The 57671-nt window shown below is 39.2% G+C and carries 52 protein-coding genes and 1 other annotated feature (2 of these 53 only partly in view); of the genes, 12 read left to right on the plus strand and 40 right to left on the minus strand.

All coding sequences use genetic code 11. The features are described 5' to 3' along the window. The 7 genes from IHV09_RS16770 to IHV09_RS16800 form a co-directional block, all read right to left on the minus strand. On the minus strand, positions 1–793 hold the 5' portion of the coding sequence (locus IHV09_RS16770) for a DRTGG domain-containing protein (RefSeq protein ID WP_197265024.1). The gene continues 524 nt to the left of window position 1, outside the view; only the first 793 of its 1317 coding nucleotides appear in the window; the start codon lies at positions 791–793; the stop codon falls past the left edge of the window. Positions 794–875: 82 nt separating this feature from the next. Further along, a complete protein-coding gene (locus tag IHV09_RS16775) occupies positions 876–1118 on the minus strand; it encodes a hypothetical protein (protein WP_197131591.1) in 243 nt (80 codons plus the stop codon). Between the two features lie 57 nt (positions 1119–1175). Beyond that, entirely contained in the window at positions 1176–1856 is a 681-nt protein-coding gene (locus IHV09_RS16780) for a metal-dependent hydrolase (RefSeq protein WP_197264995.1), read from the minus strand. A 125-nt stretch (positions 1857–1981) separates the two neighbouring features. After that, positions 1982–3103: an alanine dehydrogenase gene (gene ald, locus IHV09_RS16785; RefSeq protein ID WP_197189570.1), complete on the minus strand. Its 1122-nt coding sequence runs from the start codon at positions 3101–3103 to the stop codon at positions 1982–1984. Positions 3104–3358: 255 nt separating this feature from the next. Beyond that, on the minus strand, positions 3359–3520 hold the full coding sequence (locus IHV09_RS16790; protein ID WP_197264996.1) for a hypothetical protein: 162 nt from the start codon (positions 3518–3520) through the stop codon (positions 3359–3361). 68 nt (positions 3521–3588) lie between these two features. Then, the gene (gene argH / locus IHV09_RS16795) at positions 3589–4974 is read right to left on the minus strand and encodes an argininosuccinate lyase (protein ID WP_197131603.1); all 1386 of its coding nucleotides are present in this window, start codon (positions 4972–4974) and stop codon (positions 3589–3591) included. Next, the gene (locus IHV09_RS16800) at positions 4971–6173 is read right to left on the minus strand and encodes an argininosuccinate synthase (RefSeq protein ID WP_197131605.1); all 1203 of its coding nucleotides are present in this window, start codon (positions 6171–6173) and stop codon (positions 4971–4973) included. Before IHV09_RS16800 ends, argH begins: the two co-directional genes overlap by 4 nt. 213 nt (positions 6174–6386) lie before the next feature. Between IHV09_RS16800 and IHV09_RS16805 the strand changes: the two genes are divergently transcribed. Continuing rightward, positions 6387–6701, plus strand: coding sequence for a hypothetical protein (locus IHV09_RS16805; protein WP_197264997.1), 315 nt, complete (start codon positions 6387–6389; stop codon positions 6699–6701). Between the two features lie 150 nt (positions 6702–6851). Here the strand turns inward: IHV09_RS16805 and IHV09_RS16810 are convergent, their stop codons facing one another. From IHV09_RS16810 to IHV09_RS16845, 8 genes are all read right to left on the minus strand, one after another. Then, complete coding sequence (locus IHV09_RS16810; protein ID WP_197131611.1) at positions 6852–7358, minus strand: MogA/MoaB family molybdenum cofactor biosynthesis protein; 507 nt, start codon at positions 7356–7358, stop codon at positions 6852–6854. An 18-nt stretch (positions 7359–7376) separates the two neighbouring features. Further along, complete coding sequence (locus IHV09_RS16815) at positions 7377–8207, minus strand: EcsC family protein (RefSeq protein ID WP_197189572.1); 831 nt, start codon at positions 8205–8207, stop codon at positions 7377–7379. A gap of 76 nt (positions 8208–8283) precedes the next feature. After that, a complete protein-coding gene (locus IHV09_RS16820; protein WP_197131615.1) occupies positions 8284–8946 on the minus strand; it encodes a GNAT family N-acetyltransferase in 663 nt (220 codons plus the stop codon). A gap of 144 nt (positions 8947–9090) precedes the next feature. Beyond that, positions 9091–10278 (minus strand): acetate kinase, encoded by a 1188-nt coding sequence (locus IHV09_RS16825; RefSeq protein WP_137788653.1) that lies wholly within the window; start codon positions 10276–10278, stop codon positions 9091–9093. A 205-nt stretch (positions 10279–10483) separates the two neighbouring features. Beyond that, positions 10484–11482 carry a class I SAM-dependent methyltransferase gene (locus IHV09_RS16830; protein WP_197264998.1) on the minus strand — a complete coding sequence of 333 codons (999 nt, stop codon included), beginning with the start codon at positions 11480–11482 and terminating at the stop codon, positions 10484–10486. A gap of 170 nt (positions 11483–11652) precedes the next feature. Then, positions 11653–12153 (minus strand): thiol peroxidase, encoded by a 501-nt coding sequence (gene tpx, locus IHV09_RS16835; RefSeq protein ID WP_197265025.1) that lies wholly within the window; start codon positions 12151–12153, stop codon positions 11653–11655. An 88-nt stretch (positions 12154–12241) separates the two neighbouring features. After that, a complete protein-coding gene (gene ytfJ / locus IHV09_RS16840; RefSeq protein WP_197131625.1) occupies positions 12242–12694 on the minus strand; it encodes a GerW family sporulation protein in 453 nt (150 codons plus the stop codon). 2 nt (positions 12695–12696) lie between these two features. Further along, the gene (locus tag IHV09_RS16845) at positions 12697–13365 is read right to left on the minus strand and encodes a DUF2953 domain-containing protein (RefSeq protein ID WP_197131627.1); all 669 of its coding nucleotides are present in this window, start codon (positions 13363–13365) and stop codon (positions 12697–12699) included. Positions 13366–13517: 152 nt separating this feature from the next. On the opposite strand from IHV09_RS16845, the gene IHV09_RS16850 reads away from it, so the two are divergent. After that, positions 13518–14315, plus strand: coding sequence for an NAD kinase (locus IHV09_RS16850; protein WP_197131629.1), 798 nt, complete (start codon positions 13518–13520; stop codon positions 14313–14315). Positions 14316–14383: 68 nt separating this feature from the next. Here IHV09_RS16850 and IHV09_RS16855 read toward each other — a convergent pair whose 3' ends face one another. From IHV09_RS16855 to ezrA, 6 genes are all read right to left on the minus strand, one after another. Beyond that, the gene (locus IHV09_RS16855; RefSeq protein ID WP_197264999.1) at positions 14384–15976 is read right to left on the minus strand and encodes an amidohydrolase; all 1593 of its coding nucleotides are present in this window, start codon (positions 15974–15976) and stop codon (positions 14384–14386) included. Between the two features lie 95 nt (positions 15977–16071). Beyond that, the gene (gene mbcS, locus IHV09_RS16860) at positions 16072–17646 is read right to left on the minus strand and encodes an acyl-CoA synthetase MbcS (RefSeq protein ID WP_197265000.1); all 1575 of its coding nucleotides are present in this window, start codon (positions 17644–17646) and stop codon (positions 16072–16074) included. Positions 17647–17775: 129 nt separating this feature from the next. Beyond that, positions 17776–17961, minus strand: a complete 186-nt coding sequence (locus IHV09_RS16865) for an alpha/beta-type small acid-soluble spore protein (protein ID WP_066243771.1) — start codon at positions 17959–17961, stop codon at positions 17776–17778. A 637-nt stretch (positions 17962–18598) separates the two neighbouring features. Next, a complete protein-coding gene (gene thiI, locus IHV09_RS16870) occupies positions 18599–19810 on the minus strand; it encodes a tRNA uracil 4-sulfurtransferase ThiI (RefSeq protein WP_197190330.1) in 1212 nt (403 codons plus the stop codon). 5 nt (positions 19811–19815) lie between these two features. Further along, positions 19816–20958: a cysteine desulfurase family protein gene (locus tag IHV09_RS16875; RefSeq protein WP_197265001.1), complete on the minus strand. Its 1143-nt coding sequence runs from the start codon at positions 20956–20958 to the stop codon at positions 19816–19818. Positions 20959–21130: 172 nt separating this feature from the next. Further along, on the minus strand, positions 21131–22822 hold the full coding sequence (gene ezrA / locus IHV09_RS16880) for a septation ring formation regulator EzrA (RefSeq protein ID WP_197131642.1): 1692 nt from the start codon (positions 22820–22822) through the stop codon (positions 21131–21133). A 222-nt stretch (positions 22823–23044) separates the two neighbouring features. Between ezrA and hisJ the strand changes: the two genes are divergently transcribed. After that, entirely contained in the window at positions 23045–23878 is an 834-nt protein-coding gene (hisJ, locus tag IHV09_RS16885; RefSeq protein WP_197265002.1) for a histidinol-phosphatase HisJ, read from the plus strand. Here the strand turns inward: hisJ and refZ are convergent. Beyond that, a complete protein-coding gene (refZ, locus tag IHV09_RS16890; protein WP_231618368.1) occupies positions 23843–24529 on the minus strand; it encodes a forespore capture DNA-binding protein RefZ in 687 nt (228 codons plus the stop codon). The genes hisJ and refZ overlap by 36 nt on opposite strands. 152 nt (positions 24530–24681) lie before the next feature. Here refZ and IHV09_RS16895 point away from each other — a divergent pair, with 152 nt between their 5' ends. After that, positions 24682–25167 (plus strand): GAF domain-containing protein, encoded by a 486-nt coding sequence (locus IHV09_RS16895; RefSeq protein ID WP_197265003.1) that lies wholly within the window; start codon positions 24682–24684, stop codon positions 25165–25167. A 198-nt stretch (positions 25168–25365) separates the two neighbouring features. On the opposite strand, the gene megL is transcribed toward IHV09_RS16895, so the two are convergent. Continuing rightward, complete coding sequence (gene megL / locus IHV09_RS16900; protein WP_197265004.1) at positions 25366–26544, minus strand: methionine gamma-lyase; 1179 nt, start codon at positions 26542–26544, stop codon at positions 25366–25368. 345 nt (positions 26545–26889) lie between these two features. On the opposite strand from megL, the gene rpsD reads away from it, so the two are divergent. Beyond that, positions 26890–27492, plus strand: coding sequence for a 30S ribosomal protein S4 (gene rpsD / locus IHV09_RS16905; protein WP_191751958.1), 603 nt, complete (start codon positions 26890–26892; stop codon positions 27490–27492). Between the two features lie 64 nt (positions 27493–27556). On the opposite strand, the gene IHV09_RS22715 is transcribed toward rpsD, so the two are convergent. The 3 genes from IHV09_RS22715 to tyrS all read right to left on the minus strand — a co-directional run bounded on the left by IHV09_RS22715 (position 27557) and on the right by tyrS (position 30861). Beyond that, on the minus strand, positions 27557–28486 hold the full coding sequence (locus IHV09_RS22715; RefSeq protein WP_197131651.1) for a methyl-accepting chemotaxis protein: 930 nt from the start codon (positions 28484–28486) through the stop codon (positions 27557–27559). A gap of 147 nt (positions 28487–28633) precedes the next feature. After that, on the minus strand, positions 28634–29536 hold the full coding sequence (locus tag IHV09_RS16915; RefSeq protein WP_197265005.1) for an aldo/keto reductase: 903 nt from the start codon (positions 29534–29536) through the stop codon (positions 28634–28636). Positions 29537–29601: 65 nt separating this feature from the next. Further along, entirely contained in the window at positions 29602–30861 is a 1260-nt protein-coding gene (gene tyrS, locus IHV09_RS16920; protein ID WP_197131655.1) for a tyrosine--tRNA ligase, read from the minus strand. Positions 30862–30915: 54 nt separating this feature from the next. Beyond that, positions 30916–31137 (minus strand) — a binding site (T-box leader). Between the two features lie 124 nt (positions 31138–31261). On the opposite strand from tyrS, the gene IHV09_RS22720 reads away from it, so the two are divergent. Further along, on the plus strand, positions 31262–34138 hold the full coding sequence (locus IHV09_RS22720) for a transglycosylase domain-containing protein (protein WP_197265006.1): 2877 nt from the start codon (positions 31262–31264) through the stop codon (positions 34136–34138). 21 nt (positions 34139–34159) lie between these two features. Here the strand turns inward: IHV09_RS22720 and acsA are convergent, their stop codons facing one another. Then, entirely contained in the window at positions 34160–35875 is a 1716-nt protein-coding gene (gene acsA, locus IHV09_RS16930) for an acetate--CoA ligase (RefSeq protein ID WP_197131658.1), read from the minus strand. Between the two features lie 160 nt (positions 35876–36035). On the opposite strand from acsA, the gene IHV09_RS16935 reads away from it, so the two are divergent. From IHV09_RS16935 to IHV09_RS16945, 3 genes are all read left to right on the plus strand, one after another. Beyond that, positions 36036–36668, plus strand: coding sequence for a GNAT family N-acetyltransferase (locus tag IHV09_RS16935; protein ID WP_197265007.1), 633 nt, complete (start codon positions 36036–36038; stop codon positions 36666–36668). Positions 36669–36917: 249 nt separating this feature from the next. Beyond that, a complete protein-coding gene (locus IHV09_RS16940) occupies positions 36918–37568 on the plus strand; it encodes an acetoin utilization AcuB family protein (protein ID WP_197189585.1) in 651 nt (216 codons plus the stop codon). Continuing rightward, a complete protein-coding gene (locus IHV09_RS16945; RefSeq protein ID WP_197265008.1) occupies positions 37558–38712 on the plus strand; it encodes an acetoin utilization protein AcuC in 1155 nt (384 codons plus the stop codon). Before IHV09_RS16940 ends, IHV09_RS16945 begins: the two co-directional genes overlap by 11 nt. Before the next feature lie 269 nt (positions 38713–38981). Here IHV09_RS16945 and IHV09_RS16950 read toward each other — a convergent pair whose 3' ends face one another. From IHV09_RS16950 to IHV09_RS16960, 3 genes are all read right to left on the minus strand, one after another. After that, positions 38982–39683 (minus strand): 5'-methylthioadenosine/adenosylhomocysteine nucleosidase, encoded by a 702-nt coding sequence (locus IHV09_RS16950; RefSeq protein WP_197131667.1) that lies wholly within the window; start codon positions 39681–39683, stop codon positions 38982–38984. A gap of 21 nt (positions 39684–39704) precedes the next feature. Next, positions 39705–40706 (minus strand): catabolite control protein A, encoded by a 1002-nt coding sequence (gene ccpA / locus IHV09_RS16955; protein WP_197131669.1) that lies wholly within the window; start codon positions 40704–40706, stop codon positions 39705–39707. Between the two features lie 259 nt (positions 40707–40965). Then, positions 40966–42054: a bifunctional 3-deoxy-7-phosphoheptulonate synthase/chorismate mutase gene (locus IHV09_RS16960; RefSeq protein ID WP_197265009.1), complete on the minus strand. Its 1089-nt coding sequence runs from the start codon at positions 42052–42054 to the stop codon at positions 40966–40968. A gap of 118 nt (positions 42055–42172) precedes the next feature. Between IHV09_RS16960 and IHV09_RS16965 the strand changes: the two genes are divergently transcribed. Next, positions 42173–44326 carry a cell division protein FtsA gene (locus IHV09_RS16965; protein ID WP_197265010.1) on the plus strand — a complete coding sequence of 718 codons (2154 nt, stop codon included), beginning with the start codon at positions 42173–42175 and terminating at the stop codon, positions 44324–44326. A 25-nt stretch (positions 44327–44351) separates the two neighbouring features. On the opposite strand, the gene ytxJ is transcribed toward IHV09_RS16965, so the two are convergent. From ytxJ to IHV09_RS16980, 3 genes are all read right to left on the minus strand, one after another. Beyond that, the gene (ytxJ, locus tag IHV09_RS16970; protein WP_197131683.1) at positions 44352–44690 is read right to left on the minus strand and encodes a bacillithiol system redox-active protein YtxJ; all 339 of its coding nucleotides are present in this window, start codon (positions 44688–44690) and stop codon (positions 44352–44354) included. 82 nt (positions 44691–44772) lie between these two features. Beyond that, entirely contained in the window at positions 44773–45189 is a 417-nt protein-coding gene (locus tag IHV09_RS16975) for a YtxH domain-containing protein (RefSeq protein WP_191751970.1), read from the minus strand. Next, positions 45190–45657 (minus strand): DUF948 domain-containing protein, encoded by a 468-nt coding sequence (locus tag IHV09_RS16980; RefSeq protein ID WP_197265011.1) that lies wholly within the window; start codon positions 45655–45657, stop codon positions 45190–45192. It lies immediately after the preceding gene. A 177-nt stretch (positions 45658–45834) separates the two neighbouring features. On the opposite strand from IHV09_RS16980, the gene IHV09_RS16985 reads away from it, so the two are divergent. After that, on the plus strand, positions 45835–46947 hold the full coding sequence (locus IHV09_RS16985; protein WP_197131689.1) for an aminopeptidase: 1113 nt from the start codon (positions 45835–45837) through the stop codon (positions 46945–46947). A 223-nt stretch (positions 46948–47170) separates the two neighbouring features. Here the strand turns inward: IHV09_RS16985 and murC are convergent, their stop codons facing one another. From murC to IHV09_RS17020, 7 genes are all read right to left on the minus strand, one after another. Then, positions 47171–48478, minus strand: a complete 1308-nt coding sequence (gene murC, locus IHV09_RS16990) for a UDP-N-acetylmuramate--L-alanine ligase (protein ID WP_197131692.1) — start codon at positions 48476–48478, stop codon at positions 47171–47173. A 218-nt stretch (positions 48479–48696) separates the two neighbouring features. Beyond that, positions 48697–49794, minus strand: a complete 1098-nt coding sequence (locus tag IHV09_RS16995; protein WP_191751972.1) for a nicotinate phosphoribosyltransferase — start codon at positions 49792–49794, stop codon at positions 48697–48699. Between the two features lie 342 nt (positions 49795–50136). Further along, positions 50137–52839: a DNA translocase FtsK gene (locus tag IHV09_RS17000; protein WP_197265012.1), complete on the minus strand. Its 2703-nt coding sequence runs from the start codon at positions 52837–52839 to the stop codon at positions 50137–50139. Between the two features lie 143 nt (positions 52840–52982). Then, complete coding sequence (locus tag IHV09_RS17005; RefSeq protein WP_197189592.1) at positions 52983–53798, minus strand: DUF1444 family protein; 816 nt, start codon at positions 53796–53798, stop codon at positions 52983–52985. A 72-nt stretch (positions 53799–53870) separates the two neighbouring features. Next, positions 53871–54296: a preQ(1) synthase gene (gene queF / locus IHV09_RS17010; protein WP_066396893.1), complete on the minus strand. Its 426-nt coding sequence runs from the start codon at positions 54294–54296 to the stop codon at positions 53871–53873. A gap of 63 nt (positions 54297–54359) precedes the next feature. Continuing rightward, entirely contained in the window at positions 54360–54686 is a 327-nt protein-coding gene (locus IHV09_RS17015; RefSeq protein ID WP_197189593.1) for a thioredoxin family protein, read from the minus strand. A 13-nt stretch (positions 54687–54699) separates the two neighbouring features. Beyond that, the gene (locus IHV09_RS17020) at positions 54700–55707 is read right to left on the minus strand and encodes a PTS transporter subunit IIC (RefSeq protein ID WP_197131703.1); all 1008 of its coding nucleotides are present in this window, start codon (positions 55705–55707) and stop codon (positions 54700–54702) included. A 171-nt stretch (positions 55708–55878) separates the two neighbouring features. Here IHV09_RS17020 and IHV09_RS17025 point away from each other — a divergent pair, with 171 nt between their 5' ends. Continuing rightward, positions 55879–57671, plus strand: the 5' portion of a protein-coding gene (locus IHV09_RS17025) for a methyl-accepting chemotaxis protein (RefSeq protein WP_197265013.1). 391 nt of this gene lie beyond the right edge of the window; 1793 of the gene's 2184 nt are visible here — the first part of the coding sequence; the start codon lies at positions 55879–55881; its stop codon lies off the right edge, out of view.

A 57671-nucleotide genomic window follows, 5' to 3' on the forward strand; every position in this document is an offset into this window, starting at 1 on the left:
CCGTAACGGTTAAAGGTGCACGAGTCATTACTTTTTCAACCTGCATGGAAACAGGAACACCTATAATGTCTTTAGAAGTGACTACACCTGTTACGCGATTGCCTTGATCGACTACCGGATAACGACTATGCATCGTTTGTTGATTCAATTCGTGCCAACGCTGCACTTTATCATGTTGATAAAGATAATGCGTCTCATCGACCGGAATTAAAATATCAGAAGCTAAAACGATATCCTTCTTGATCAAACGGTCATGAATCGCTTTATTTATCATTGTCGCAACAGTAAAGGTATCATAGCTCGTAGAGATAACAGGAAGTTCAAGCTCGTCAGCGAGTCTTTTCACTTCTTCTTCTGTATCAAAGCCGCCAGTAACTAAGATTGCACTCCCTGCTTTCAGTCCAAGTTCATGCGCGTTCACACGGTTACCGACGATCAACAAACTCCCCGCATCAACATAGCGCATCATCGCTTCAAGTTTCATAGCTCCGATTACAAATTTGTGCAGCGTTTTATGAAGACCAGCGCGCCCGCCTAGTACTTGTCCTTCAACAATATTTACTACTTCAGCAAACGTTAACTTTTCAATATTACTTTTTGCTTGTCTTTCGATACGTATCGTACCAACACGTTCGATCGTGCTTACGATCCCCTGGTTTTCAGCTTCTTTTATCGCTCGATAAGCTGTTCCTTCACTAACGGTCAGATCTTTTGCAATTTGCCGAACGGAGATTTTTGATCCGACATCAAGGTCCAAAATATGCTGTAGTATTTGTTCATGCTTGGTTAGCATTACGTTCACCGTTCCTTCTACCTGTATCTATCTGTTTTATCACTTTGACTAATACAGATTATACAGGCATTAGAACAGAAACTCAACTTTCCATGTGTATCCTTTTTTTCATTTTTGAATCTGAAGCTATACTTTGCTTTTTAACAGCCCTTTTTGGAGCCGTATCCTTTTTAAACAATAAGCTGACCAAAAGCATACCGGCAAATCCTATCCAAGCTACTGAAAAAAGTTGTTGCAGAAGCGGGCCGTCAAACGATATAACAGGTATCGCTACATAGAAAAGCACCAACAACATTAATACTTTTGCCATTTTTTCTTGTCTCATAAAAAACACAACCTCCCTTACTATCATTGGTATGCATAGAAAGGGAGGTTAGAATCATTATACGCTTATACTTTCGCCGCTTTGGAGCACTTTTCCTTTGTTTCCAAGTTTAGATGTGAATGAGGTTTCTGGATCTTGTTCAATCACAGGAAACGTATTGAAATGGATTGGAACGGTCACCTTTGCACCGATCCACTCTGCGGCAATCAATGCATCCTCTGGGCCCATTGTGAAATTGTCACCAATAGGCAAGAAAGCAATATCTGGTTTTGCAAACTCTCCGATTAATTTCATATCTGAGAATAGAGCTGTATCTCCTGCATGATATAGCGTTTTTCCATCATGTGAGAATAAAATTCCCGCTGGCATTCCCGTATATACGACCGTGCCATCTTCTTGTGAATAGCTTGATCCATGAAAGGCTTGAGTGAACTTCACTTTTCCAAAATCAAATGTTCGGCTTCCTCCGATATGCATAGGATGTGCCTCTACGCCGAGTGTTTGCATGTACTCAGCAAGTTCAAATGGCGCAACGACCAAGCTGTTATTCGCTTTTGCGATCTCAACTGTGTCTCCTACATGATCGTTATGGCCGTGTGTTAAAAGAATCACATCAGCTTTTACGTCCTTAACATCGATCTTAGCTTGTCCATTTCCATTAATAAAAGGGTCAATCCAAATGGAGTGTTGATCTGTTTGAACTTCCAGTACGGAGTGTCCGTGAAAAGTCACTTTCATATTTACATGCTCCCTTCTCAAATAAACGCTGAAATACCTTACTTCCATTACATACCCTATTATAGAACAGAAAAAAAGTCCGATTCCAGAGAAAAGGAATATTGGACTTTTTCGTTTGTTATCTTTTAGTTAGATTTTAGAATAGATACGGCATCTTTATAATCTAGTTGATGCGCTTCAGCAACCGCCTTATACGTTACAAATCCATCTAACGTATTAATACCTTTTAGTAGAGCTTCATTATCTAAACACGCTTTAACATAACCTTTGTTTGCGATTTGAAGAGCATACGGTACTGTAACGTTAGTCAGACCAATCGTCGAGGTTCTAGGGACAGCGCCTGGCATGTTAGCTACAGCATAGTGAAGAACACCATGCTTTTCATATGTTGGATTATCATGTGTAGTGATTCGATCAACCGTTTCAAAAATTCCACCTTGATCAATGGCAACATCTACGATTACAGCCCCTGGCTGCATGCCTTTAATCATCTCTTCGGTAACAAGTTTAGGTGCCCTTGCTCCAGGAATTAAGACAGCCCCAATAACTAATGCTGACTCTTGAACGGCGAGAGCTATATTTAACGGATTGGATATGAGCGTATTGATCTCAACACCAAAGATATCATCGAGCTGACGAAGACGTTCTGGGTTTAAATCGATGATTGTTACATCTGCTCCTAGACCCATAGCAATTTTAGCCGCATTCGTCCCGACTACTCCGCCTCCGATAACTGTTACTTTGCCGCGTCTTACACCAGGAATTCCACTTAGGAGGATACCTAGACCGCCTTTTGGCTTTTCTAAAAATTGTGCTCCTATTTGAGCAGCCATTCTTCCTGCTACTTCACTCATCGGTGTAAGCAAAGGTAGCGTTCCGTTTGGCAACTGAACCGTTTCGTACGCAATACCCACTACTTTATTATCTGTTAACGCTTTCGTTAGTTCCGGCTCTGGTGCAAGATGTAAATAGGTGAACAAAATTAAACCTTCACGGAAGAAGCAGTACTCCTCAGGAAGCGGCTCTTTTACTTTCATGACCATGTCCATCGACCAGGCTTGAGTTGGTGTTTCAACGATAACACCACCAGCACTTTCATATTCTTCATCTGTAAAACCTGATCCGATCCCTGCGCCTTTTTGAATAAAGACCTCATGACCTGATGCCACAAGGTTCAATACTCCTGCTGGTGTCATCGCTACACGATTTTCATTATTCTTTATCTCAGTCGGTATACCTATTTTCATGTTTCAACCTCCTTTATATCACATGGAAATTTTTTCATTATTCTATAGTTAACATACCACCAAAAATTCAAAATAAAAAGTTGAATTTTATTTGAATATGAACATAGTTAAGACAGCATTAAGATGCCCTAAATGGGAAAAGAACATTCTAGTTTTTAGTATCGAGAAAATTCTAAAGCTGCTAAAAATCAGAGCAATCTTTTTTTAGTACACAAAAAAAGGATAGCTCGACTATACGAACTATCCTTTCTTCAGTTATGAGAGACTTTCTTCTTCATCTAACTTTGTTCTTTGCTGTCCTTGATCTACTTTATCAACGATTCCGCTTTGATAAGCTTCTGTTATCTGCTGATGAACAGTCATTTCACCTTCAGCATCATATTCAAGCTGTTGATTGGGACGTTTTTCATTCTCCATCATTCTTTCCTCCTTCACTTGCAAGACTTTAACCATAGTTTTAGTCTTCTGAGGAAAGTTCATTTGAGCTAATTATTGGAAACGGCCATTCTTGATTGTGCTGCATCAATCTGCTGGCGAACGGCTTCGAAGCCTGTTCCACCTTCAGAATTTCGTCTTTCTACAGCAGTTTTTGGAGATAGCGCATCAAACAGATCATTTTCAACGAGCGGACACCATTCCTGATATTCATCCAAAGATACATCAAGAAGGTAGCAGCCTTTTTGAATACATTGAAGGACCATCTGCCCCACTAATTCATGTGCTTCTCGAAATGGAATTCCTTTTTTCGCTAGGTAATCAGCAAGTTCTGTAGCATTAGAAAAGTCTTGATGAACGGCTTTATTCATCTTATCAACATGAATCTTTACTTCATTCATCATGCCCGTCATGATACTTAAGCATCCTTTTACTGTTTTTACCGTATCAAAAACAGGTTCTTTGTCTTCTTGCATGTCTTTATTGTATGCAAGTGGCAATCCCTTCATTAAGGTAAGTAGGGAGATCAACGAACCATATACTCTCCCACTCTTCCCACGAATCAATTCAGCCATATCAGGGTTCTTTTTTTGCGGCATCATGGAGCTACCTGTAGTGAAGCTATCACTGATCTCGATGAACCCGAATTCTTCTGAAGACCAAAGGATCAGTTCTTCACAAAAACGAGACAGATGCATCATGATCATTGATGCGTTGCTGCAGCATTCAATCGCAAAATCTCGATCACTCACTGCATCCAAGCTATTGAGATATTTATCTCTGAATCCTAGTTCGTTCATTGTAATGTTGCGGTCGATATCAAATGTTGTTCCCGCTAAAGCCCCAGCTCCAAGAGGCAAAATATCACTACGCTTAAGACTATCTTGCAGTCTTCCTTTATCTCGATCAAGCATCCAGAAATATGCTAAAAGATGATGAGCAAATGAGACGGGCTGAGCACGCTGAAGATGTGTATACCCAGGGATGATCGTCTCTACATGTTCTTCTGCAAGATTCAACAGAGATTTTTGCAGTTCTTCTATATGATCCATGATCAATATCGTTTCTTCTTTAACATACAGATGGAAATCTGTTGCTACTTGATCATTTCGACTTCTTGCCGTATGAAGTTTGCCGCCATCAGACCCAATTTTGTCTGTTAATAATTTTTCAAGGTTCAAATGAATGTCTTCATATTTAACTGAATAAGTAAGCTCCCCTTCTTCCACTTCAGACTGAAGAGAAAGCAAACCATTCTTAATATTTTCATAAGCACTCTTATCAATTATCTTACATTGGAAAAGCATCTTAGCATGAGCCAGACTTCCTTTAATATCTTGACCGGCCAATTGCTGATCAAAAGAGATGGATGCTCCAAACTCATCTACCCATTCTTCAGGCTGTTTTGAGAAACGTCCTCCCCACAACTTCTTCACACTTTCACCTCATTTTTTTGAACCATGCTGCTTACTTTTGTAGGAAGTCCCCATAAAGAGATGAATCCTTTCGCAGCTGTATGATCAAAAGCATCGTCTGATGTATATGTTGCTAGTTTTTCGTCATAAAGGGAATAAGGTGATTTTCTTCCTTCGACGATCGCATGACCTTTAAAGAATTTAACTCGTACCGTACCTGTTACATGTTTTTGTGTTTCATCTAAAAAGGCTTTTAATGATGCATTTAGCGGTGAGAACCATAAACCTTCATATATCAGTTCAGTCATCTTCTTTTCAATAATCGGTTTAAAGTGAGCGACTTCTTTAACTAGTGTTAGATCTTCAAGCTCTTTATGTGCTTTGATTAGTGTTGTTGCCGCTGGGCATTCGTAAACTTCACGGGATTTTATTCCTACTAATCTATTTTCGACATGGTCGATTCGTCCAACACCATGAGCGCCTCCCCATTCGTTCAACTGATTTATCAGAACATCTAATGTAACATTCTGACCGTTCAGTGAAACAGGTACACCTTGTTCAAATCCAATTTCGACGACCTGCGGCTCATTTGGCGTATGTTCAAGAGCAACAGTCATCTCATAAGCTTCTTCTGGCGGAGCAGCCCACGGATCTTCTAAGATTCCACATTCATTGCTTCTTCCCCATAGATTCTGATCTATTGAGAACGGATTTTCCTTTTTGATCGGTACAGGAATATCATGATCTTTCGCATATTGAATCTCTTCTTCTCGCGACCAGCTCCACTCACGAACTGGTGCTAGAACCTCAAGATCAGGTGCTAGTGCAGCGACAGAAACTTCAAAGCGGACTTGGTCGTTTCCTTTCCCGGTACATCCATGAGCAACTGCTGTAGCTCCATATTTCTTAGCTGTTTCTACTAGCTTTTTCGCGATCAACGGTCTGCTTAATGCAGAGATAAGTGGATATTTCCCTTCATATAATGCATGTGATTGTAGAGCGACTAATGCATATTCATCAGCGTATTCCTTTTGAACATCAAGTACGATCGATTCTGATGCTCCGATTGATAACGCCTTTGATTGTATAAAAGGAAGGTCTTTTCCTTCCCCTACATCCAAGCATAATGCAATGACTTCGTATCCTTTATCCGCTAGCCACGGAATCGCAACAGATGTATCTAACCCTCCAGAATAAGCTAAAACTACCTTTTTCCCCATATGAAATCTCTCCTTTTGTTATAGACAAAAATGAATATTTATTTATTTTTATACATTTTTGTTTATAAAAATACCATTTATGATAGTTCATACTATAACAAAAACATCACAGGGATTGCAAGGTTATTCTTTAAAATGAATAAAAATAACATTTGATTTTTAACTACCATCAACACCCACCCTTTTGTACAATAGGATTAGAGGTGATTTCAGTTGCAGAATGACTTTGTTTGGGATGAAAGACTTGGAATCTTTGTTCCACATTTAGATAAAGCGTGGGAAAAGTACGATACATCCACTCAAGAAGCAATCATGTTGCATTGGGAAAGGATCAGAGGAAGAATTCCGGACCGAATCGGAGAGATCGAACGGAAAATTAACGAGCTGCAAGATCAATTATCGACTGAAGAACATTTTGAGGTCTCTTGCGAATTGAACAACAAAATCGCGAGCCTCGCTTCTGTCATAAACGATCTTTGGTTATGGTATCGATTGAATCAGAGTATAACATCCAAAATACACGATTAATTAAGGGGAATGCATATATGGTTCTCCTGATTTATTAGAAGTCTTCACATAAACAAAAGAGGATGCAAATGCATCCTCTTTTTTTGGGCTGTTTTCGTATACAATGTCACTCTTTGAATGTAGTTGATGTCTACTCTTTAGCAAACAGCTTTATTTTTTTAGCTGTTGAACAACATGTGACAGCTCGGGGATGATCAATTTTTCCATGCCCAGTTTTACAGCACCTGACGAACCAGGGAGTGCAAATATCGCTGTCCTATCCTTAACTCCCGCTACTGCTCTGCTTAGCATCGCACCAGATCCAATATCTTCTGTATAACTTAACATGCGAAAAAGCTCACCAAAACCATTGATCTCTTTATCAAACAAATAGGATAACGATTCGATCGTTACATCTCTAGAAGCTATCCCTGTGCCTCCATTAAAAAGCACAACATCAATGTCTTCGTTCTGTATGCCGTATTCTGCAGCATCTCGTATAGACTTCATATCATCTTTTACAATTCTATATTCAGAAATCTTATGATGATTTTTCTCTAAAAAAGAATGTATCAATTTGCCGCTCTTATCTGTTTCTTCATTACGTGTATCACTAACGGTTACGATCATGCATCTAACAACTTCTGGAGCTAGAGCTTTATGTTCTTGAACACTCATGAATGCAACACCTGTTTCTTAATATTTTTCGTAAAGATATCTTTTTTGATAAAACTTGTGTGCAATTTCTGTAATCTTTCTCGACTGTTGATAGTTCATAATAGCACCCAATGCCATACCGAAGATCGGCAGACCTTGAGTGAGCTTCTTTCTGAGAAGGAGAATTGCCATCATCTTCACAGCTTGCTGTATCGGATGAGACATCCAGGACACATCTGCAATCACATCTTTTCCTGCATAAAAAATCGGATCTTCTTCCTCTCTGATCTCAACCATCAGTTCGTCCCACTTTTCCTGCTGAAAACGCTTTGGCATCGTGGCTGCATGATAGACTTTTAAGGAGCGCATCATTTCTGCAGGTCTTTGTATATCATATCCATAGTGCATCGCGATAGATTGCACAGAGCGAATTCCTAGAGCAACCATTGCAGGCAGGTCTGTACCTAAGAAGAGAAGTCCTCCTGTACCTGCGAGTCCTCCTTGAGAGAATGACAACAGTCTGTTTCTTGCGATCTGCTGGTCTGCCATATAAGACAACTGATCGATCGAACACTTTTTCAGATCTTCAATTTCAAAGATATCGTCTCTAAAGACTCTAGCTTCAGACAACAGCCTTTGCTTCGTATCCAGTTGGAATTGTGAATTCTGAATAAGAGCATGAATATGAAACAGTGCAGAATCAACATACTCTCCTATCGTCTCTTGCATCTCGTCTGGAAGAAGGTCCATCTGCCTTGTTGCCCATTTTTCGTAAGTACGGCCAAAATCCGTTGGTTCATATGTAAAAAAATCTTCTTCCCACGCATTAATGTCCTGCCAGATCTGTTCTTCACGCTCTGTTAGTGCCATACATATCCTCCTTTAAAACCTTTTAAATAGTGTAGTACAAATTACTCTTAAAGTAAAAAATCTGGAGTGATCAAACTCACAGAAAAGGATTTTTCCATTCCATCAATAAAGCATGGTTAGACGATTCTTCATCCTCTAAATAATCTGGAATAAGCATCAACGGATTTCTTCCACAGCGCATTAGAAACGAGATGACCGGATCATATAGCTCTCCACTGATCACTTTATCAGCATACTGTTGAGGAGAAAGAACATGGGAGTGCTGAGAAAATCCCGGCATCCTTCCGCCACCTAGCAATCGCTCCAATTTAAGGTGAATGACCGTTTCGTACAAAGCCTGCATAAGAAGCTTGCCTAAATTTAATTTCCGATAGGATGGCCGTATACAAATATCTACAACATAAAGAGTATTCCCATTTTGATCATGATTCGTAATATAGCCATTACTGGTTATCTCTTCCCACGTATGCTGCGGATGTTTTAAATCATATTCAACGAGCAAACTCGTTATGGATCCAGCAATAACTCCATCGATCTCTACACATAGTGCGCCGTTTGAAAAAAGTGAGGTATGATTATGTAATTGTTCTTCATTCCATAATAATTCTTTTGGAAACGGAGGAGGAAAGCTTTCTTTTTGAATGGCAAGGAGTTCAGCAAAATCTTTTTGTTCATAATTTCGAACGACAGCCTTTACATTTCGATTGTTCAAGTAAAGATATTGTTCCTTTATGTACATTTTCGGCCACCCTCTTTTACAAACTGATCGTTATTTATTTACTCATTAGATGGTTTACGCTAAACGACTCCATATTCCTCCTTACACTTGCATATCTAAGCATAAAAAAACAGCCTTTTCCGGGGGAAAAGACTGTCTCTATCACTACATCGCATAGCGCATTGTATCACGCGCGATCATTACTTCTTCATTTGTAGGAATAACGATAACTTTTACTGGTGAGTGAGGATAGCTGATGAATGCCTCTTTACCACGAACTTGGTTAAGAGCAGGATCCCAATATACTCCCATGAACTCTAAGCCGCGAAGTACGCGCTCACGTACAGCTGTACTGTTCTCACCGATACCAGCAGTAAAGATGATCGCGTCGATTCCAGCCATTCTCGCTGCATAAGATCCGATATATTTATGGATACGGCTAGCAAAAACTTCTAAAGCAAGTTCAGCACGTTCGTTTCCTTTTTCTGCTTCACTTTCAATGTCGCGAAGGTCAGAGGAGAACCCAGAAACTCCAAGCATTCCACTCTTATTGTTCAATACATTAATTACTTCTTCAGCGCTTTGACCTGTTTTTTGCATGATATAAGGAATCAATGACGGGTCAATGTTACCAGAACGAGTTCCCATTGTAACTCCTGCTAAAGGTGTGAAGCCCATAGATGTATCAATCGATTTTCCACCTTCGATCGCTGCGATACTTGCACCGTTACCTAAGTGGCATGATAATAGACGAAGTTGTTCAACCGGACGTCCAAGGAGCTCCGCAGCTCTCTCTGAAACATACTTATGACTTGTTCCATGGAATCCGTATTTACGAATACCATATTCTTCATAATACTCGTAAGGAAGGCTGTATAAGAATGATTTTTCAGGCATGGACTGATGGAAAGCCGTATCAAAAACAGCAACTGCTGGTACGTTAGGCAACACGTTCTTGAAAGCTTTAATTCCAACAACATTCGCTGGGTTGTGTAATGGGGCAAGATAAGAGATCTCTTCAATCTCATGTAAAATCTCATCTGTGATCAGAACAGAGTCGTTAAACTTCTCTCCACCATGCACAACACGATGACCAATTCCTTCAATCTCATCTAGAGAAGAAATGATGTTATGTTTTACTAATTTATCTAAAAGCATAGATACTGCTTCTGAGTGATCTTGGATATCTTTAATTTCTTTTACTTTTTCACCGTTAACTTCGATTGTGAAAACTGAGTCATTTAATCCGATACGTTCTACAAGTCCTTTAGTCAGTACTTCTTCTTCAGGCATTTGAAGCAACTGAAATTTTAAGGACGAGCTTCCGGCGTTAATTGCAATAATTTTAGCCAAAATAGCCATCTCCTTCATATTCAATGAAATAGTAGGGTGTGAACTCACACTTCCATCTCACTTGAAACTATAATCCTTCCTTATTTAAACATTGACCCTTATTAATATCAAGGTTGTAAAACGCTTACACCTTATATTCATGCAATTCAGACTTGAATCCGTTTGCAATTCCATGAAAAAAACAGCATAGGATAGACCCACGCTGTTATTTTTCACGTTCCCACTCTGTTTTAAACCACTCATTAATCTGTTCCATAACATTTCCTAATCCACTTTTATTTGAGAAGGATGGAAGCTGAGCAAGCATCGCTTGTTTAGGCTTGATCGCACCTTCTCCATTCTTTTGAAGAATCAGGATACTTTTCGCATGTACGGAGGACTTGAATAATGATTCAGGTAGCTGAAGAAGACCAAGTACGGTTACTGTTTCCTTCATCCAACTTTTGAATAAGTCCGCTTGTTCACTTTCAAACAGATTGTTTGGCACGATAAAAATCCCAATGCCAGTTTCTTTCAAGTGATGAACCGCTTGCTCGATGATTAAGTGATGTGCATAAGTATGTCCTTCTTTTTCATGAACTTTAAAGGCTTTAGCGGCTTCGTCGTCTGGATAATATCCTACAGGCAAGTCGGCTACTACAACATCAACAGGATCAGCATAAAGCGGTTTGATCACATCTTGATGAAAGAGCTCTAACTTATGCTTTTGGATATTCGCATTGACCCAAGCTAATCGCAAAAGAGTTTCATCCACTTCTACTCCAAACGAAACACACTCTTTGTCTTTCAACTGGTTCATTACAGCTGTTAGCAAGTTCCCTGAACCAACTACAGGATCTAACAACGTAAGATTCTCGGATTGTTTCATGAATTTTTGAACAAGATATCCAGCGAATAATGCAACCGCATCTGGTGTCATCGCATGGTGTGGTTGTACAGCTTCTTTCATGCCTTTAAGTACAGCCAACTGGAAAGCCTTGCGCGTTTCTTCTTTACCGAATTCTGTAACGTTCACTTTTTTGTATTCATCTGTTAACACAGTTGTTAATTCTTTCGGGTATTCTTTTGGTATCTCCTGAAAGAACAGGTTTTCTCCTGATTCCACAAGAGCGTCTAAATAAGGCAGTTCAAGTTTATCCTTAATTGCCGTCGCTGTATTGTCGAGAACAACAAACAGCTTTTCTACATCTTTAAAAGAACTCATATTTAGCTTCCTCCTAAGTTTTCACAGGAAACATTTTAGCAAACTACGTACAGGATATACAATCATTAACTTCTATTGCTTGTAAAATGAATGGATTCTGCTGGATTCTATCCCTTTTAAACAAAAAAATCTCCGGTATATAAAACGCTATACCGGAGATGTCTGATTGCTTATTTCGCTGCTTTAGCAGCATCGATCGCTGCTTCGTAATTCGGATGGCTCGTTACTTCGTCTACGTATTCTACATACGTAACTTTATCAGAGCTATCAATAACAAATACGGAGCGTGCAAGAAGACGAAGTCCCTCGATCGCAACGCCGTATGCTTTACCGAATGAAAGATCACGGTGATCGGATAGCGTTTGAACATTTTCAATACCTGCTGCAGCACACCATCTCTTTTGTGCAAAAGGCAAGTCCACTGATACCGTTAATACTTTAACGTTATCCAGCTTAGATGCTTCTTCATTAAAACGACGCACTTCAGCATCACATACGCCTGTATCAACTGAAGGAACAGCAGCGATCAAACGTACACTTCCTTTAGAATCTGCAAGGCTCACTTCAGACATGTCGTTTGCCAACACTGTAAAATCTGGAGCTTGGTCCCCTACTTTTACTTCATTTCCTAGTAATGTAACTGGTTTTTCTTTAAATGTTACAGCCATGATTATATTCCTCCTTTAAGGTATAAATTATGTACTTTCCCTTTCATCTTAAAGCAATGCAGAAAAAAAAGCTAACGAGATGTTAGCTTTTTTAAAACTCATGTGTTTGTGTATTTGATGGACCATTATTATGTTTGTTCTTGTTCATCATATGCTGTAGCTTATCAATCACACCAGGTGCTAGATCTAAGATTCTCTCATACAGATGGGTACTATTATCTAAGTGGATCGTCTTGATCCCTGTATTGCTTACTACTAAGAATGCAATCGGAGTAATGGAAACTCCTCCTCCACTCCCTCCACCAAAAGGCATCTCTTTTGATTGACTAGATGAACCTTGCTGTGTGGAAGAATTACGGGATTCTTCCTGTCCACCGAACTCACTTCCACCTGCTGCAAATCCAAACCCTACTTTTGATACAGTAAGAATGACACTGCCATCTGGTGTCTCTACAGGATCACCAATAATCGTATTTACATCGATCATTTCTTTTAAGTTTTCCATCGCGGTTTTCATTAAACCCTGGATCGGATGTTCACTCATTTTTACATGCCTCCAGTCATATATTCAGAATTCACCTTAGCCGAACGACTTACTATTCGCCAGGACTTTAAGATTTTCAACATAACGACAATAGCATGCCCGATTTTGAATGAAATCATACAAGAAAAGCGCGTTTCACTATGCATCCCCTGAAAAACAGGAACAACAGATACATTCGGAGATTCTTCAAGTTTAAAAAACGTATTGAGCACTTGTATCGCTATTCCTTTAAAACCCCATACTGCTCCTGCAGCAATGGCAGACGAAGAAGCTTCTCCGAGTCCGATTGCACTGTGCCATTCTACTTTTTTCATCCTCATCTTCTTCAAAAATGCAGCGAGTATTTGATAAAAGTGGTTTATATGCTTTAGCATCTTTTTAAATGATTGATATTGATTTTTTAGTTGTAAGAACGTAATCTTCTTCTTTTCTTTTTTCTGTCCGAGCGTCGTTTCTTTTTCTTCTCTTATCTTTACAGAGTGATCTTGAGCATCTACCATGATTAGAGGTACATTCAATTTATATTTTAAAAAATGATACATTTTAAAATTGATCTGAATGTTACTATTATCATTTCGATGAACGAAATAAATGGAGATGTGGATCGTTGAAAGACTTATCACGATTAATAAAAATAGTAAGATACCTATTATGATTGTAAACCAAACCATACATGCTCTCCCCTTCTGTTATCTTTTCATTATAGGCAGAGCGCATTCAATCTAAACCTTAAGAAGTCTGTCTGTTACAATAGAATTAGGAATTTGATCTCATCACTCAGAACAAAATAGTGAAGCAGAGAAATTAAGGGAGGAAAGCAATTATGGCTGTTCGTAATAAAATCTTCTTTTTTTACAAAAAAGAAGAACGCACTTTAGAAAAGATCAACCAATTACTATCATTAGCCATAACAGAGGGGTTCGAAGTAGTTGAAGATGAGCAGGAAGCAAACATCATAGCTAGCATCGGTGGTGATGGCACCTTCTTACAAGCAGTCCGTAAGACTGGTTTCAGAGATGATTGTCTTTATGTAGGTGTGAGTACACTTGAGAATGAATTTTATTGCGATTTTCATATCGATGATCAAGCGGGTATGATTGAAGCGATGAAAAACGAACAAGTTGAAGTTAGAAAATACCCTGCTCTATCTGTAACCATTGATGGTCAAGGGTCGTTCTTCTGCTTAAACGAATGTTCTCTTCGTTCTTCCATTATTCGAACTCTTGAGATTGACGTCTTCATCGATGATCTATATTTTGAAACCTTCCGTGGGGATGGAATGATCATTTCGACACCTACTGGTAGTACAGCTTACAATAAGTCAGTTAACGGTGCGGTCGTTGACCCGATGCTAGCTTGCTATCAAATCAGTGAACTCGCTTCGTTAAATAACAATCACTACCGCACGTTAGGTTCATCGTTTATACTCAGTGATAACCGTAAGATGACATTAAAGATCAAGCATGATAACAGCCATTATCCGATCATCGGAATGGATAATGAAGCAATGAGTATTAAGCATTGTGAGACATTGAATTTTGAGCTCACAACTAAAAGAATCAAGACTGTAAAATTAAAAGACAATTCATTTTGGCATAAAGTAAAAAGAAGCTTTTTGTAGAAGATAAACAACCAAATAAAACAGCTTGCATCATCTGCAAGCTGTTTTTTTGGTTCATGATTCGCGTTCTACAAACCCTGGTTCTCATAGACAATATCACCATCTACAATTGTAAGTACAACCTTAGATTTTAAGATCTCATCTTCTGAAACTTCAAATAGATCTTGATCTAATACAGTAAAGTCAGCTAAATATCCTTTTTTAATGACCCCTTTAACATCTTCTTGCATAATGGCAGAAGCACTTCCGACAGTATATAATGATATCGCTTCAAACCTTGTTAATTTTTGCTCTGGAACATAACCTTCATGACTCTCCCCTGGTTTTCTTCGTGTTACTGCAGCAAATATTCCAAGAAGCGGATCCACTGGTTCAATAGGAGCATCAGAGCCACCTGCACAAATTAGTTTTTCATCGATCAATCTTCTGAAAGGAAAAGCATTTGGAATTCGATCCGTACCGAGTCGTTCGATCAACCATGGAAAGTCTGATGCTACAAATCCTGGTTGAATATCTAGTATGACTGGAAGTTGTTTCATTTCTGCAATTAAATTATCATCTACAAGTCCAACATGAATTAGGCGATCTCTGCCTTCCTTTGCAGGGTGATTTTTTATCGCTTCAATCGTTTGTTTCAATGCCATATCACCAATCGTATGTACAGCAACATTCATATGATACTCTCTCGCTTTTTGAACAAGTTTAGCTAGATCAATATCTGCATGGATCGATACACCTGAGGTTTCCGGTGCATCATTATAAGGCTGAGATAGCCAAGCGGTCCGGCCTCCAAAAGCTCCATCTGCAAATATTTTCAATGCTCCATACTCTACGAAAGGCAACTCATATTCCTTTTTAACATTCTTGAAGTCTTCAAAGGCTTCATGATGCACCAATAGATGAGCTCGAAACTTAATCTTTTCTCCATCAATGACAGTTCGATAAGCACTCAACGGCCTTTCTACATACCCATAATAGCTTAAGTCTTCCGAATGACCTCCTGTTAATCCTAATGAAAGTAAATATTTGATAGAGGTTTTTAAGGCCGTATTCAAATAGTTCTGTGAAGCTTCTGGCACAGCTTTCTTTACAAGTTCTGCAGCACTATCATGTAACAGCCCTGTTGCTTCTCCATCATTATCTCTTACGATAATTCCACCAGGAGGATCGATCGTATCCTTAGTGATACCTGCCAATTCTAAAGCTTTTGTGTTCGCTAAAAATGCATGCCGACACACTCTGGATAGAAGAACAGGTCGTCCACCTGAAATACCATCTAATTCTTGCCTATGAAAAATCTTACGGTCGATAAAATTGTTCTCATTCCATCCTTCTCCAATCAACCATTCATCGGATGTAAGTGTAGTTGCTTTTTCTCTCAGAGCACGTTCCATCTCTTCAGCAGAAGTCATTTCTGAGAGATCGAGTTTTATCAACTTTTCACCATGACCGATCAAATGTAGATGACTGTCCACAAATCCCGGATACATGAAGTTCTCATTTAGATCAACCCTTTTCGTAATATGCTCTCTAAATGTATTAGTTAGATGTTTTTCCGTTCCTGTTTTAATGATATGACCGTTCTCCACGTAAACAGCTTCAATATGTTCACCTTCGTTTGCCATCGTGTAGATTTTTCCGTTATAAAAGAGAGTCCCCAATTTATTTGACCACCTTTATTCATCTTCTTTTAAAAGTAGTATAACTTAAAAACCAAGCAAAAAAGCAGATAAGTTATCTGCTTTTTCCTTAAAAATCATCTTGATTTTGATGCTTCTAGCTGACGAAGCTCGATACGTCTGATCTTTCCTGAAGTTGTCTTTGGAAGATCATCAACATATTCTATGGATCTTGGGTATTTATATGGAGCTGTAAGTTCTTTTACGTGTTCTTGAAGTTCTTTTGTTAAGGCATCGTTACTTGCAGTATGATCTCGTAAAACAACAAACGCTTTAACAATATGACCACGTATTTCATCTGGACTTGCCACCACCGCACATTCTTTAACAGCTGGGTGCTTTACAAGTGCATCCTCTACTTCAAAAGGTCCAATCGTATACCCTGAGGAGATGATTATATCGTCACCTCTGCCTTCGAACCATAAATAGCCTTCAGCATCTTTCTTCGCTTTATCACCTGTCACATAATAGTCACCACGAAAAGCCATCATCGTTCGATCACGATCTTTATAATATTCTTTAAACAGAGCAGGACAATTTTTATGAACGGCAATATCACCAACTTCTCCAGCAGCAACAGGTTTTCCGTTTTCATCAATGACATCAACATCATTTCCAGGCGTCGGCTTACCCATTGAACCTGGTTTGATCTCCATACCTTCCATCGTACCGACTAATAACGTATTCTCTGTTTGTCCATATCCGTCACGTACTTTAATTTGGAAATATTTTTCGAACGTATCGATCACTTCTCGGTTTAACGGTTCTCCAGCCGATACAGCGCTCCTTAATTGTGGTAGCTTATATTGATCCAAATTATCTACTTTTGCCATTAAACGATATTCTGTTGGTGTACAACATAAAACAGAGATCTTCTGGTCTTGCAAAAGTGTTAAATATTTTTTGGGATCGAACTTACCTTGATAGACAAAACCGGTAGAACCTGTTCCTAATGTTGATAGGAATGGACTCCAGATCCACTTTTGCCAGCCTGGTCCAGCCGTTGCCCAAACTTTGTCATCTTCTGAAATGTTTAGCCAGCTCTTAGCAGCAGTACGAATATGAGCATATGCCCATCCGTGTGTATGCACCACACCTTTAGGCTGGCCGGTTGTACCTGATGTGTAAGATAAAAAAGCCATATCATCTCTTGCCGTTTCAGGCGCTTTATAGGAAACGCTTACATTATTCGTTATTGCTTGTAAGCTTAACCAGTTATCTGTTTCCCCGTTCGCACTAATTTTATATGTAAGTGTAAGCAAGTGGTCTTTGATCTCATTAACCTGCTCTGTAAATCGGTAATCCGCAATGATCGCTTTAGCTTCACTATGCTGAACACGGTAGCTCAGGTCCTTAGCTCTTAACATTTCTGAGCATGGAATAACAGAAATTCCAGCTTTCAAACAAGCGATATACACCGCATATGTTTCAATCAGTCGCGGCATGATGATCAGAACTCTATCACCTTTAGCCAGTCCAAGTTCTTCTAAAGAATTTGCAATTTGATTCGCTCTGTCTAGGAGCTTCTTATATGTAATCTCCTCTGTAATACCTTGTTCATCCATCCAGATTAAAGCTTTTTTTTCAGGGTTTAAAGCATACTTTTCCATTTCTTCTGTTAAATTATAAATGTTTGGAGCAATCAAGTTCATTTACTTCACCCTTTCAATTCATGTTGTTCTTTACCATTATAATATATTTTAGAAAATTTTTAAAATTTAGTCATATATGTACAAAAATAAAAGGAGCGGGGATAACCCGCTCCGTTAGCCATTTGCTATTTATTTAGAGTATCCACCTAGAGCTTGAGCTACTAGACGCTTAGTGATTTCTCCACCTACAGATCCGTTAGCACGTGAAGTTGAATCTGGTCCAAGGTTTACACCGAATTCAGAAGCGATTTCATACTTCATTTGGTCTACAGCTTGTTGTGCACCTGGTACTACTAATTGGTTTTGGTTTGCCATGTTGTTTCACCTCCTTTGTACTAATAAGATGTGTCTAAATGGCCGATTCAATTCTTGGAAATTGTTGTGTGTGTTGCCATTTCGTATATTAGTTAAGAAGCAGGCTATTGAACGCAGTTGATTTCAGCACACACTTGCTAACTTCAGTTATAAAAATGACCACTTCAAGCTTGCTGTTGCATACTTGCTACTGCATCTAACAAGTCAATGCTTCCTCAGTACGCTTTCTCGTTGCATGTCTTCAAAAGTAGCTTCTCATGTAGCAGGCAAGCATCCTTGCACTCTAAGCAAATTGCAATGGACAGACAATCTGAATGCAAAAACAACAGCTCTATAAGTAAAAAAAGCCTGCACAATATGCAGACTTTTGTTATGACTTACCTTGATTAACTTGTCATCAAGCTTTTAAAGTTAATAATCTTGATGTTTTTAAAGAGGCTGATTTATTTTGTAATTTTCTTCATTGACTAGTTGATTGGAGAGTGGAAGGTGCGAGACTCCTGCGGGACAGGTGGGCAGGTGAGACACTTAAAAGTGAAACGTTCGAATGTGGCTCACCGCCTGCCCCGCGGAAAGCGAGCAACCTGAAACGGATATCAACTACTTTCAAGAACTAAAAAAACACGCAAAAAATGCCTTAGAGCAAATCATCAAACGTTTCGTCCGTTGATTTCCCTTCTTCAAGAATCAGCGTCTCAACTTCATTAACCGCTTCTTCAATCAACTCTTCAAGGTTTTCAATATTTTTCTCAAACCGAATCGCTTTCTCACGCTTCGGCTTAGTCTTTGGTGCAGATGGCAAGAAAATGGTACAGCAATCTTCATAAGGACGAATTGAAATCTCATATGTTCCAATTTTATGCGACAAATTCATGATCTCTAGCTTATCCATTGTAATAACAGGGCGAAGAATAGGCAGGTTTGTTACTTCATTGATCGCATACATGCTATGCATCGTTTGACTTGCAACTTGGCCGAGATTCTCTCCGTTCGCGATAGCCATCGCATGGTTGTTCTCCGCTAAACGCTCAGTGATTCTTAGCATTACTCTTCTCATGATTGTCATGCTATAACTAGACGGAATCTTATCTTTGATCGTTTGTTGAATTTTTGTAAAAGGTACAACATGAAGCTTGATCTTGCCTCCGCTATAGCGAGTGAGCTCTTGTGTCAGATCCACCACTTTTTGTTTTGCCCGTTCACTTGTAAATGGCGGACTATGAAAATGAACACCTTCAATACGAACACCACGCTTCATAGTCAAATATCCCGCTACTGGACTGTCAATACCACCTGAAAGCATTAGCATCGCTTTACCGCCAACACCTATCGGCAGACCGCCAGCTCCCTCAAATGATTTTGAGCTGATGTAAGTTCCTGTATCTTTTACTTCCACTTTTACATTTACATCTGGATTATGAACATCAACGGTTAAACCTTCCGTGTTTCTTAAAAGGTATCCTCCAACTTCTTGGTTAAGCTGCATGGAGTTAACTGGGAAGGACTTTAATGAGCGTTTACCAGTAACTTTAAACGTCTTCTTTCCTTCCATCGCTTCATTAAGAGCGATTAACGCTGCTTTCTGAATCGCTTCTAAGTCATTTTCAGATCTTACAGCTAAACTGATCGAGTGGATGCCAAAAATATCTTGTAAAGATTTAACGATAGGCTCATATGATTGGCCGTTTAACTCAATAACAATTCGGTCAAAGTGTTTTGACATATGCAGATCCTGAAACGGACGCATTTTTCTTTTTACTGTTTCAAAAAGCTGTGATTCGAAATGCCTTCTGTTCTTTCCTTTTAGTGATAATTCACCATAGCGTACGACTAAATGATCATAAATCATCTTCATTACCTCATTACCTTCTTAATATTTATTAGTTCTTCTTTTAATATTTTTAAAGACAGTTCTGCTTCTTTCAAAGTGTTTCCATAGGAGGTACTCAAACGAATAGCCGTTGAAGCACGATTTTCTCCTAACCCCATCTCTAATAAGATACGGCTAGCTCCACCTTGTTTTGATGAACATGCAGATCGAGTTGATACATACAAATCTCTTTTATCAAGGGAATGGATCAGCACTTCTGGTTTGATACCCTTCACTGAAAAATTAATAATGTGAGGAGCTGAGTACTTTAAAGATGTATTGATGTCTATTCCATCTATGGAACGCAACTCTTCAATTAAGAACTGTTTAATCTCAAGTAAATTTTCTTTCTTTTCCTTCATTTCTTGAAGAATTAACCTTAACGCTTTTGCCATAGCTACAATACCTGCAACATTTTCAGTCCCGGCTCTTTTCTTTAATTCTTGTTCTCCACCAGTGAATAAAGAAGAGACACTCACACCATTCTTCACAAATAGAATCCCATTTCCTTTTAAACCGTGAATTTTATGAGCAGATATCGTGCATAGATCAATCCCCCACTCCTTTAGTGGCAGGTCAACCTTACCGACACCTTGAACATTGTCGACATGGAAAAAAATCTTCGGATGCTCTTTCAAGATCTTACCTATCTCTTGAATAGGTTGTATCGTTCCCGTTTCGTTATTGACATGAATAAGTGAAACAAGAATCGTATCTGGCCGGATCGAACACTTAAGTTCTTCTAATGAAATCAAACCGTTCTGATCCACCGGAAGATACGTTACTTCGAAACCTTGTGATTCAAGATATTGAAAGGATTCATGACTCGATGCATGCTCAACAGAAGATGTTATAAGGTGTTTACCTCGATTTTGATGTTGAAAAGCAATCCCTTTGATCGCAATATTGTTGCCTTCTGTACCACCAGAGGTGAAAACGACTTCTGATGGAGCAACCTCCAGTAACTGAGCAATTGACTTTCTGGCCTGACCAAGCAATTTCTCAGCTTCGCCTCCTTTAGAATGAAGGGAAGATGGATTGGCAAAATACCTTTCTGACACCGTAACGAACGTATCAAGTACTTCCTTATATGGCTTTGTTGTTGCACTATTATCCAAATAAATCATTGTTGAATCCTCCAATTATCCATTCCAAACCGTTCTAAAACACACATTTCATTATCATACCATAATTTAGCTATCGTGCACATCTCCACTTATATCCTAGTTTTTGTTAACTCACCAAAATAAAATTCTTTTAAACAGCAAAAAAACTGCAGGAATTGAATCCTCGCAGTTTTTATACATGTGACTTTAAATTGATTTCCATCTCTTTAAGGATTCCAGGTCTAACACTTTCTATCGCAGAAGCTGCAATCTCAAGAGCATCTTCATACTGATAATTTCGAAAAGCGATCTCTGCTTCAATCAATCGAACGGATACAGATTGATAAGAACTTCTGAATCTATTGCCGTACTGTATGAGCTTCTCAGCTAAGAAAGCATTCTCGATCATCTTAGACGTTTCATCGTAACCTTCGTTTACTGCTTCGTGCGCTTTGTTTAGTACATAAGAAACATCTGACATTTCAAGAGGCTTCTCATCCAGCTTTTTAGAAACTTCGATGATATATTCTTCTGCCTTCCCGATCGTGATCAAGTAGTGTTCCGGTAATCCAGGAAGGTTGCTCTTTTGTACCATTCTTCTTGCTTCGAGCAGTTTCTTTCTTAGTTCTCTTAAGCTTTGTTTCGTTTCAAGCTCATCTTTTCTTAAGTTATGAAGCATTTCTTCATATACTTTCTGAGAACGCTGCAGTTCTTCCATCTGCTTTTGCATCTCTTCCATCATCTCTCGAATAACTGAATAAGATTCTCTTTTTTCGTCTATTGAATCTTCAATGATTAAGAAACGACTCTGTAGCTTGTGAAACAGTTTTTCAATCTTCTTTTGCATTTCTGCTTCATTTTGTTCGATCAAGTAAGTAGAAGAAACAATTTGGGTCTCTTGCTTTAAATTCTCAATTCTATCTTGAAGATCTTGAATGGAAGAGAAAAAGATTTCTCTTTCACTAATTACAAATTGCTTAGAATGCACTTCGTTTTCGAGCATTTCATAGAGCTGATCCATTTTCTGAACCGTTTCGTCCATATCTCTTTGAGCACTCTCAAGCTCCAAATCTAACACTCTGTTCAACGCTTGTTCGTTAAGATCTTTCAAAGAACTGATCTCTTTTTCAATACCGATATGATGTAGAACGTAGCCTTGCTGTTCCATCTCAGTAAAACCTGCACTTAATTCTTTCAGTGAATTTGGTATATCCGATTGAAGGATCACTAGAAGTTCAGGAACACCCTGCATCTTCGTTTTACAGTCTGAAATACGGTTTAAACTCTCTACAAGTCTTTGTCTAGCTTCTAGATGGCTTCCTTGTACAGTAAGTGATTCAAATGTTTCAAACAGTGCTTTAATCTCATCCAGCTCTTTATCAAAAATTGGGGCTGTCTGACCAAGTGCGCGGATATGTGTTAAATAGTACTTCTTTGTTTCTTGCAGCTTTTCTTTCGCTTCAACGATCTCTTCTCGATTTAGTTCCTCACTCGTAACTAACTCATTAATCTCTGAAGTAATCTCTTTAATTCGCAATTCAATTTTTTCTAATGATTGGCTAACCCCAGCTAAAATAGATCTAGCTTTTTTAAAGCGGTACTTATCTGTATATTCCTCAGCGTCGAATAAGTCTTCTTCTAAATTAGGAAGTTGAGCCGTTACCATCTCATCCCATTCTTGACGCCACATTTCAAATTTTTCTTCCGTTTCCCCAATCATCGCCATACCCTTAACTTTTGAAATCTCTTCTGTTAATGGGCGATTCATAATTTGCATTTTCCATGCTTCGAGTCGATCAATTTCTTTATACACTCTTCGGCGTGACATGGCACCGTACAGGATCAATGCTAGGAATGTAACGATGGCAATGACTATGTATATCATCAGAGGCACCCTTTCTATCTGTTCAAATTTCTATATGGCCTACATTATGTATTCGTATGTTTAAATCGCTTTACCGATCTAATTTCGTTTTTATTCTATAAAAATTGCAGTTTAATGCTTTTATGATAACATGTAAACAAACATTTGACGCAAAAAAATTGCATAATCTGATAATTTTTTTCCAATTTAATGAAGATTTTGTCGAAAGGAGGAGTAAGAAAGATGTACTATGATGGACATGTCCATACGCCTTTTTGTCCCCATGGGTCACTAGACACATTTGAAATGTATATCGAAAGAGCTATCTCTTTAGGTATGAAAGGTATTACCTTTACAGAGCATGCTCCGCTCCCTCATACATTTACCGATCCTGCTCCCACGAAAGACAGTAGCATGACACACGAACAATTAGGAAGTTACTTTAACACTTTGAGAGAAGTTAAGAAATTTTATAAAAGTAAAATAGAGATTTTTACTGGATTAGAGATTGATTTTATAGATGGATATGAAGAGGAGACGAATACGTTTCTTAAAGAAGTTTGGCCAGAGCTCGATGATGCCATTCTCTCTGTTCATTTTCTAAACGTCAAAAATAAGCACTACTGCATGGATTATGATGAGAATGTATTTAAAGAATTGATTGAACAGTCGGGTAGCCTTTCTGCTGTCTACTCCCTATACTTTCAAACGGTTAGAAGATCAATCAGTCATTCATTTGGGAAGCATCAGCCAAAAAGGATTGGTCATATCACATTAGCTAAGAAGTTTCAGACACTTTTCCCTCCAGATTTTAGTTATGAAAAGGAAGTAGAAGACATTTTAACAACCTTGTCTGAACGTAAAATGTATTTGGATTACAACGGGGCAGGTGCTGTTAAGCCTTATTGTTTGGAGCCTTACCCTTCAGATTGGATCATAAATGAAGCACAAAAAAGAAAAATCCCTCTCGTCTATGGGTCTGATGCCCACAGTGCTAAGGGACTCGGTCAAGGATTTGATCAATTAGTAGCAACAGCAACATTAACTTCCCCACTTCTCTTGAATAGAGCCGAATAACGGCTTTTGAACAGCAGACAGTAGGGGATTTTTTCTTTCAGGAAGACAAACACATTTATCAAACCAGTTCATCATCCATTTTTTATAAGGTTGGATGAACGTCTCTGTTTCAGCACTGATCTGATACACTTCAGCTAAATATAGTGGATGCAAAAATGGTAGCATCATCATATCCTTGAACTGAATAGTTAAAAAGTCCACAGGCTGCCTTCTGAATTCTTTTTTCTTCATCCCTTTTTCAAACAAAGTTTGCAAAAAGTATTTTTCTTTTACTAAGTAGGTAGACATGAGTTCGCGTACCAATGTTGAATCAAGCGTCATCTCACGATAGACAAAGCGTGCAAGAGGAAGGTTTCGCTGTTGATAGATCAACAATGCTTCTACTATTTCAATAAAACTCCCTTTTACTGTTGGAGAGCTCGATGTATGATAGATGATTTCAATCCTTCTGATATACCCTTCAAAAAATGAAGTGATCAACTCTTCTAGAAGACCTTTCTTTCCTCCAAAATGGTACGAAATTAAAGCGATGTTCACACCAGCTTTTTTTGCTATCTGCCTAACGGTCGTTCCTTTAAATCCTTGGCTTGTGAAAAGAGCAATCGCAGCCTCAGCTATTTTCAGTTTCGTTTCCATCGGATCTGTCTTCATTTTCTTCCACCGTCCTTCCCTCTTGTATAAAATTCTTGGGCGGAAGACATAAACCTTTAATAATCGCTCGACAAATAAGGGCTTTTGGGTGTATAGTTCAACATTATTTGATAGGATAGAATAAACAATTTATCAGGTTTGGAGGAATCTTGATGTTTTCCGTTCAGCAATATAGCACAGACAGAAATGAGGGGTATTCACTTCTGTTAAAACAACTTTCTGCTTTACTTGAGGGTGAAACAAACGCTACTGCGAATTTTGCAAATGCTTCTGCCTTACTGAATCAATTCTTAGACAGAGTAAACTGGGTCGGATTTTATACACTTGAAGTAGAGACGAACCAATTAGTTCTTGGACCCTTTCAAGGGCTTCCAGCTTGCGTAAGAATACCTCTTGGAAGAGGAGTATGCGGAACGTCCGCTCAAAACCAAGAAACATTAGTAGTAAAAGATGTTCATGAGTTTCCTGGACATATCGCCTGTGATGCAGCTTCTCAATCCGAGATCGTTGTTCCGTTAGTTAAAGACGGCCAGCTCCTAGGAGTTCTAGATATTGATAGTCCAGAGAAGGAACGATTTGATGAGATTGATCAAGAGAACTTAGAAAAATTCTGTGAGGTTTTACTTCGATATATCTAATTTCTCTTACCTATTAAAGAAGCCCTGCGCCGATATAAGCGCAGGGCTTCTTTTGTATATAACGCTCATCTAAAAGGTGTTGCTTTCATTACAGTTGATTGGAGTGGAAGGTGCGTGCCTCCTACCACGCGAAAAGCGAGCAGCTTGGAACGGAAATCAACTACTTCCAGAAGCAACAAAGTTTAAGAAAACAGCCTTTTATAAAGAATCTAAACTTTGTTCTATGTCACCCCAAATATCTTCCCATGCTTCTAAACCAACCGATAAACGCAGAAGCTGATTACTGATTCCCATCTGAAGACGATTCTCCTCAGGTACGACAGCGTGCGTCATCGTAGCAGGATGCTGGATGAGTGTTTCTGCATCTCCAAGACTAACTGCGATTTTAATGAGTCTTAATGCATTCATGAATTTTTGTGCGACCACTTTATCTCCTTTTATTTCGAAACTGATCAGACCGCCCGCGTTTAACATTTGTTTGTTCGCAAGCTCGTATTGAGGAAAATCAGAATCACCCGGATACAAAACTCGATTTACAGCAGGGTGTTTCTTTAACAAGTCTGCCAGCTTTTTTGCATTATCACAATGACGGTCCATTCGAACAGGAAGTGTTTTGATTCCTCTTAAAAGCAACCAGGCATCAAAAGGAGACATTACTCCACCAATATCCTTTTGAGTGGTCATAGCAAGATGGCTCATCAATTCTTGCTTTCCAACCGCTAGACCTCCTATTACATCCCCATGTCCACATAAATATTTCGTGGCACTGTGCAAAACGATATCACAGCCTAATTCAAGTGGACGCTGTAGATAAGGAGAGGAAAACGTATTATCTACAACTACTGGAATATTAAATTCTTTTGCAATTCTTGCCACCATACTTAAATCAACAAGTTTCATCGTCGGGTTTATCGGAGATTCAATATATATGACTGTTGTATGGTCGTTAATTGCTGACCGTATTGATTCCTCATCGTTCATCGAATGAAAGTTGTGTGTAATATGATACTTTTCTTCCATAAGCTGAAGCAGGCCAAAGGTACAACCATAAACTCCTTCAGAACAGAGGATATGATCACCTGTTTTCGTTAAACCGAGAAGAATAGCTGACACGGCAGCCATACCGGAACCAAACGCTAGACCTTTCTCCCCTTTTTCCATCGCTGCTATTCGCTCTTCTAACATCGCGACGGTAGGATTGCTAAGTCTAGAATAGATATATCCTTCCTGTTCACCTGCAAACCGTGCTGCACCCGTTTCAGCACTGTCAAATACAAAAGTTGAAGTTTGAAAAATCGGAGGAGCCAAACTCCCATTATGTTGTTCTGCATTATACCCTTTGTGAATCACATCTGTTTCAAAGCGTTTTGTGTCCATTTTTACTTCTCCTTTGAAGGCAATATAAAATGTAAGCGCTTTCTTAAACATATCATATATGAATTTTCATGTTTTTACAATTTGTCCCTGAAAATGTTTTATGTATTTATAGATAGAGTTGACACGGTATAACAAAAAAGCTTATACTATTCTTTGTGTAAAATAAGCGGCACTGTGTCCATCATTTGTTTTTATTTTGTACCCTGGTTTTCATTAATCCGGGAACATCTCGTAGCTTCATGGCTGCTGAAGTGAAGATGTTTTTCATACAAAATATGCTCATGAAAAGGCCATAGTCACTGTTGTTGTTTTAACACAAACAAACATGTGAAGGAGGAGTCAATAATGGCTCGATATACAGGTTCAACATGGAAAGTTTCTCGTCGTCTTGGAATTTCTCTAAGCGGAACTGGGAAAGAACTTTCTAAGCGTCCATACGCACCAGGACAACATGGTCCAACTCAACGTAAAAAAATCTCTGAATACGGTTTACAATTACAAGAGAAGCAAAAGCTTCGTTACATGTACGGTGTAAACGAGCGTCAATTCCGCCGCATTTTTGATGATGCTGGTAAAATGACTGGTATCCACGGTGAAAACTTCATGATTCTTTTAGAATCTCGTTTAGATAACGTAGTTTACCGTCTTGGTCTTGCTCGCACGCGTCGTGCTTCTCGTCAACTAGTAAATCACGGTCACATCACAGTAAACGGAAAGCGTGTTGATATCGCTTCTTACCGTCTATCTGCTGGAGATGTAATCGGTGTTCGTGAAAAATCTCGTAACTCATCTGCTATTAAAGAAGCGATCGAAGTAAACAACTTCGTACCTGATTTCTTAACATTTGATGAAAACAAATTGGAAGGTACTTTCACTCGCTTACCAGAGCGTTCTGAACTTCCTGCTGAGATCACAGAACAACTTATCGTTGAATACTACTCTCGTTAATAAGAGTGAAGAAACCCCTAACACCTTTTCTAAAGGCATTAGGGGTTTTTCTTATTTTGTAGACCTATAGAAGTTCCTTAAACTTACTTGCCTGTGACTCCAACTGTCTCGCAGAAGTTTCGATACCTAAGAACTCTTGCATCGCTTGTTCGATCAATTGTTTGTTATTGGTTATCCCTTCTTGCGATCGGTGAGTCACATCATTGATCTTGTTTATCTCGCCAGTGATTCCTGAAATATGTGCATTCACTTCTTGGATAGAGTCTTGCACGCGATTAGCCAGTTTTCTAACCTCAACCGCCACAACGTTAAATCCTCTTCCATGATCACCAGCTCGAGCTGCTTCTATAGCTGCGTTCAACGCTAACAAATTGGTTTGTGCCGCAATTTCACGAATCGTTTTTACAATATCTTCTATAGAAGTAGCTTGCTTTTTCAGAGATTCTAATATAGATAAATTCTGTTGGGATTCAGACACTAATTTTTCGGTAGATAATGAAATCTCATTACTTTTCTTTAATCCTTCTTCCGCTCGTGTAAGCAATTCTAGGGACATCTGTTGAAGGTCGGAAGCAACCCTGATCGTATTATTTTCTCTATTCGTAATATCTGTTGCAATCTTTACCACAGCTGTCACTTTATGATTTTCATCCAGAACAGGTGTATACGTAGCTTCTAACCAAATCAAACGCTTTGACTTCGTTACACGTTGAATCTTTTCTTGAAATGTTTTACCTTCTCTTAGACTTCGCCAAAACCGATCATACTCACCGCTTCGCAAAAACTCTTCTGTGCAAAATTGCTTATGGACCAAAAACGGCATCTCATCAACATGGTATTCCACCGTTGTTGCAAAATTTTCATTTGCCCATAGTACTTTTCCATGAGGGTCAAATTCAATCATGGCTACTGATCGATCAATCGCTGCCAGTACAGCACTTTCATTCAATACTTGTGAGCTCTTCGTAGAACTGTTGTTGCTTAATGTAATCATTGATGCATCCCCATTTTTTAGTATTTATTTCTAATATTATACTACTAAGGAACTAATTACTAACGAAATGTTCTATAGATATAATAAAAAAATCCACACATCATACTGTGTGGATTTCGGCTTATTATTGAATGAGTAAAGTATGAATCAATCTACTTCTTTCCCCATACTTTCTTGTAAAATGTAGAACCATTGCTCGCGTGTTAGCGGTAAGTTTGCTGCATTTATCGCTGCCTCAATACGATTCATTTTTCCGCTACCAACAATCGGCATGATCTGTGCCGGGTGATTCAACAGCCATGCATAAGCTACTTCATCAATAGATGAGGCTTCTGTTTCACTAGCGACTATTTCTATAGCCTTTTTCACTCGTACCGCTTTTTCATCTTTACCATTAAACAATCTTCCTCCAGCAAGCGGAGACCAAGCCATCGGTCTAACTTTTTCTTTTTGAAGGTGATTGATCGTGCCATCAAAGAAAGACTGTTCATGAAGAACGGACAACTCGATCTGATTCGTTACAAGTGGTCCATCATACTCATTTTGCAGCATTTCCATTTGTTTAGGTGTGAAGTTAGAAACACCGAAATGTCTCACTTTCCCCTCTTTTCTTAAGATGTGAAACGCTTCTGCTGTTTCAGCTGGGTCCATAAACGGATCTGGGCGATGAATCAATAGTACATCTACAAAGTCTGTGTTCATTTTTTTCAATGAATTTTCTGCAGAAGCGATGATGTGTTCTTTACTCGTATCATAAGATTTAATCGTATGATGTGGACGGTTTTCAGAAATGAGTTTAATACCACACTTAGTCACGATCTGCATTTCATGTCGTAAGGATGGTTTAAGAGCTAGGGCTTGTCCAAACAGCTCTTCACACATGTAATTACCATAAATATCAGCATGATCAAACGTTGTAATTCCTGCCTCTATACATCTTTCTATAAGTGAAAGAAGCTCTTCGGGAGAGAGATTCCATTCTGCTAAACGCCAATGTCCGTGAACGATCTGTGAAAACTGAAGGTCTTCTGCTAATTGAATTCTTTTCACAACAAACACATCCTTTAATAAAATTAGATAGGAACCCTGCTACGATTGGGTTCCTATCCTTCATTTTAATATCTGATCAACGTGTATTTTTTCTTTCCGCGACGGATGATCACAAACTTATTTTCAATGCGGTCTTTTTCACCAATCATATATGCTGTATCTTGAATCTTTTCACCGTTGATTGATACAGCTCCGTTTGTTACATCTTCTCTTGCTTGCCGTTTAGATGGAGAAATCTTCGCATCAACAAGCAGATCTACAATGTTTAAGTCCTCCGTATTCGTTGCGTTAAATGACGGAACATCCTTGAAACCTTGTTCGATCTCAGCAGCCGTTAAGTCAGACAGATTTCCACTGAAGAGTGCTTCAGTGATTTTTACTGCTTGTTTGTATGCTGCTTCACCGTGAACTAAAGTTGTTACTTCTCGTCCTAACGCTTTTTGCGCCTCACGTTTTTCTGGCGCTTCAGCTAAGGATTTTTCAAGAGCTACAATTTCTTCTTTAGATAAGAATGTAAAGTATTTTAGCCAGTTGATTACATCAGCATCTGCTGCGTTTACCCAGAACTGGTAGAACTCGTATGGAGTCGTTTTTTCTGCATCTAACCAGATCGTTCCTGATGCTGTTTTACCAAACTTCGTTCCATCCGCTTTTGTGATTAACGGAATCGTTAGTCCGAAAGCCTTTTCTTCCTCGCCAGAACGACGAATCAATTCCATACCAGCTGTAATATTACCCCACTGGTCACTTCCACCTATTTGAAGTTTTACGTTTTCTTTTTGGAAGAGGTTAAGAAAATCATACGATTGTAAAATCATGTATGAGAACTCGGTAAAAGAGATACCCGCTTCTAATCGAGAGTCAACAGAATCCTTGGCAAGCATGTAATTAACTGAGAAATTCTTTCCAACGTCACGAAGAAACTCGATCATTGTAAGTTGACTTAACCACTCATAGTTATTCACTGTCTTAGCAGGATTGTTTTCTCTTTCAAAATCAAGAAGTCTAGAAAGCTGATTTTTAATTTTATTTGTCCATTGAACAACAATCTCAGCTTCGTTCAATGTTCTTTCTGTTTGTCTACCACTTGGATCACCAATCAAACCTGTTCCACCGCCAACTAGCGCAAAAGGCTGATGTCCAGCTTCTTGAAATCGTTTAAGTGTGAGAATCGGTAAAAGGTTTCCAATGTGCAGGCTGTCTGCAGTTGGATCAAATCCGCAATAAAGCTTTACGATTCCGTTTTCAAGTTCTTTTTGCAATCCCTCTTGATCTGTTACTTGATTAAGAAGACCTCTAAATTCTAGATCTTGTAGAATATTCATTCCTATCTTTCCTTTCGTTGTTTAATGACAATAAAAAAAGTCCCTCTCCAGTTGGAAAGGGACGTGATGACAATCTCGCGGTACCACCCTAATTAAAAGCCCCAAAAAAGGCTTTTCACTTCATTTCGTAACGGTTTTATCCGTTCTCTGCTACTTAACGTTCACAGAGACAGCTCCAGGAGGTAATTCACAGCATGCCTTTGCACTGGTTCGCATCAACCACCAGCTTTCTGAAACAGGGAGACACCTGCTACTCATTCCTATCTTCGCTTTCAACATATAATAATCTTCATTTATTTTTACCACATAGTTGAATTTCATGTCAATCTTCATCTTCAAAAACGGTGTTCTATCATAAATCGACCTTATGTTATAATACACGAGGGGGAGGGATTACCAAATGATGTCTCGTTTTGATGAATTGAAGCAAAAATGGGAGAAATTTGTCCACTTTTTGAAAGAAAAAGGAATTATTCGAACAGCACGAATTACATATAACGTCACATGGAACATGTTCTTGATTGTAACTGTATTACTTATCCTCGGTGGTGTTTTCGCAGCAGGTGTAGGAGCTGGTTTCTTCGCTTCTCTTGTAAAAGACGAACCCGTGCGAGCTCACACTTCTATGAAAGAAGATATCTACAACTATGAAGAAACGAGTACCGCTTATTTCGCTAACAAAACATATCTAGGAAAGCTTCAATCTGATTTGGATAGGCAAGAGATCAGTTTAAAAGAAGTATCTCCTTATGTTTTAAAAGCTGTTATATCAACAGAGGATCAATATTTTTATGAACATGAGGGTGTTGTGCCAAAAGCAATATTCCGCGCCATGTTCCAAGAGTTTTCAGGTGCTTCTGTTGTAACAGGTGGAAGTACGCTAACTCAACAACTAATTAAAAATCAAATTCTAACGAATGAAGTATCTTTTGATCGAAAAGCAAAAGAAATTTTATTAGCAATGAGACTTGAAAAAGTACTCAAGAAAGATGAAATCTTAGAAGCTTACTTAAACATCGTACCTTATGGAAGAAACTCGTCAGGTAGAAACGTTGCTGGTATACAAGCTGCTGCAGAAGGTGTCTTTGGAGTACCTGCATCCAAGCTGAATTTAGCTCAATCCGCATACCTATCTGGACTACCAAAGAACCCTTTCGTTTATACCCCTTTTAATAAAGGTGGGGAGCAAAAGAAAGACATGTCTGCCGGCATAAAACGTATGCAAACTGTTCTAAGCCGCATGTTATCTGCCGGGTCTATTACACAAGCAGAATATGATGAAGCAATGAAATATGATATTAAAAAGAACCTAACAACTAAAAAGCAATCTTCATATGAGAGATATCCATACTTGACTGTTGAAATCCAAAGACGAACAGTGGATTTACTGACAAAGTTGAACGCTGAAAAAGATGGAAAAAAACTAAGCGATCTAAATGCTGAGGAATTAAAAGAGTATGAGGATAATGCCCGAACTCAAGTTAGGCAAAAGGGAATTAAAATTTTCACAACCATCGATCAAAAAATATACGATGATATGCAGCAAGTAGTGAAAAATGATAATTTATTCGGTCCTGCTAATCAATACGTGTATAACAGCAGAGGCCAAAGAATTAAACTTGATAAGCCTGAACCTGAAGAAGTCGGTGCAACTTTGATAGAAAATAAGACAGGAAAGATCATCAGTTTTGTTGGAGGACGTGATTTTAACCGCGAACAAACCAACCATGCGATGAGAGCTCCTCGTCAAAACGGATCAACGATGAAACCATTGCTTGCTTATTCTTACGCATTGGAAACAGGTAAAGTTCAACCAGGTTCAATCGTTCCTGATACACCAATTGCATTAGGAACATGGAAGCCAAATAACTATGATATGGATTTCGATGGTCTAGTATCAGTTCGACATTCTTTAAAAAAATCAAGAAACATACCAGCTATTAAATCTTATCAACGTGTAGATCATATGAAAGCTACCGAGAAACTAATGCAGATGGGTGTAACGAGCCTTACGAAAGGCGATCGTACACAAAATGCAATGGCTCTGGGTGCCTTAGATGTCGGTATTACAGTTGAAGAAAACGTTAACGCTTTCTCTACCTTCGCAAACGGAGGAAATTTTGTTGATGCATATATGATTGAACGCATTGAATCTAATGATGGTGAAGTCATCTACCAACATAAGAGTGAAGCGAAACCAGTATATAGTCCACAAACATCCTATCTATTAATTGACATGATGAGAGATGTTCTGTCTTCTGGAACGGCATCAGGTGTTCCTCGCAAACTAGCTTTCCAATCAGATTGGGCTGGTAAAACAGGAACAACAAATGCGGATAAAGACTCATGGTTTGTTGCATCAAATCCTAACGTAACGTTCGGTGTTTGGATTGGTTATGATACTCCAGCTGACCTAGCGGGTAACACCGGGCAAAGAAACCAAACAATATGGGCACAACTTATAAATGCGGCTTATAAACATTCACCACAGCTCGTAGACGCTGAAAAGCAATTCGCAATGCCTTCAGGAATCGTACGTCGTGAGATCTGTGGAATATCGGGTAAACTGCCTTCTGATCTTTGTCGAAGTGCTGGACTCGTAACGACTGATCTGTTTAATGCGAAGTTCACACCTAATGAAGTGGACGACACACTCACAAAAGGTCGTTATGTGCTTGTAGGCGATGCGAAATATAAAGCACTTCCTTCAACACCACAAGAGTTTACAAAAGATGGTGTTCTGATTAAGGAAGAGTTCCTCCGCGAACTTGGATTAGAAGCGCTAAACAAATTAACGAATACAACGAATCTATTGAACAACATTGTTCCTGAAAAAGAGTTAAAAGAGAACGGCAAAGTTCCTTCCGCTGTTGCGGGCGCAAAAATGTCGGATGGCGTGCTTTCTTGGGCGTCACATGGAGAGAATGATGTAATTGGTTACCGCATCTATCACTCTTCAGATGGTACATCATTTAAGAAGATCGGTTCTGTAACCGCTGATAAAACTTCTGCAAAAGTTCCTGCCGGAGTCGTTTATGTTACAGCAGTGGATATTGCTGGCAAAGAATCTCCCGCACAGACAAAAGTTCAGGTCGGTGAAAAGAAACCACCAGCTGAGCCACCAACACCTCCAACAGAAGGAGATGGAGATAAGCCTGGTAAGCCTGATGAGCCACAAGATCCACCGCCGCCACCAACTGAACCTACAGATCCTGGCACTGGTGATCCGCCACCAGCCACAACACAAAATAATAATAAGAAAAAACCCTCGAATTGATTCGAGGGTTTTTCATTGTTATTAATCTTCCATCGTAGAAAGATCACCTGTCGGTAGATCAAGTTCCCACGCTTTAAGAACACGACGCATAATCTTACCGCTTCTTGTCTTCGGAAGCTTATCACGGAATTCTATTTCACGTGGTGCCGCATGTGCAGCAAGACCAGCTTTTACAAAACTACGGATTTCCTCGATCAGCTCATCACTTGCTTCATAGCCAGAACGAAGGGCGATGAACGCCTTAATAATCTCGCCTCGAACAGGATCGGGTTTTCCGATAACACCGGCTTCCGCAACAGCAGGGTGTTCTACGAGTTTACTTTCCACTTCAAACGGCCCGACTCGTTCTCCAGAAGTCATGATAACATCATCAATTCTACCTTGGAACCAGAAGTAGCCATCTTCATCCATATAAGCAGAATCTCCGGAAACATACCAACCACCTGGCGTGAAATATGAATCATATTTTTCAGGATTGTTCCAGATTGCTCGCATCATGGACGGCCATCCTTTTTTGATAGCAAGATTGCCCATACGATATGGTGGTAAGATGTTATCTTGGTCGTCAATGATCGCTGCTTCTATCCCTGGGAACGGTTTACCCATCGAACCAGGTTTAATTTCCATCGCTGGGTAGTTGCTGATTAACTGACCACCTGTTTCCGTCATCCACCAGTTATCATGTATCCGTAAGTTAAACACCTTCATTCCCCATCTAACGACCTCGGGGTTAAGAGGTTCACCTACACTTAAAATATGTCGAAGTGAAGACATATCAAATTTCTTTACCACTTCGTCTCCAGCGCCCATCAACATACGAAAAGCAGTTGGAGCACTGTACCAGATCGTTACACCATAATTTTCAATCGTTCCATACCAATCTTCAGGAGAGAAACGCCCCCCGCGAATGACACTTGATGTACCGTTCAACCATGGCCCGAATATGCCATAAGAAGTTCCTGTCACCCAGCCCGGATCTGCCGTACACCAGTAAACATCATCTTCTTTTAGATCAAGTACCCATTTTGAAGTTTGGAAATGCTGAAGCATCGCATTATGAACATGAAGCACACCTTTTGGTTTCCCTGTCGATCCAGACGTATAGTGAAGGATTAATCCATCTTCACGATCCACCCATTCAATATCTAGATCCTTCGATGCTTTTTTCATACGATCAAAATAATTTACATATGGTCCCTCTTCTTTAATATCTTCTCCTACCAAAATAACATTCTTCAATTTTGGCAGTTCATCAACCGGGACACGCTCTAATAGCGATGGCGTGGTAACAAGCACTTTTGCCTCACTATCTTCAAGTCTGTCTCTTACTGCCCCCTCCATGAATGCTTCAAACAATGGGCCAACGATTGCTCCGAGCTTGATTGCTCCAAGGAAAGTAAAGTAAAGTTCAGGTGAACGCGGCATGAAGATGAAGACGCGATCTCCTTTTTCAACACCTATTTGGCGTAACATATTCCCCGCTTTGTTAGACATCTCTTTCATGTCTTTAAACGTATACTTCTCATCTCTTTTTTGATCTGAAAAGTAGAGTGCTACTTTGTTTTTACGATGGGATGCTGCATGACGGTCTATAGCTTCATATGCCATATTAACTCGTCCTGTCTTGTGCCAGGAGAATTCTTTTTCAATGTCTTTCCAATCAAATGCTCCGTATGTAGCCTCATAATCTTGTAGATTAAAATCACCTTTTATAATCGGAAGCGCTTCCAGTTTCATTGCCAAATCTCCCTTCCCTTTTGAATATCCCTTTAATTATATCATATTATCTAAATTTTTTAACTTATTAGAACTATCTATAAAAACCGTTATGTAAACCCTTACAACATGGTTTTATGATGTATAATAGAAGTTGGAAACCAACCTAGGTGGTGTAAAAATGAAACATACGAAAACATACAACTGTGTAGCACTAAAAACGAGTCATGGAACCATTACCGTCGAAGGACCTGTATCAGCAGAAACGTTAGAAGGTCTTTCTTTCCATGAAGATCTAAAAGCATTCAGGCCAGCTCAAGAGCAAAAAAAAGCAGTTACCGAAATCGCGAGGCTAGCCGAAGGAAGAATCATTATCGCAAGAAATAAAGATACCATAGTAGGTTATGTTACATATGTCTATCCTGATCCATTAGAACGCTGGTCAGAAGGAAACATGGAAAATCTATTAGAACTAGGTGCGATAGAAGTCATTCCTGATTATCGAAACTTTAAAGTTGGAAAAACACTATTAAAAGTTTCCATGATGGATGATGCCATGGAAGACTATATTATTATCACAACAGAATACTATTGGCACTGGGACTTAAAAGGAACGAAACTATCCGTTTGGGATTACCGAAAAGTCATGGAAAAGATGATGAATGCAGGTGACCTTGAGTATATGGCAACAGATGATCCTGAAATTAGTTCGCACCCAGCCAATTGTTTGATGGTCCGTATCGGAAATAGAATCGACTTAGACACGATTCAACAGTTTGACCGGCTGCGTTTTAAGAATCGTTTTATGTACTAATAAACTTTTAGGATGTTTTTCTTTTACTTCAAATGCAATTTGATTGAAGCGCAAGGTTGCCGACTCCTATGAGACGAGCGGTCAGGTGAGACTCCTAAAGGCGTATAACGGCAGGAGGCTCACCGCACGCCCCATGGAAAGCGAGTAATCTGGAGCGGAAATCAACTACTTTCATGAGCAACAGTGTATACGAAAACAGCATAATAAAAACATCACTTTATAGAGAGAAATCAAATGGGAGTGTTACATATGATCGTTCAAAATATGATGCAAAAGAATGTTGTAACGATTCATGAAAGCGAGACGATCGGTACAGCCATTCAACTAATGCTAGAAAAAGATGTTCGAAACTTGCCTGTCATTGATAACAACGGAGATCTACTAGGACTGGTTACAGATCGTGAAGTGAAGGATGCCAGTCCATCTATTTTTCACCAAAACGAACATCCAGAAGATTTTGAGAAGCCTGTTTCAAGCATTATGAAACAAGCTACCTTTTCAGCTCATCCTTTCGATATCGCAGAAGAACTTTCCACGATTTTTTATGAACATAATGTAAGCTGTATTCCTGTACTTGAAGAGACGAAGTTAGTTGGTCTAGTAACTGAACGAGAGATGCTTCATGCTTTTATCTTATTAACAGGTACTCATCAACCGGGGTCTCATCTAGAGGTAGCCGTCCCGAACGAGTCTGGTGAACTGGCTAAGGTTGCGAGTGTGTTGAAAGATTTTCACTTGAACATCAGCTCTGTCCTTGTCTATCCGTCTCATAATGAGCGAGAAAAGATTATCGTATTTCGCGTTGGTACGATGAACCCGCTTCCGGTCATCGAACACTTGATTGAAAACGGCTATGAAGTGAAGTGGCCACCTGTTCCGGGTGAACGCGATGAAAAATGATTCCGTTTTTGTTTATTCACCAGATCTTTTAGGATATAAGTTCAGTGACACCCACCCTTTCAATCAGCTTAGAGTACAACTTGCTTATGAGTTGTTAAGAGATTCAGGGTGTTTGGATGACGATCAGATTGTCTTACCTAGACAAGCGACAGATGAAGAGATCATGATGATTCATGATTCAGGGTATGTGGAAGCCGTAAAGCAGGCTGGAAAAGGACAGCTTAACCGTGAGATCGCTCTAAACTATGGACTTGGTACAGAAGATACACCCATTTTTCCAAATATGCATGAAGCCAGCAGTTGGATCGTCGGTGCTACTCTTACAGCTGTAGATCATGTCATGGAAGGAAAGTCCAAGCATGCTCTTAGCCTCAGCGGTGGACTTCATCACGGATTTAGAGGCAAAGCTTCTGGATTCTGTATCTATAATGACAGTTCAATCGCAATCGAATATATGAAACGAAAATATAATGCTCGTGTTTTATATGTCGATACGGATGCCCATCATGGTGATGGTGTGCAGTGGGCTTTTTATGATGATCCAGATGTTTGCACACTTTCCATACACGAAACAGGACGCTACTTATTTCCTGGAACAGGATCAATCCATGAAAAAGGAGCTGGCAAAGGGTATGGCTTCTCCTTTAATGTTCCTGTTGATGCCTTTACAGAAGATGAATCCTTCTTAGAGTGCTATGAAAGAAGTTTGTGGGAAGTTGCAGATTTTTTTAAACCGGACGTCATCATTACCCAAAATGGTGTTGATGCTCATTATTATGATCCTTTGACTCATTTGTCCGTAACGATGAAAACGTATACTGAAATTCCAAGGATCGCAAAGAAAGTCGCCGAAAAATATTGCGGCGGCCGCTGGATTGCAACAGGCGGTGGCGGTTATGATATTTGGCGTGTCGTTCCGAGGGCTTGGTCTTACCTTTGGTGTGTCATGAACGATCAAGCACCTTCCGGACAGATAGCAGAGAACTGGCTAAAGCGTTGGACGAGCGAGGCGAAACATCCGCTTCCTCCTACATGGGAAGATGAATCTGGAATCTATAAACCAATTCCAAGAAAAGAAGAGATCACTTCAAAAAACAGAGCAACATTGGAAAAAAGCTTATATTCCATTAAAAAGAGTTCATAAAAAAAGAGGACTATACCGTTTAGTCCTCTTTCTTTATACTTTTTGAGCCGGAAAACAGCTGTTCAAGCCATATTTTCTAACGAACATGTTCATAATTTCACGGTAATCAAAAATATATCCACGGTAAATAGAATTAAATTCACGGTAATGTAAATTAATTTCACGGATAAAAATTTTTAACCACTTTTCGACAAATCCATAAGACCTCATGACCCTCAACCAAAAAAACTGACCCGTCCATTGACGGGTCAGTTCTCCAAAGTCACATTCTATAATGATTCTATAATGCTTTCGACCATGTCTGACGAACGACGTGCAGCTAATGCGGTGAATTCAGCAAAGCTAGCTGGCGCTTCACCGTTTGCTTTATCAGAGATCGAACGGATGATCACGAACGGTACTTCATTTAAGAATGAAGCCTGAGCCACTGCTGACCCTTCCATTTCAATGCAAGTTCCATTGAAAAGAGCAGAATATACTTCAACCAGTTCTCGATCAGCGATAAACTGATCACCGCTCAGTACTTTTCCGATCTTCACTTTAGGTCCTTGTAATCTTTCTGCTGCTGTTTCTGCAAGTTTTACTAACTGAGCATCTGCTTTAAACTCAGAATCAAACGCGAACATCGGAATCGTTCCTTTTGGAAAGTCAGGGCTCAATGCAGATGCATCCATATCGTGCTGCATCGCACTTGATGAGATTACAATGTCTCCTACTTCAAGTTCAGGATCAAGTGCACCTGCTACTCCTGTAAAAAGAACATGAGTAACTTGAAAACGATCGATAAGAATCTGTGTGGTAATCGCTGCGTTAACTTTCCCTACGCCAGACTTACATAAAACGATCTCTTTGTTATGATGTGTACCTTCATAAAATTTATTTTGAGCAAAAACGCTCTCCCCATAAATATCCAGTGCTTCTTTCATATAAACGATTTCTTCGTCCATCGCACCGATGATGCCAATCCTCACTTCGCCCACCTCAACACTTCGTTATTGTTTTGTAGAATCTCTGAATTGAATACGATGAGGCAATACTACCGTATGTTCTTCAACTGTTTCTTTGTTCATTAGTTTTGTTAACAAGCGCATCGCTACAGCTCCGATATCATACATTGGCTGAACGACCGTTGATAATGTCGGACGCACCATAGTAGCAAGTCTTGTGTTGTCAAACCCGATCACTTCAATATCTTCTGGCACGCTCAAACCTCGGTCTTGTGCACCATGGATCACACCTAGTGCCATTTCATCCGTACCTACAAAGACAGCTGAAGGTTTGTTTCCACTGTCTAAGAAGCTTTCAATCGCTTCAATTCCAGAATCATATGTGTATTCACCAACGAATACTTGACTTTCATCAACCTTCTTACCGTGCTCTTCTAACGCTTTACGGTAACCGTTAAATTTGTAATAACCGTTGATCGGATCTTCTAATGGGCCAGTTACCATCGCAACAGAAGAATGACCTTTTTCAAGCAAGTGAGAAACTGCTTCATAAACAGCATTTTGATAATCGATGTTTACAGATGGAACTTCTTCGTTCATATCCACAGTAGCAGCCATTACGATCGGAACTGCCGCACGCTTGAATTCCTCTACATGCTCTTCTGTGATCTTCCCGCCCATAAATACAATTCCGTCCACTTGCTTACCTAGTAAAGTGTTTAACAGATGGATCTCTTTGTCCTTGTTCTGATCAGAGTTACAAAGGATAATGTTGTATTTATACATGGTGGCAATATCTTCAATCCCACGAGCTAATTCCGCAAAAAAGATGCTAGAGATATCCGGAATGATAACGCCGACCGTTGTTGTTTTCTTGCTTGCTAATCCCCTTGCTACTGCATTCGGGCGATAACCTAATCTTTCAATCGCTTCAAGTACTTTCTTTCTAGTAGATGGCTTGACGTTTGGGTTTCCGTTAACAACACGAGAAACCGTTGCCATTGAGACACCTGCCTCACGAGCTACATCATAAATTGTTGTATTCAAAAAAAATCCTCCTTATATACTGCATATCCGACAGCTATGTAATGCTATTATCATACGATAAAGTAGTAAAGTAGGCAATGAATAGAGACATGTTTCACTATTTATTCATACATTAAAAAAAGAATAAAATAAAATGAACCTATTTTACTTATTTTTGGCGAAAAAAGGCAGAATCATACGCTTTTTCAGAGTAGTTATTTGCATACAAAAAAACCGGCAGCTAAATCCTTAAGCTCACCGGTCCTATGTTGATCACTTATTAAACCATTTGATTGATTTTAAGAAAACGTGAGGAAACAAGTTCTTCAACAAATACTTGAAATTCTTCGATATTCATCTGCTGTGCAGCATCTGATAAAGCCACTGCTGGATCAGGATGTACTTCTGCCATCACGCCATCCGCTCCGATCGCAAAAGCTGCCTTCGCTGCTGGCAGGAGCAAATCTTTTCTCCCTGTTGAATGGGTGACATCTACAAACACAGGCAGATGGGTTTCTTGTTTTAAAATTGGTACGGCTGTAATATCTAATGTGTTTCGTGTTGCTCGTTCATACGTTCGAATCCCTCTTTCACAAAGGATGATCTGCCCGTTTCCTTGCGACATGATATACTCCGCAGAATTAATGAACTCCTCTAACGTTGCTGCCAGTCCTCTTTTTAATAGAACAGGCTTATTGAGCTTCCCTGCTGCTTTCAACAGCTCATAGTTCTGCATGTTTCGAGCACCAATTTGGATGATGTCTAAATACTCACACGCCATATCAAGGTCTTGTGGATGGACGATCTCACTGATCACCGCACAATTGTATTCATCTGCCACTTTTTTTAGAATTTGAAGTCCTTCCACACCTAATCCTTGGAAATCGTAAGGTGACGTTCGTGGTTTGAATGCTCCTCCTCGTAATAGTCTTACCCCATTCTTTGTAACAGCATCTGCTACAGAAGCTGTTTGTTCATAACTCTCTACAGCGCACGGCCCAGCAATCAAAATAGGATTTCCGTTTCCGATCTCCATCCCCTTAACAGAGATAACCGTATCTTCAGGTCTTTGCTTTCTAGAGACAAGAAGCTCCTTTTTATGATCTACTTCCTGTAATTCTAGACCTGCTTTAAATATTTCTTTAAAAAGATGCTGAAGAGTACTCGTTTCAAATGGCCCCTCATTATCTGTTGAAATGAGATCTAACATATGTCTTTCTCTAACAGGATCGTACTTCTTCATACCTTGATCTGATTTGATCTTACCGATCCGCTGAACAAGCTCACCACGTTTATTGATTATCGCTAATAACTCTTTATTCACATCATCAAGTTCTGCTCGTAACGTGTTTAATTCTAGATGATTCATATCTTAGCACCTCAGTATTTATATAATGTAAGAAATATGATACATTTCTAATAATTAGGACGTTTCTATCACTTATAAGACTACCTATACATCTATCGTAACAAAAAGAGGTGCCTTCGTGGACAAAAATCTTTTATTCGCATTAGATATCGGTACACGCTCCGTGGTCGGTATGATTTTAAAGCAGCATGAAAACGGAAAGTATGAAATTTTACATAAAAAAATGATCGAACATGAAGAGCGCTCTATGCTTGATGGCCAGATCCACCATATCCCTGCTGTTGCTAAAGTGATCAGGACTATAAAAAATCAGCTCGAACATGAAGTAGGTTCGCTTTCTAAAGTTTGTGTTGCTGCAGCAGGAAGAGCTCTTAAGACCGTGAAAGGCCGTTCTGAAAAAGATCTCTCACTTGGTGATATCACTTCAAATGAAGAAGTGATCCATATGGAACTTGCAGCGGTTCAGCAAGCTCAATATCAATTAGCGAGCTTATTAGATGAAAACTCCAATTTACTCTACGATTGCGTTGGATATTCTGTCCTTCATTATTATCTCGACGAGCAGGAGATCGGGAGCTTTATCGGTCAGCAAGGAAACAGAGCTAGTGTAGAAGTTATCGCTACATTTTTACCGAGAGTAGTTGTAGAGTCCTTAATGAAAGCTCTAGACGAAGCTGGCCTTGAAATGGAAGCTCTAACGTTAGAACCGATCGCAGCCATCAATGTGCTGATTCCGCCTTCTATGCGTAAGTTAAATGTAGCTCTTGTTGACATTGGAGCAGGTACTTCAGATATCGCGATAACTGCTCAAGGAACAGTTATTGCTTATGGTATGGTACCGGTCGCAGGGGATGAAATTACGGAAGCAGTCAGTTCTGAGTTTTTGTTGGATTTTCCTGTAGCTGAGCAGATTAAACGTTCGTTAACGCAAGAATCTGAAATAACATACACAGATATCTTAGGATTTCCATCCAAGAAAGTCACATCTGAAGTGATTTCAACGATAGCCTATTCGATCGACAATTTGGCAGAAGGAATTACAAATGAAGTCCTTCGCTTGAACGGCAAAGCACCACAGGCGATCATGCTTGTGGGAGGAGGCAGTTTAACACCTCTATTACGCGAGAAAGTCGCTGAAAAGCTTACCCTGCCAATCGAGCGAGTTGCGATTCGTGGTCTTAACGCCATCCAATCATTGATCCCATCATTAAAAGAAGATGGCCCTGAACTCGTAACACCTGTAGGTATCGGTATTGCGGCTAAAGAAAATCCGGTTAAATATGTAACCGTCTCTGTGAATGGAAAGACAATACGTTTATTTCAAGTAAAAAAACTTACGATCGGTGATGCCTTGATCGCTGGAGGAGCTGATCTTTCGAAACTTTACGGCAAACCTGGAATGGGATTGATGGTTTCTGTGAATGGGAAAGTGAAGATGTTTAAAGGAAAGATCGGTTCAGCTCCTACCATTGAGATGAATGGTGTTCCTTGCACGCTATCAGATGAAATCTTAGAGGGTGCAATCATCCATTATGAACCTGGAAATAACGGGGAGGATGCGGAAATCTCGATAAAAGACGCAATTGATGATCACTCTGTCAAAACGTTATGGGTGAACGGGGAAGCTGAGACATTTGAAACACATTATTATATAAATGAACAACGTGTATACGCCAATACTTTATTATCTGATAGAGATGATTGTTATTATCGCTTCCCTTCAACCCTTTCAGATATTTTTGATCTAAAAAAGTGGAGTAGCGAAACAAAGAATTTGGATTTTACTCTTTTTGTAGATGGTAAACCGCTCTCTCTTCCTACTACAATCACGAGTACGGTGCATCTAAACGATCTAAGTGTTACCCTTCATACAGAATGGAACGACGGAGATCGTTTAGATTATCAACGTTCTGAAGAAGAGCAAGTAACTTTGAAACATGTAACGAACGCACTAGACCTAAACCTTCATCAGTCATGTACGGTTATTTTTAATGAAGAAGAACTGACTCTTGTAAGACCACTCTATACGTTCTACCGTGAAGAGGAAAAACTGTGTAGCGATTCAGTTCTTCATAGTCAGGAAAGACTTTTGATGAAAAAGGCCAATCAACAACCGTTTATTTTTCAAGACGTTTTTACAGAAGTGGAACTTACACTTCAACCAAAACCAGGTGAGAGCCTGATTTTGTTAAAGAACGGAGAAAAAGCCGGCTTTCAAACCGAAATACAAACAGGTGATCAACTACTATTAAAATTTGAAGTACTAGTTTAAAAAGAAAAAAGCGTAGCAATTTCTGCTACGCTTTTGTTTTTTCGTTCGCTTGTGCAAGCTTCTTATTCGTAATATTCCAGTGTGAATCATGCCAAACCACGTTATTTCCATCGAAAATTAAAACTTGAGGAGATTCGTGCTTCACTCCTGTTTGCTCAGCAATCGCATTACTTAGTGGTCTTGAATCTTGCACGTTCAGATAATACAACGTTTCATTCTCGTTATCAGCTGCAAACTTTTGGAATTCTTTAAAAGCTTCATGACTTACGGGACATGTTGTACTGTTTTTCATCAAGATGATGCGGTTTCTTTGTTCTTTTACTAAATTCCAATCTTGTTCGTTTTGTAATTGAATGAGTGACATATCGATTTCTACCTCCATAATAAAAAGAAAAGAAAAAGAAACAAGTTCTTTTTCTTATCTTTTCATATTCACACCATACTTATCAATATTTTTGCTCTACTAATTCTTGCTCATTAGCAGGATCATAATCCAGCTTACCTTCATCTTGGATATCGTCTGTAATCTCACCATACAGTTCAGACGCGTTTTCTTCTTCTTTCGCACGCCACTTATCAATATCCTTGCGAAGGTTTGAAGTTAGATCTTTAACCTTTGTTGCGACTTGGTTCGATTGTTCAGATACGGTCTTAACAATGTTTGAGGATTTTTCACGAGCCAAATGAGAGATCTCATTACTTTTATCCTTTAAATAGACAGCTTGTTCATTCAGATCGCTTCGCAATTCCTTCCCTGCTTTAGGCGCTAATAATAGCGCTGCTGCAGCCCCTAACATGCCACCAACAAGAGCACCGATGATAAAATCTTTGCTATCAATGTTTTGATTGTTGTTGTTGCTCATTTACACTCCTCCTCTGGAATATTGATTTGTCGCTGTGTCAACCGCTGTGTCAACATTGGATTTTTTGAGTTTATATTTTTCCCATAAATTCAATGCTGCATTTCCCCATTGAACCGCTTGCGATATTTGTTTAGACTGTCGCTCTGTTTCAACCGTAATCTGGTCTGTTACTTTGCGGACAGATTGGTTCACCTTTTGAACGGATTGACCGAAATCCTGAACTGCAGAAAACACGTTGTTAAGAGAATCTGATTTCTTTTGAACATCCTCGGCTAACTGGTTTGTTTTATGTAACAAATCGGTTGTCTCGCGCGTTACGCCATCTAATTGCTTCTCTAGACTTTCTAGCGTTACCGCGACATGATTGAGGGTAATTTGTAATGATTTCAAAGCCCCTGATAAAAAATAAACAAGTACGACAAATGCAACTGCGACTAATGCTACACTGATTGAGATAATGATATCCATTATTCGAGACACCTCCTGAAAGTATATTATTGCTTTTTCCCGAGTTTTTATCAAAGGAAACGTGTTTTTTTATAGTATTCTTTACCACTTCATTAAAATCCTTTTCTAGAACATTACAAATTGTTTAAATTAAGTTAAAATAAAGAAGATATCAAATATATAGGGGGCTTCTTCAACATGAGAGATCCAAGAATTCAACAACTAGCAAAAAACTTGATTACATATTCAGTAAACCTGCAAAAAGGTGAAAAAGTATTGATTGAAAACTTCGGCCTGCAAAAAGAACTCGTGAACGCACTTGTTCAAGAAGCATATGCTGCTGGCGGTTTTCCATTCGTTCTACTAAAAGACCATTCTGTAATGCGCGCTCAATACACACAAGCAACTGAAGAACAAATGGAGATGATCGCTAAACACGAAGGTGATCTTATGAACCAGATGGATGCTTATATTGGTCTACGTTCAGGTGACAACATCAACGAAATGTCTGATGTACCTTCCGAAAAAATGGCGCTTTACGAAAAAACAATCTTTGCAATGCACCGTAAGATTCGTATCAAAAAGACGAAATGGTGTGTGCTTCGTTACCCGAACGCATCTATGGCACAATCTGCAAGCATGAGCACAGAAGCTTTCGAAGATTTCTATTTTGAAGTATGTAACCTTGATTATGGAAAAATGGATGACGCCATGACTGCACTAAAAGACCTCATGGATAAGACAGATAAAGTTCGCATCACAGGACCTGGAACAGATCTATCGTTCTCGATCAAAGATATTCCATCCATTAAATGTTCTGGACAAAACAACATTCCAGATGGTGAAGTGTTTACAGCTCCAGTTAAAGATTCTGTTAGCGGAACGATTTCTTATAACACGCCGTCACCATATAACGGTTTTACATTCGAAAATGTACAGCTAACGTTTGAGAACGGGAAGATTGTAAAAGCGACAGCTAACGATTCTGAGCGTATCAACAAGATTTTTGATACGGATGAAGGTTCTCGTTATGTAGGTGAATTTGCGATCGGTGTAAATCCGTTCATCAAGCATCCGATGAAAGATATTCTTTTCGATGAGAAGATCGACGGCAGCTTCCACTTTACGCCTGGTCAAGCGTATGAAGAGGCGTATAACGGAAATGAATCAAACATCCATTGGGATATGGTCATGATCCAACGTCCAGATTACGGTGGCGGAGAGATTTTCTTTGACGATGTGTTGATCCGTAAAGATGGTGTTTTCGTTCTACCTGAATTAGAGCAATTAAATCCTGAGAATTTAAAGTAATACTAGTAGAAAAGCTCATGTAAGTAGTTGATTTTCGTTCCAGGATGCTCGCTTTCCGAGGGGCGTGCGGTGAGCCTCCTAGCGCTCTGCGCTGTTAGGAGTCTCCCACCTTGCACTACAATCAACTTGTCAATGAAGCACAAGCCTTCACAGGTATAAACTTTCTCAAATTAATTAAAAGAAAATACAAAAAAAGACTTGCCGTCAGGCAAGTCTTTTTTTCTTAAGGTTTTGCAGTCAGTGTTTCCTCGTATGCTCTTTGGAATTTTTGAATATCTCCAGCACCCATGAACAATAAAACACCGTCATTGTATTTTTTTAGTACATCCACTTTATCTTCTGTAATGAATTGTGCGTTAGGGATTTTTTCTATCAAATTTTCGATCGAAAGATTCCCCGCATTCTCTCTTGCAGAACCAAAAATATCACATAGATAAACGTGATCTGCTTCACTTAAGGCTGCTGCAAATTCATCTAGAAACGTCTTTGTTCGTGTAAATGTATGTGGTTGGAAGATCGCTACCACTTCACGATTTTTATACTTATACTTTGTTGCTTCAATCGTTACTTTAATCTCAGTCGGATGATGAGCGTAGTCATCGATCAGAATTTGGTCACCTACTGATTTTTCAGAGAAACGTCTTTTAACCCCTGTGAAGCTCTTTAATTGCTCTTTAATGATATCCATCGGTAATGTTTCATAATGACAGATCGCAATGACTGCAAGGGCGTTCAAAACGTTATGTGTGCCGTATCCTGGAATCTGGAACGTCCCATAAAACGTGTTGCGAACAAATACATCAAATGTTGTTCCTTCATCACCACGATTAACATTCTTTGCTTGGAAATCATTATGATCACCAAAACCATAGAACACAACAGGTACTTGTGCATGAATTTCTTGAAGATTTGCATCATCACCACATGCGATGATTGCCTTTTTAACCTGCATCGCCATAGCCTGGAATGCACTGATTACATCTTTTAAATCAGAAAAATAATCAGGATGATCAAAATCAATGTTTGTGATTATCGCATAATCAGGATTATAAGATAAGAAATGTCTGCGATATTCACATGCTTCAAACACAAAGTATTCGCTGCCTTTGCTGCCTTTACCTGTTCCATCACCGATCAAATAGGAAGTAGGTTTTGCTGCACCTACAACATGTGCTAGTAATCCTGTAGTTGACGTTTTTCCGTGCGATCCCGTAACGGCGATCGATGTAAAGTTAGATAGATACTCTCCAAGAAAATGGTGATATCTATGAATAGGTATATTTTTTTCATTTGCAGCTTGAATCTCTTCATGCTGTTCGCCAAAAGCATTACCCGCGATAATCGTTTGACCTTCTTCAACGTTGTTCTTGTCAAACGGTAACACCGGTATGTTTTTCTCTTCAAGTGCTGTTTGAGTAAAGATATATTGCTCAATATCAGATCCTTGAACATCATGACCAGTGTCATGAAGGATTTGTGCCAACGGGCTCATTCCTGTCCCTTTAATTCCAATAAAATGGTATTTTGTCATGTATAGCCCTCCACAAAAAGAACACCTTCTAAAAGGCCTATTTGTATTATTATATGCCTGCTGTTTGAATCGGTTATTTATGCACAGTCAGGCTTGATTCGGAATACTTGAACCATTATATCAAAGTTGTTGTCCTATCACCATGATAGACAAATGATAAAAGTCTAATAGACCTTTTTATCTATTTTTACCCAACTTCTCCAAAATAATGATATCTGTTATTCCACTAACTCTAGTCTTGGATTATGGCGATAGATTCTTCCAGCTTTTGCTTGATGCTGTTCGTTCATCATAACGTTATCACCGGTAAATCCAATATTAATCTTTAATAGATTGCTGCCTACCCCGTAAATATCTACAGGTACTTTTTGTTCTTCAAACTGCTCGATTCTTTCTTTCTTGAACCCACCGCTAACAACGATTTTGACATGTTGGTAGCCTTCTTCATCCAGCGCTTTTCGGAGTGCAAAGATCAATTCTGGATTGACGCCTCTAGGGTCAAACGAACCTAACACATCAGGATTTCTAAAGAAATATTGATCGACCATCGTTCGCGAAGTATCAACCCTTACCCCTTTTAAAGTCTCTCCAAACTCTCTTGCTACTTTTAAGGCATCTGTTATCACATCATTGTTATAATCAACGAGTGAGATAAGGTCGTCTTCAGGGTATTTTGCATGATAAGCTTTCGTAGCTTCCACTATGTCACCATTGAAAATTTGAATGAGGGCATGTGGCATCGTGCCCATTCCTTTTTTGCCCCACCATTCATTCATTGCATGTGTAGCCTGTGCAGTTGAGCCGCCAATATAAGATGCATAACCATCTCCTGCTTGCTGTGCAAAATGATCATCTCGGTCTCCCATAAAGATGACCGGTTTCTGTACGCCCGATTTGCTAGCAGCTTTCACAACATTATAAACATTCGTTGCAACCGACGTTCTTCTGGCTAGTATTCCATCTATCATACCTTCTAAGAACCCAAAGTTTTGGTAAGGTCCCTTAATCGTCAACACCGTTTCAAACGGAGAGATTTTGTCTCCATCTTTTAAAGAATGGATCTCTAGAGAATCAACATCTTTAGCAAACGTTTTAATAAGAGCGATCGCTTCATCCGAACCGCACAGAACGGCATCACTCTTTTGAAAGAACTGCATGGTTACGATATTATCTGGTTTAAATGATTCTACAATCTCACACGTTTTTAGAAAATAAACAGCAGAGAACCAGCCTTCTCTGATCCGTTCATCAAATTTAAATGTTTTATTTGTGAGCCGCTTGATCTTACCTTGCAGCTTTAATTCTATCTCTTTCATTAAATTACTCCTCATGACTTATTCCAAGGTATAAAAGAAAGGGAACTATTCCCCACACTATAATAGCGAACAAGGCACAATAACTCAAGAAAATCATTTAATAGAGAATTTTAGAGAGCAACCAGAAAGTGAAATAAATGAATAATCGGTCAAATATACCGATATAAAAGCAATTTTGCTGATAAAAGATATTTCCCGCCGATATAATCGGTTTCTTGCCGATATATCTTTATTCTTGCCGATATCCTTACTTTCTACCGAAGTGTAGACTTCACCACTCTGCTTACAAAAGAAGAGCTGATGTAAGGCGTCCCTTACAATCAGCTCTTTCTGATTACTTCATTACTCTACACCACTATATAAACGATTCTCTAGTTCTTCTTGTGTAAGAAGAACATGTCTTGGTTTACTTCCCATCGTTTCAGAGACGAGGCCGAAGCTTTCCATCATATCTACTAATCTTGCTGCACGGTTGTAACCAATTCTAAATCTACGCTGCAAGCTAGAAGAGGATGCTGCACCTACTTCGATTACATAGTAACAAGCTTCTTCAAAAAGCTCGTCTTCTACTTCTGTTGTTTGCTGATGCTGAATCAGTTCTTCACGAGTAAAAAGATATTCCGTCTGATATTCTTCTTTTACGTAACGTGCTACTTCTTCAATTTCTTCATCAGATACGAACGTTCCTTGAATACGAACCGCTTTGTTCGAGCCGTTCTCCATAAAGAGCATATCGCCTCGCCCTAATAACCGTTCTGCACCACTCATATCTAGAATGGTTCGTGAATCTATCGCGGACGATACAGCGAATGCTGTACGAGTTGGTACATTAGCTTTGATCAGTCCTGTGATAACATCTACTGATGGACGCTGTGTTGCAAGAAGAAGATGGATACCACATGCTCTTGCTTTCTGAGCAATTCGGCAGATCGCTTCTTCAACTTCTTGCGGTGATACCATCATAAGATCTGCCAATTCATCAATGACTACAACAATATATGGCATCTTGTTCTTATAATGCTGCTCTTCTTCCATCTTTTGATTGTAACGTTTGATCTCACGTACACCTGTTTTTGCAAACTCTTCATACCGGCGTTCCATTTCTTCAACCGCCCATTTCAAAGCAGCTGTAGCCTCTTTTGCATCTGTGATAACAGGAGTCACTAGATGCGGGATATGATTGTATGGTGCGAGTTCGACCATTTTAGGATCGACAAGTAACAGTCTGACTTCTTCCGGCTTTGCTTTATACAGCAAGCTCACAAGTATAGAATTGATACAAACGCTCTTTCCTGAACCTGTAGCACCTGCTATAAGTCCGTGCGGCATCTTTTGGAGATCTGTTACTACAGGTGCTCCTGAAATGTCTAAACCAAGAGCCACTGTTAAGGAAGAAACTGAATCCTTAAACACATCATCTTCAATGATCTCACGTAAATAAACAGCTCTGCTATGCTGGTTGGGAACTTCTATACCGATTGCATTCTTTCCTGGGATCGGCGCTTCAATTCTTATATCACGAGCAGCGAGGCTAAGTTTTATATCATCTGTAAGGTTTGTAATCTTGTTTACCTTAACGCCTGGAGCGGGTTGAACTTCGAACCTTGTTACGGCAGGGCCTTTTGTCATATGAACTACTTTTGCGTTCACATTAAAGTTATCCAATGTTGATTGAAGTGTGTTCTTTTGTTCGTTTAACCAAAGATCATCATCTTCAAGTGATATCTTCTCTTTATTCAATAATGACATTGGAACAAATAGCTGATTTTTTACAGATTCAGCACTTTGATGAATGTTTAATTCTTTTCTTGCTGTTTGTCTACTTTCTGACTGACGCATTTCTGGATTTGAAACACTGCTTAGTGACTTTCTGTCTTTTTTTAGCATCAGCACATTGAAAGGAACGAATTGACCTCCACTTTTTGGAGCTTCTTTCTTAGGCGGAGTCTGTTCAATGACTACATCTTCTTGTACTTGCTTCTCTGACTTACTTGGGGCTACCTCTTGAACATATTGTGTATCAGGTTTCTCCGCACGTTCATCAGCAGGTTCTGATTCATCAACAGGCTCAATCATTTCATCCTGTTTCTCCACATTTAACGTGTCAGGTGCAACCTCGTGGTCCTCCTCTGACACATACTCTTGGTGTTCGATAACCATTTCAAGCGACTCATTATGCTGTTCTTCTTCAGATGCTACATCCTGACCCAAGATTATTACTTCATCTTCAACCGGTAATTGTTCTGGTTCAACCATACTTTGATTCGAATCTTGAAATTGAGAAATCTCACGCCGAATCTCTTGTGAATCCATCGTGTCTTCTGTTGTTGCAGCTGGAAGAACTTCTTCAACAGTCTTTAAAAGTTCTTCTGTCACAGAATCCTTCTCAGGTATATCTCTACCGATGAACAAGATACCTTCTGGCTTTCTCTTTCCATACCCGTATACAGGAGAAGGTACATCTGTAGGCGTAAACCTTGATTTCACTTCAGGAGTGGTTTCCTTTTGTTCAGGCTTTACCTGTGCATCATTCTTATTTCTTCTCTCATATCCGTAAACAGGCGACGGAACGTTAGATGCTTTGAATGCTTGACGTTTTGGTTCCTGGCTAAAAGTAGTTGATTTAGCTTGAGTTCTTCTGTTGTCTTTTTGAAGAGATCGTTGCTCACGTACAGTGCGCTCATCTCGGTATGGTTTTTCTTCCCTAACAGGGGCTTTATACTGTTGTGTCTCTTTCTGCTGATATGTATGTCGTTGTACAGGTGGTTTTGCCGTTTTTTCATCCGGGATCACAGGAAAACGAAATGGCGCATTCTCTGGATACTTATGCAGCATTTTCGCAGGATGCTGTATATTTGATTGAGACGGTTTTCTCCCATTGTTTACAAAAGGAACCGACCTCGTCTTTTCTGTACTTTCCTTTTTTTCGGTTGCTTGTTGCTTTCTTACTGGCTCTTGGTTTTGCTTTCTCTCATCCTCATAATAGGAATCATCTTCATTTTCATCGTCAAAAAACGTATTCATTAATTTTTTTATCCAACTCATCTTCTCACCTATTTCTGTTGGTTGTTTCTTTATTGTAGCGAAAATAGAAGAGAAACAATAGTCTAAATATTCATCAATAGCACATGCGTCTAAAAAGATAAGAAATAAAAACCACTAGATGATCTAGCGGCTTTTATTATTAATCAATCTGTTGTTTCTTCTTCTACTGGTCTATTCTTGGCTAAAATAAAGACAGGTTCTAGCTCTTTGTTTTCATACATAAACGGTAAAGCCGTGATCGGTACTCGTCCGTTCATAAAAAATTGCATCGCCATCTGAGCCAAGACATCGTATCCTTGCTTATTTTTGATATCTGCAACAATCAATACATCTTGATGTGGTATGGCAACTGCCATTTCTCCGGTAATGTTTTTCTTCATTTCTTCTAAGAACTGAACATTCAGGATTCTGCTCGCATCGTATCCATCGTTATGGTTTAAAAAGAAGAACGTATTTCCCGCAACTTGGTCTTCTTTATAATCTGTTGATAATCGTTTTACATTGAACTTTGCTGCATCAAGTATTTGAGACTTTTCTACCTCCAACGCCTTCATCTTATTATTCGTTAGAAGTTTGTAGGTTTTGCCTAGGTCTAAAGCATAATAAATCCTCGTCTCTGCTGTATGCTCTTGATAGAACAGTTCTTCTCCTTCTGGTGTTTCTGTAGGAAAGGAAGCAGAACGAATGACTGGGAAGATGCGTGATAGGCTATTCGAACTCTCATCTTCATGGGACGCGGCGTTCAATCCTTCTTCAACGTAGTAAACAAGTTTATCGATAAGCTCATCTTTTTCTTTCGACCAGCGCGCACTGAGACCTCCGAGAGATAAAGATACACCTTTACCCGTTAACTTATTCGTAATTCGCAGTGTTTCATCTTCTCTATCATATGAAAATTCTCTGGTTGGACTCATTAGTCTCTCTTGTAACGTTTTCTTTAGTTTAATGGAACTGCTCATATATGAATCCTCCTTTCCTAAACTACGGTTACTCGTAACGTGAAAAACCTCCTAATGGAGGTTTTTGTTCGTTTACTTGCTGTTCTCTTCTTTATATTCTACTACTACTTCTGTTCCTAGTCCGCCACGTGCGTTCCAGTTTCCTACTACTTTTATATACTTTGGTTTAAGCAGCTTCACTAGATCTTCCAAAATACGATTTGTAGCATGCTCTTGATAGATTCCAACATTACGATATGAAGTTAGATAATACTTCAATGACTTCATTTCTACTAGATCTTCATTTGGAATGTAGCTGATGATGATATCAGCAAAGTCCGGAAGACCTGACCAAGGACATACAGATGTAAATTCAGTCGTAGGAATGGTTACCATTGTATCTTTTCCTACATACTCATATGGAATCGTTTCTAATATATCAACGAGGATTACGTTCTCATCTTGGATGTCAAAACGAATTCCTTCATATTTACTGTGATTTACTTCAACTTTAGCCATTAAAAAAACTTCCCTTCACCTAAAAAAATATCATTTTTCGTTATTATAACATACTCTTTTGACCTATTTTGAAGGAATGTTAAGCTCTTCTAAAAAGGCAACAATCTGCTCTTTTGTTTTTCTCTCTTTATTCACATAACGTCCGATCTCTTCGCCGTCCTTAAATGCTAAAAAGCTCGGTATACCAAAAATATCATGCTCTTGACAAAGTTCGATCAGTTCATCACGATCCACATAGACAAATTGATAGCTTGAATATTCTTCTTCAATTTCTGGTAGGATCGGCTTAATTACCACACAATCCGGACACCAATCAGCAGAAAAGACAGCTATTGTAACGTCCTTTTTGATTGTTTCTTTAAATTGTTCGATCGATTTGATATTTTCCATTTAGATCGTCTCCTTATTGATTCAGCTTCATATCGCCAAATTTAATATATCCTTTTTTTCTTAACCATTCTGAAAGTATCAGACTAATGATAATGGGTCCTATAAAATGCAAAATAAATATAGCAAGAAACGTTTCAAAGGTAAAGCCCATCGTCCTGAGCGTCATAATTTGCCCTACGAGGCCACTTGTACCCATCCCTGCTCCGGCTGGAATATTCTCCATTTGAAAATAAAGTGTTCCGATGGGTGCTAATAGGATACCTGCAACTGTTGGCGGAATTAAAATATACGGGTTTCTCACCACATTCGGAAACTGTAGTTTTGATGTTCCGATTCCTTGGGTAAGCCAGCCTCCAAATCCATTTTCCCGGTATGAACTTGTGGCAAACCCTATCATTTGAGCTGCACATCCAATTGTTGCTGCACCAGCGGCTAGACCCTCTAGGCCAAGCATCATCGCAATTGCGGCAGAAGAAATCGGACCTGTTAGTGCAAAGCCAAGCAATAGAGCTACTAATATCCCCATGATCAACGGTCTCTGATCCGTTGACCACATAACAAGCTGACCAAATGCCTTCATGAATTGATCAATTCCTGGTCCGATAAATGTTGCAATCGTAAAACCTGTAAAGATCGTAACTGCAGGTGTGATTAAAATATCAAACTTCGTTTCTTCAGATACTAGCTTTCCGGTTTCTACAGCAATCAACGCTGCTACATAACAACCCGCAACACTCCCTAGATCCGCTCCTGCTGCACCCGCTATACCTGCTGAAAAGATAACGAGTGGAGGTGCTTTTAATCCGTACGCCACTGCCGTACCGATCACTGGACCCATCAAAGTCATCGCTAACTGTCCCATCTCTGTGAAAAATGGAAGCGAGAGTTGCTCACCAATCGTCTTTAGAATCAGTCCTACGATAAGCGATGCCATCAAACCTAGTGCAAAATATTGAAACCCCGTAATAAAATACGTTTTTGGGGATAGACTTACCCCTTTTTTATTTAAAAAATCCCTCATATGAAATGACTCCTTTTGCTGTTCTGTTAAACATGTCCCCCAAACATTATAACTTGTTTTAAACCCATGTAAAGACAGGTGTAAAGCTAATTAGTTTTACATACAATTCTTTTTACTTTGAAACTTAAAATAATTCAAAAAAGACCGATAAAATGGCAGGGGGGAATTCATATGAACATGTCGATACGAAGAAGAGTGCGACTGATGCTTTTCATCAGTTTAGCCGGAATGGTACTATTACTTGCATTTATTGGATTATTTTTATGGCAGAACACCCAAATGGAAGAGGAAAGAGATCAAGTACAACTAACATTACGTTCTAGTAATGATATTCAAAGTACATTTAATGAAGTGCGTAAACTTGAACAAGAGTATTTAAGAGATCCTAGCACAGAGGCTAAAGAAAAAGTTTTAACTTCATTGAATGACTTGCAAAAAGCAACAACTAAAATAGCTAAAGAAACGAACAGTTCTTCAATTAAAGGAATAGAAAAAGACCTGTCTGCTTATCAAACATCGTTTAATTCTGCCACAAGCCTTACCACACAACTTAACTCATTAAAGCAGATGATGACAGAAACATCTAACAACTTTTATGAATCAGTAAAAGCCATGAACGACCAAGCTTTATTGATCACACTGCTGCAGATGCAAACGTATGAAAAAGATGTTCATATTAAGTATGACAGCACGACGGTTGAAAGCTTTAAAGAAAGTGCTCAAACGTTTGATCGTATGTTAGATGAGAAAAACCTGCCTGCTGATCAGTTGTCTACTTTTAAATCAAATTTATTAAAATATACAACCTCTGCAGATACGATCCAATCGATCACAAAAAAGATCGGGGATGATATTTCGACTTTTGAAAAGATCGCTAATGTTGTAGATCAATCAACGAAAGATGCAGAAAGTAACTTGCAGAAGGAAAATGTTGAATTAACGAAAAACCAAAAATCAGTTAAGTTTTGGCTGACGATCAGTTTAATTGGTTTGAGTGTCGTAATCTTATCGATATTAAGTGTGATCGGTGTTTGGCTTCTACGATCGATCCAATCCTCAATTTCGGTACTTAAAGAAGGGGCTGCCATTATTGGTGATGGTGATCTTTCTTATCGTGTAGAGACGAAATCTAAGGATGAAATGGGAGAACTAGCTCAAACCTTTAATCGTATGGCTGAAAAAATGCAAAAATCAATGAACGAAGTAAAAGATGCCGCAGAGAAACTAACGAGTTCATCTCAAAACTTAGCAGCCGTATCAGAAGAAACCACCGCACAAAGTGATGAAGTGACAGAAGCGATCTCTCAAGTAGCTACAGGAGCTCAAAGTCAGGCTGATCATCTGCAAGAATGTACACTTTTGCTTTCTGATGTGACTGGATATATTAAAGAAACGGCTTCGATCAGTGACGAGATTGCTTCTGATGCCATTCAAGCTGAAAACGAAGGAAAAGCAGGATCCAATATCGTCCATCAACTAAATACACATTCTGAGAACTTTTTAGAACTTGCTCAAAGTCTTATTTCAGAAATTCAAGACGCGAGCAAACAATCCAAACAGATTCATTCAATCGTTGAAACGATCCAAGAGATAGCAGGAAGCACTGACCTTCTTGCACTTAATGCAGCCATTGAATCCGCAAGAGCTGGTGAAGCTGGAAGGGGCTTTTCCGTTGTTGCCAGTGAAGTTCGAAAACTTGCTGAGCGTTCTAAAAATGAAGCACTAAGAATTCAGCAGCTAGTAAAATCCATGACATATCAAATGGAACTGTTATCAAAAGAAACAGTGCGCTTTGAGCAATATCGTGTTGATCAAGTTGAATCTGTTCAACAGACAGAAAAAGCGTTTTCAAGCATCATTCAAAATGTTTCTCAAATAAATGGAAGAATCTCTCAAGTAAAAAGTGCGATCGGTCGTGTTGAATCCGCTAATGAAAACTTATCTGAAAAGCTCTTTGAAGTGAG

The sequence above is a fragment of the Fictibacillus sp. 23RED33 genome (genome assembly GCF_015903925.1).
GTDB lineage: Bacteria > Bacillota > Bacilli > Bacillales > Fictibacillaceae > Fictibacillus > Fictibacillus phosphorivorans.

What these genes read in the sequence shown, in the direction of transcription:
- IHV09_RS16775 (WP_197131591.1), bottom strand. Translation starts at nt 1,118, where the DNA reads ATGAGACAAGAAAAAATGGCAAAAGTATTAATGTTGTTGGTGCTTTTC.
- IHV09_RS16780 (WP_197264995.1), bottom strand. Translation starts at nt 1,856, where the DNA reads ATGAAAGTGACTTTTCACGGACACTCCGTACTGGAAGTTCAAACAGAT.
- ald (WP_197189570.1), bottom strand. Translation starts at nt 3,103, where the DNA reads ATGAAAATAGGTATACCGACTGAGATAAAGAATAATGAAAATCGTGTA.
- IHV09_RS16790 (WP_197264996.1), bottom strand. Translation starts at nt 3,520, where the DNA reads ATGGAGAATGAAAAACGTCCCAATCAACAGCTTGAATATGATGCTGAA.
- IHV09_RS16800 (WP_197131605.1), bottom strand. Translation starts at nt 6,173, where the DNA reads ATGGGGAAAAAGGTAGTTTTAGCTTATTCTGGAGGGTTAGATACATCT.
- IHV09_RS16810 (WP_197131611.1), bottom strand. Translation starts at nt 7,358, where the DNA reads ATGAGTGTTCAAGAACATAAAGCTCTAGCTCCAGAAGTTGTTAGATGC.
- IHV09_RS16815 (WP_197189572.1), bottom strand. Translation starts at nt 8,207, where the DNA reads ATGGCACTAACAGAGCGTGAAGAACAGATCTGGCAGGACATTAATGCG.
- IHV09_RS16820 (WP_197131615.1), bottom strand. Translation starts at nt 8,946, where the DNA reads ATGTACATAAAGGAACAATATCTTTACTTGAACAATCGAAATGTAAAG.
- IHV09_RS16830 (WP_197264998.1), bottom strand. Translation starts at nt 11,482, where the DNA reads ATGAGTTCTTTTAAAGATGTAGAAAAGCTGTTTGTTGTTCTCGACAAT.
- ytfJ (WP_197131625.1), bottom strand. Translation starts at nt 12,694, where the DNA reads ATGAGTGAACATCCGATCCAGGGTTTAATGAAAACCGCGATGGAAAAC.
- IHV09_RS16845 (WP_197131627.1), bottom strand. Translation starts at nt 13,365, where the DNA reads ATGGTTTGGTTTACAATCATAATAGGTATCTTACTATTTTTATTAATC.
- IHV09_RS16850 (WP_197131629.1), top strand. Translation starts at nt 13,518, where the DNA reads ATGGCTGTTCGTAATAAAATCTTCTTTTTTTACAAAAAAGAAGAACGC.
- mbcS (WP_197265000.1), bottom strand. Translation starts at nt 17,646, where the DNA reads ATGAACTTGATTGCTCCAAACATTTATAATTTAACAGAAGAAATGGAA.
- IHV09_RS16865 (WP_066243771.1), bottom strand. Translation starts at nt 17,961, where the DNA reads ATGGCAAACCAAAACCAATTAGTAGTACCAGGTGCACAACAAGCTGTA.
- thiI (WP_197190330.1), bottom strand. Translation starts at nt 19,810, where the DNA reads ATGATTTATGATCATTTAGTCGTACGCTATGGTGAATTATCACTAAAA.
- IHV09_RS16875 (WP_197265001.1), bottom strand. Translation starts at nt 20,958, where the DNA reads ATGATTTATTTGGATAATAGTGCAACAACAAAGCCATATAAGGAAGTA.
- ezrA (WP_197131642.1), bottom strand. Translation starts at nt 22,822, where the DNA reads ATGATATACATAGTCATTGCCATCGTTACATTCCTAGCATTGATCCTG.
- hisJ (WP_197265002.1), top strand. Translation starts at nt 23,045, where the DNA reads ATGTACTATGATGGACATGTCCATACGCCTTTTTGTCCCCATGGGTCA.
- refZ (WP_231618368.1), bottom strand. Translation starts at nt 24,529, where the DNA reads ATGAAGACAGATCCGATGGAAACGAAACTGAAAATAGCTGAGGCTGCG.
- IHV09_RS16895 (WP_197265003.1), top strand. Translation starts at nt 24,682, where the DNA reads ATGTTTTCCGTTCAGCAATATAGCACAGACAGAAATGAGGGGTATTCA.
- megL (WP_197265004.1), bottom strand. Translation starts at nt 26,544, where the DNA reads ATGGACACAAAACGCTTTGAAACAGATGTGATTCACAAAGGGTATAAT.
- rpsD (WP_191751958.1), top strand. Translation starts at nt 26,890, where the DNA reads ATGGCTCGATATACAGGTTCAACATGGAAAGTTTCTCGTCGTCTTGGA.
- IHV09_RS22715 (WP_197131651.1), bottom strand. Translation starts at nt 28,486, where the DNA reads ATGATTACATTAAGCAACAACAGTTCTACGAAGAGCTCACAAGTATTG.
- tyrS (WP_197131655.1), bottom strand. Translation starts at nt 30,861, where the DNA reads ATGAATATTCTACAAGATCTAGAATTTAGAGGTCTTCTTAATCAAGTA.
- IHV09_RS22720 (WP_197265006.1), top strand. Translation starts at nt 31,262, where the DNA reads ATGATGTCTCGTTTTGATGAATTGAAGCAAAAATGGGAGAAATTTGTC.
- acsA (WP_197131658.1), bottom strand. Translation starts at nt 35,875, where the DNA reads ATGAAACTGGAAGCGCTTCCGATTATAAAAGGTGATTTTAATCTACAA.
- IHV09_RS16935 (WP_197265007.1), top strand. Translation starts at nt 36,036, where the DNA reads ATGAAACATACGAAAACATACAACTGTGTAGCACTAAAAACGAGTCAT.
- IHV09_RS16940 (WP_197189585.1), top strand. Translation starts at nt 36,918, where the DNA reads ATGATCGTTCAAAATATGATGCAAAAGAATGTTGTAACGATTCATGAA.
- IHV09_RS16945 (WP_197265008.1), top strand. Translation starts at nt 37,558, where the DNA reads ATGAAAAATGATTCCGTTTTTGTTTATTCACCAGATCTTTTAGGATAT.
- IHV09_RS16960 (WP_197265009.1), bottom strand. Translation starts at nt 42,054, where the DNA reads ATGAATCATCTAGAATTAAACACGTTACGAGCAGAACTTGATGATGTG.
- ytxJ (WP_197131683.1), bottom strand. Translation starts at nt 44,690, where the DNA reads ATGTCACTCATTCAATTACAAAACGAACAAGATTGGAATTTAGTAAAA.
- IHV09_RS16975 (WP_191751970.1), bottom strand. Translation starts at nt 45,189, where the DNA reads ATGAGCAACAACAACAATCAAAACATTGATAGCAAAGATTTTATCATC.
- IHV09_RS16980 (WP_197265011.1), bottom strand. Translation starts at nt 45,657, where the DNA reads ATGGATATCATTATCTCAATCAGTGTAGCATTAGTCGCAGTTGCATTT.
- IHV09_RS16985 (WP_197131689.1), top strand. Translation starts at nt 45,835, where the DNA reads ATGAGAGATCCAAGAATTCAACAACTAGCAAAAAACTTGATTACATAT.
- murC (WP_197131692.1), bottom strand. Translation starts at nt 48,478, where the DNA reads ATGACAAAATACCATTTTATTGGAATTAAAGGGACAGGAATGAGCCCG.
- IHV09_RS16995 (WP_191751972.1), bottom strand. Translation starts at nt 49,794, where the DNA reads ATGAAAGAGATAGAATTAAAGCTGCAAGGTAAGATCAAGCGGCTCACA.
- IHV09_RS17000 (WP_197265012.1), bottom strand. Translation starts at nt 52,839, where the DNA reads ATGAGTTGGATAAAAAAATTAATGAATACGTTTTTTGACGATGAAAAT.
- IHV09_RS17005 (WP_197189592.1), bottom strand. Translation starts at nt 53,798, where the DNA reads ATGAGCAGTTCCATTAAACTAAAGAAAACGTTACAAGAGAGACTAATG.
- queF (WP_066396893.1), bottom strand. Translation starts at nt 54,296, where the DNA reads ATGGCTAAAGTTGAAGTAAATCACAGTAAATATGAAGGAATTCGTTTT.
- IHV09_RS17015 (WP_197189593.1), bottom strand. Translation starts at nt 54,686, where the DNA reads ATGGAAAATATCAAATCGATCGAACAATTTAAAGAAACAATCAAAAAG.
- IHV09_RS17020 (WP_197131703.1), bottom strand. Translation starts at nt 55,707, where the DNA reads ATGAGGGATTTTTTAAATAAAAAAGGGGTAAGTCTATCCCCAAAAACG.